The organism is Halomicrobium sp. HM KBTZ05 (assembly GCF_041530035.1).
Taxonomy (GTDB): Archaea; Halobacteriota; Halobacteria; order Halobacteriales; family Haloarculaceae; genus Halomicrobium.
Genome location: NZ_CP168057.1, coordinates 2,601,559 through 2,655,681, shown reverse-complemented (window position 1 = coordinate 2,655,681; position 54,123 = coordinate 2,601,559). Strand labels below are relative to the sequence as shown.

General features: G+C 65.1%; 61 protein-coding genes and 1 tRNA gene (2 of these 62 cut by a window edge). 30 read left to right on the top strand and 32 right to left on the bottom strand.

Going from position 1 to position 54,123, the window contains the following annotated elements:
• The 4 genes from ACAH01_RS13780 to ACAH01_RS13765 all read right to left on the bottom strand — a co-directional run.
• Positions 1-261 carry the 5' portion of a hypothetical protein gene (locus ACAH01_RS13780; protein ID WP_170093530.1) on the bottom strand. The gene continues 9 nt to the left of window position 1, outside the view, so only the first 261 of its 270 coding nucleotides appear in the window; the start codon lies at positions 259-261; the stop codon falls past the left edge of the window.
• Positions 262-436: 175 nt separating this feature from the next.
• Positions 437-871 (bottom strand): hypothetical protein, encoded by a 435-nt coding sequence (locus tag ACAH01_RS13775; protein ID WP_170093531.1) that lies wholly within the window; start codon positions 869-871, stop codon positions 437-439.
• A 33-nt stretch (positions 872-904) separates the two neighbouring features.
• Positions 905-1,600: an MBL fold metallo-hydrolase gene (locus ACAH01_RS13770; protein ID WP_372479580.1), complete on the bottom strand. Its 696-nt coding sequence runs from the start codon at positions 1,598-1,600 to the stop codon at positions 905-907.
• 38 nt (positions 1,601-1,638) lie between these two features.
• Positions 1,639-2,268 (bottom strand): molybdenum cofactor biosynthesis protein B, encoded by a 630-nt coding sequence (locus tag ACAH01_RS13765; protein WP_372479579.1) that lies wholly within the window; start codon positions 2,266-2,268, stop codon positions 1,639-1,641.
• A 136-nt stretch (positions 2,269-2,404) separates the two neighbouring features.
• On the opposite strand from ACAH01_RS13765, the gene ACAH01_RS13760 reads away from it, so the two are divergent.
• From ACAH01_RS13760 to ACAH01_RS13750, 3 genes are read left to right on the top strand one after another with little or no spacing between them, the layout of a single operon-like run.
• The gene (locus ACAH01_RS13760) at positions 2,405-2,560 is read left to right on the top strand and encodes a hypothetical protein (protein ID WP_170092366.1); all 156 of its coding nucleotides are present in this window, start codon (positions 2,405-2,407) and stop codon (positions 2,558-2,560) included.
• Between the two features lie 31 nt (positions 2,561-2,591).
• Entirely contained in the window at positions 2,592-3,650 is a 1,059-nt protein-coding gene (locus tag ACAH01_RS13755) for a zinc-binding dehydrogenase (protein ID WP_372479578.1), read from the top strand.
• Positions 3,643-3,936 carry a hypothetical protein gene (locus ACAH01_RS13750; protein WP_153552527.1) on the top strand — a complete coding sequence of 98 codons (294 nt, stop codon included), beginning with the start codon at positions 3,643-3,645 and terminating at the stop codon, positions 3,934-3,936. The genes ACAH01_RS13755 and ACAH01_RS13750 overlap by 8 nt, the downstream gene beginning before the upstream one ends.
• A 100-nt stretch (positions 3,937-4,036) precedes the next feature.
• On the opposite strand, the gene ACAH01_RS13745 is transcribed toward ACAH01_RS13750, so the two are convergent.
• The 3 genes from ACAH01_RS13745 to ACAH01_RS13735 are packed head-to-tail and all read right to left on the bottom strand — an operon-like array spanning position 4,037 to position 6,851.
• Positions 4,037-5,107, bottom strand: coding sequence for an ABC transporter ATP-binding protein (locus ACAH01_RS13745; protein WP_372479577.1), 1,071 nt, complete (start codon positions 5,105-5,107; stop codon positions 4,037-4,039).
• Positions 5,104-5,910: an ABC transporter permease gene (locus ACAH01_RS13740; protein WP_170093536.1), complete on the bottom strand. Its 807-nt coding sequence runs from the start codon at positions 5,908-5,910 to the stop codon at positions 5,104-5,106. Before ACAH01_RS13740 ends, ACAH01_RS13745 begins: the two co-directional genes overlap by 4 nt.
• The gene (locus tag ACAH01_RS13735; protein WP_372479576.1) at positions 5,907-6,851 is read right to left on the bottom strand and encodes an extracellular solute-binding protein; all 945 of its coding nucleotides are present in this window, start codon (positions 6,849-6,851) and stop codon (positions 5,907-5,909) included. The genes ACAH01_RS13740 and ACAH01_RS13735 overlap by 4 nt, the downstream gene beginning before the upstream one ends.
• Positions 6,852-6,930: 79 nt before the next feature.
• Here ACAH01_RS13735 and ACAH01_RS13730 point away from each other — a divergent pair, with 79 nt between their 5' ends.
• The 3 genes from ACAH01_RS13730 (at position 6,931) to ACAH01_RS13720 (ending at position 8,404) form a co-directional block, all read left to right on the top strand.
• Positions 6,931-7,641, top strand: coding sequence for a TOBE domain-containing protein (locus ACAH01_RS13730; protein WP_372479575.1), 711 nt, complete (start codon positions 6,931-6,933; stop codon positions 7,639-7,641).
• Between the two features lie 87 nt (positions 7,642-7,728).
• A complete protein-coding gene (locus ACAH01_RS13725) occupies positions 7,729-7,959 on the top strand; it encodes an Lrp/AsnC family transcriptional regulator (protein WP_170093539.1) in 231 nt (76 codons plus the stop codon).
• Between the two features lie 121 nt (positions 7,960-8,080).
• Entirely contained in the window at positions 8,081-8,404 is a 324-nt protein-coding gene (locus ACAH01_RS13720) for a hypothetical protein (RefSeq protein WP_208628396.1), read from the top strand.
• A 70-nt stretch (positions 8,405-8,474) separates the two neighbouring features.
• Here the strand turns inward: ACAH01_RS13720 and ACAH01_RS13715 are convergent, their stop codons facing one another.
• Positions 8,475-9,395: a complex I NDUFA9 subunit family protein gene (locus ACAH01_RS13715; protein ID WP_372479574.1), complete on the bottom strand. Its 921-nt coding sequence runs from the start codon at positions 9,393-9,395 to the stop codon at positions 8,475-8,477.
• 154 nt (positions 9,396-9,549) lie between these two features.
• Between ACAH01_RS13715 and tmk the strand changes: the two genes are divergently transcribed.
• The 5 genes from tmk (at position 9,550) to cofG (ending at position 14,010) form a co-directional block, all read left to right on the top strand.
• A complete protein-coding gene (gene tmk, locus ACAH01_RS13710) occupies positions 9,550-10,146 on the top strand; it encodes a dTMP kinase (RefSeq protein WP_372479573.1) in 597 nt (198 codons plus the stop codon).
• Between the two features lie 147 nt (positions 10,147-10,293).
• Positions 10,294-11,478 (top strand): tubulin/FtsZ family protein, encoded by a 1,185-nt coding sequence (locus ACAH01_RS13705; RefSeq protein WP_170093543.1) that lies wholly within the window; start codon positions 10,294-10,296, stop codon positions 11,476-11,478.
• On the top strand, positions 11,453-12,235 hold the full coding sequence (locus tag ACAH01_RS13700; protein ID WP_372479572.1) for a hypothetical protein: 783 nt from the start codon (positions 11,453-11,455) through the stop codon (positions 12,233-12,235). The genes ACAH01_RS13705 and ACAH01_RS13700 overlap by 26 nt, the downstream gene beginning before the upstream one ends.
• Positions 12,236-12,847 carry a 2-phospho-L-lactate guanylyltransferase gene (cofC, locus tag ACAH01_RS13695; protein WP_372479571.1) on the top strand — a complete coding sequence of 204 codons (612 nt, stop codon included), beginning with the start codon at positions 12,236-12,238 and terminating at the stop codon, positions 12,845-12,847.
• Between the two features lie 44 nt (positions 12,848-12,891).
• Positions 12,892-14,010 (top strand): 7,8-didemethyl-8-hydroxy-5-deazariboflavin synthase subunit CofG, encoded by a 1,119-nt coding sequence (cofG, locus tag ACAH01_RS13690; protein ID WP_208628401.1) that lies wholly within the window; start codon positions 12,892-12,894, stop codon positions 14,008-14,010.
• 15 nt (positions 14,011-14,025) lie between these two features.
• Here the strand turns inward: cofG and ACAH01_RS13685 are convergent, their stop codons facing one another.
• A complete protein-coding gene (locus tag ACAH01_RS13685; RefSeq protein WP_372479570.1) occupies positions 14,026-14,688 on the bottom strand; it encodes a helix-turn-helix domain-containing protein in 663 nt (220 codons plus the stop codon).
• Positions 14,689-14,773: 85 nt separating this feature from the next.
• On the opposite strand from ACAH01_RS13685, the gene ACAH01_RS13680 reads away from it, so the two are divergent.
• A complete protein-coding gene (locus ACAH01_RS13680) occupies positions 14,774-16,090 on the top strand; it encodes a cytochrome P450 (protein WP_372479568.1) in 1,317 nt (438 codons plus the stop codon).
• 117 nt (positions 16,091-16,207) lie between these two features.
• Here the strand turns inward: ACAH01_RS13680 and cofH are convergent, their stop codons facing one another.
• Positions 16,208-17,575 (bottom strand): 7,8-didemethyl-8-hydroxy-5-deazariboflavin synthase subunit CofH, encoded by a 1,368-nt coding sequence (cofH, locus tag ACAH01_RS13675; RefSeq protein WP_372479567.1) that lies wholly within the window; start codon positions 17,573-17,575, stop codon positions 16,208-16,210.
• A gap of 116 nt (positions 17,576-17,691) precedes the next feature.
• Positions 17,692-18,708 (bottom strand): sodium:calcium antiporter, encoded by a 1,017-nt coding sequence (locus tag ACAH01_RS13670; protein ID WP_170093550.1) that lies wholly within the window; start codon positions 18,706-18,708, stop codon positions 17,692-17,694.
• A gap of 171 nt (positions 18,709-18,879) precedes the next feature.
• Here ACAH01_RS13670 and ACAH01_RS13665 point away from each other — a divergent pair, with 171 nt between their 5' ends.
• Positions 18,880-19,908 carry a phosphoribosylaminoimidazolesuccinocarboxamide synthase gene (locus ACAH01_RS13665; protein ID WP_372479566.1) on the top strand — a complete coding sequence of 343 codons (1,029 nt, stop codon included), beginning with the start codon at positions 18,880-18,882 and terminating at the stop codon, positions 19,906-19,908.
• Positions 19,909-19,986: 78 nt separating this feature from the next.
• On the opposite strand, the gene ACAH01_RS13660 is transcribed toward ACAH01_RS13665, so the two are convergent.
• Positions 19,987-20,961, bottom strand: a complete 975-nt coding sequence (locus tag ACAH01_RS13660; protein WP_170093552.1) for a formyltetrahydrofolate deformylase — start codon at positions 20,959-20,961, stop codon at positions 19,987-19,989.
• 182 nt (positions 20,962-21,143) lie between these two features.
• Here ACAH01_RS13660 and ACAH01_RS13655 point away from each other — a divergent pair, with 182 nt between their 5' ends.
• From ACAH01_RS13655 to purQ, 5 genes are all read left to right on the top strand, one after another.
• Positions 21,144-22,358: a PKD domain-containing protein gene (locus tag ACAH01_RS13655; RefSeq protein WP_372479565.1), complete on the top strand. Its 1,215-nt coding sequence runs from the start codon at positions 21,144-21,146 to the stop codon at positions 22,356-22,358.
• Between the two features lie 29 nt (positions 22,359-22,387).
• Positions 22,388-23,227 carry a hypothetical protein gene (locus ACAH01_RS13650; RefSeq protein WP_372479564.1) on the top strand — a complete coding sequence of 280 codons (840 nt, stop codon included), beginning with the start codon at positions 22,388-22,390 and terminating at the stop codon, positions 23,225-23,227.
• A 220-nt stretch (positions 23,228-23,447) separates the two neighbouring features.
• On the top strand, positions 23,448-24,101 hold the full coding sequence (locus ACAH01_RS13645) for a hypothetical protein (protein WP_372479563.1): 654 nt from the start codon (positions 23,448-23,450) through the stop codon (positions 24,099-24,101).
• 78 nt (positions 24,102-24,179) lie between these two features.
• Positions 24,180-24,437, top strand: a complete 258-nt coding sequence (purS, locus tag ACAH01_RS13640; protein WP_170093556.1) for a phosphoribosylformylglycinamidine synthase subunit PurS — start codon at positions 24,180-24,182, stop codon at positions 24,435-24,437.
• Positions 24,434-25,114 carry a phosphoribosylformylglycinamidine synthase I gene (purQ, locus tag ACAH01_RS13635; protein ID WP_208628411.1) on the top strand — a complete coding sequence of 227 codons (681 nt, stop codon included), beginning with the start codon at positions 24,434-24,436 and terminating at the stop codon, positions 25,112-25,114. Before purS ends, purQ begins: the two co-directional genes overlap by 4 nt.
• Positions 25,115-25,243: 129 nt before the next feature.
• On the opposite strand, the gene ACAH01_RS13630 is transcribed toward purQ, so the two are convergent.
• From ACAH01_RS13630 to aglM, 6 genes are all read right to left on the bottom strand, one after another.
• Entirely contained in the window at positions 25,244-25,588 is a 345-nt protein-coding gene (locus ACAH01_RS13630) for a DUF4013 domain-containing protein (RefSeq protein ID WP_372479562.1), read from the bottom strand.
• Positions 25,589-25,677: 89 nt separating this feature from the next.
• Positions 25,678-26,952 carry an RNA-guided endonuclease InsQ/TnpB family protein gene (locus ACAH01_RS13625; protein WP_372479561.1) on the bottom strand — a complete coding sequence of 425 codons (1,275 nt, stop codon included), beginning with the start codon at positions 26,950-26,952 and terminating at the stop codon, positions 25,678-25,680.
• Between the two features lie 98 nt (positions 26,953-27,050).
• On the bottom strand, positions 27,051-27,455 hold the full coding sequence (locus ACAH01_RS13620) for a DUF4013 domain-containing protein (protein WP_372479560.1): 405 nt from the start codon (positions 27,453-27,455) through the stop codon (positions 27,051-27,053).
• A gap of 393 nt (positions 27,456-27,848) precedes the next feature.
• Positions 27,849-28,925, bottom strand: a complete 1,077-nt coding sequence (locus tag ACAH01_RS13615) for an archaeosine biosynthesis radical SAM protein RaSEA (RefSeq protein WP_208628412.1) — start codon at positions 28,923-28,925, stop codon at positions 27,849-27,851.
• A 37-nt stretch (positions 28,926-28,962) separates the two neighbouring features.
• Positions 28,963-29,403, bottom strand: a complete 441-nt coding sequence (locus ACAH01_RS13610; RefSeq protein WP_372479559.1) for a VanZ family protein — start codon at positions 29,401-29,403, stop codon at positions 28,963-28,965.
• Between the two features lie 44 nt (positions 29,404-29,447).
• Entirely contained in the window at positions 29,448-30,743 is a 1,296-nt protein-coding gene (gene aglM, locus ACAH01_RS13605; RefSeq protein ID WP_372479557.1) for a UDP-glucose 6-dehydrogenase AglM, read from the bottom strand.
• 82 nt (positions 30,744-30,825) lie between these two features.
• Here aglM and aglF point away from each other — a divergent pair, with 82 nt between their 5' ends.
• Entirely contained in the window at positions 30,826-31,587 is a 762-nt protein-coding gene (aglF, locus tag ACAH01_RS13600; protein WP_170093561.1) for a UTP--glucose-1-phosphate uridylyltransferase AglF, read from the top strand.
• A 41-nt stretch (positions 31,588-31,628) separates the two neighbouring features.
• A complete protein-coding gene (locus ACAH01_RS13595; RefSeq protein WP_170093562.1) occupies positions 31,629-32,615 on the top strand; it encodes an SDR family oxidoreductase in 987 nt (328 codons plus the stop codon).
• A 13-nt stretch (positions 32,616-32,628) separates the two neighbouring features.
• Here ACAH01_RS13595 and arcS read toward each other — a convergent pair whose 3' ends face one another.
• The 6 genes from arcS to ACAH01_RS13565 all read right to left on the bottom strand — a co-directional run bounded on the left by arcS (position 32,629) and on the right by ACAH01_RS13565 (position 37,417).
• On the bottom strand, positions 32,629-34,401 hold the full coding sequence (gene arcS / locus ACAH01_RS13590) for an archaeosine synthase subunit alpha (protein ID WP_372479556.1): 1,773 nt from the start codon (positions 34,399-34,401) through the stop codon (positions 32,629-32,631).
• A 92-nt stretch (positions 34,402-34,493) separates the two neighbouring features.
• The gene (gene tgtA, locus ACAH01_RS13585; RefSeq protein WP_372479555.1) at positions 34,494-35,963 is read right to left on the bottom strand and encodes a tRNA guanosine(15) transglycosylase TgtA; all 1,470 of its coding nucleotides are present in this window, start codon (positions 35,961-35,963) and stop codon (positions 34,494-34,496) included.
• 25 nt (positions 35,964-35,988) lie between these two features.
• On the bottom strand, positions 35,989-36,432 hold the full coding sequence (locus tag ACAH01_RS13580; RefSeq protein ID WP_170093565.1) for a type II toxin-antitoxin system VapC family toxin: 444 nt from the start codon (positions 36,430-36,432) through the stop codon (positions 35,989-35,991).
• On the bottom strand, positions 36,429-36,704 hold the full coding sequence (locus ACAH01_RS13575) for a hypothetical protein (protein ID WP_153552839.1): 276 nt from the start codon (positions 36,702-36,704) through the stop codon (positions 36,429-36,431). Before ACAH01_RS13575 ends, ACAH01_RS13580 begins: the two co-directional genes overlap by 4 nt.
• A gap of 162 nt (positions 36,705-36,866) precedes the next feature.
• Positions 36,867-37,109: a hypothetical protein gene (locus tag ACAH01_RS13570; RefSeq protein ID WP_372479554.1), complete on the bottom strand. Its 243-nt coding sequence runs from the start codon at positions 37,107-37,109 to the stop codon at positions 36,867-36,869.
• Positions 37,106-37,417 carry a hypothetical protein gene (locus ACAH01_RS13565; RefSeq protein WP_372479553.1) on the bottom strand — a complete coding sequence of 104 codons (312 nt, stop codon included), beginning with the start codon at positions 37,415-37,417 and terminating at the stop codon, positions 37,106-37,108. The genes ACAH01_RS13570 and ACAH01_RS13565 overlap by 4 nt, the downstream gene beginning before the upstream one ends.
• 103 nt (positions 37,418-37,520) lie before the next feature.
• On the opposite strand from ACAH01_RS13565, the gene ACAH01_RS13560 reads away from it, so the two are divergent.
• Entirely contained in the window at positions 37,521-39,317 is a 1,797-nt protein-coding gene (locus ACAH01_RS13560; protein WP_372479552.1) for an L-aspartate oxidase, read from the top strand.
• Between the two features lie 46 nt (positions 39,318-39,363).
• On the opposite strand, the gene ACAH01_RS13555 is transcribed toward ACAH01_RS13560, so the two are convergent.
• From ACAH01_RS13555 to trmY, 7 genes are all read right to left on the bottom strand, one after another.
• Complete coding sequence (locus tag ACAH01_RS13555; RefSeq protein ID WP_153552835.1) at positions 39,364-39,624, bottom strand: hypothetical protein; 261 nt, start codon at positions 39,622-39,624, stop codon at positions 39,364-39,366.
• Positions 39,621-39,848: a hypothetical protein gene (locus tag ACAH01_RS13550; protein ID WP_153552834.1), complete on the bottom strand. Its 228-nt coding sequence runs from the start codon at positions 39,846-39,848 to the stop codon at positions 39,621-39,623. The genes ACAH01_RS13555 and ACAH01_RS13550 overlap by 4 nt, the downstream gene beginning before the upstream one ends.
• A 106-nt stretch (positions 39,849-39,954) precedes the next feature.
• Positions 39,955-40,209, bottom strand: a complete 255-nt coding sequence (locus ACAH01_RS13545) for a hypothetical protein (protein WP_206039138.1) — start codon at positions 40,207-40,209, stop codon at positions 39,955-39,957.
• 124 nt (positions 40,210-40,333) lie between these two features.
• Positions 40,334-40,879, bottom strand: a complete 546-nt coding sequence (locus tag ACAH01_RS13540) for an NUDIX hydrolase (RefSeq protein WP_372479551.1) — start codon at positions 40,877-40,879, stop codon at positions 40,334-40,336.
• Positions 40,880-40,931: 52 nt separating this feature from the next.
• The gene (locus tag ACAH01_RS13535; protein ID WP_372479550.1) at positions 40,932-42,986 is read right to left on the bottom strand and encodes a hypothetical protein; all 2,055 of its coding nucleotides are present in this window, start codon (positions 42,984-42,986) and stop codon (positions 40,932-40,934) included.
• 70 nt (positions 42,987-43,056) lie between these two features.
• Positions 43,057-44,295, bottom strand: coding sequence for a PQQ-binding-like beta-propeller repeat protein (locus ACAH01_RS13530; RefSeq protein ID WP_372479549.1), 1,239 nt, complete (start codon positions 44,293-44,295; stop codon positions 43,057-43,059).
• A 145-nt stretch (positions 44,296-44,440) separates the two neighbouring features.
• A complete protein-coding gene (trmY, locus tag ACAH01_RS13525; RefSeq protein ID WP_372479548.1) occupies positions 44,441-45,040 on the bottom strand; it encodes a tRNA (pseudouridine(54)-N(1))-methyltransferase TrmY in 600 nt (199 codons plus the stop codon).
• Positions 45,041-45,462: 422 nt separating this feature from the next.
• Between trmY and ACAH01_RS13520 the strand changes: the two genes are divergently transcribed.
• From ACAH01_RS13520 to ACAH01_RS13505, 4 genes are all read left to right on the top strand, one after another.
• Positions 45,463-46,395 carry a VOC family protein gene (locus tag ACAH01_RS13520; protein ID WP_372479547.1) on the top strand — a complete coding sequence of 311 codons (933 nt, stop codon included), beginning with the start codon at positions 45,463-45,465 and terminating at the stop codon, positions 46,393-46,395.
• Entirely contained in the window at positions 46,392-47,063 is a 672-nt protein-coding gene (locus ACAH01_RS13515; protein ID WP_372479546.1) for an alpha/beta hydrolase, read from the top strand. The genes ACAH01_RS13520 and ACAH01_RS13515 overlap by 4 nt, the downstream gene beginning before the upstream one ends.
• Positions 47,064-47,150: 87 nt before the next feature.
• Positions 47,151-47,390 carry an antitoxin VapB family protein gene (locus tag ACAH01_RS13510; RefSeq protein ID WP_153552795.1) on the top strand — a complete coding sequence of 80 codons (240 nt, stop codon included), beginning with the start codon at positions 47,151-47,153 and terminating at the stop codon, positions 47,388-47,390.
• A complete protein-coding gene (locus tag ACAH01_RS13505) occupies positions 47,387-47,779 on the top strand; it encodes a type II toxin-antitoxin system VapC family toxin (RefSeq protein WP_372479545.1) in 393 nt (130 codons plus the stop codon). Before ACAH01_RS13510 ends, ACAH01_RS13505 begins: the two co-directional genes overlap by 4 nt.
• A 367-nt stretch (positions 47,780-48,146) precedes the next feature.
• On the opposite strand, the gene ACAH01_RS13500 is transcribed toward ACAH01_RS13505, so the two are convergent.
• Positions 48,147-48,219, bottom strand: a tRNA-Pro gene (locus ACAH01_RS13500).
• A 375-nt stretch (positions 48,220-48,594) separates the two neighbouring features.
• Between ACAH01_RS13500 and ACAH01_RS13495 the strand changes: the two genes are divergently transcribed.
• The 5 genes from ACAH01_RS13495 to ACAH01_RS13475 all read left to right on the top strand — a co-directional run.
• Positions 48,595-49,506: an ABC transporter ATP-binding protein gene (locus tag ACAH01_RS13495; RefSeq protein WP_153552828.1), complete on the top strand. Its 912-nt coding sequence runs from the start codon at positions 48,595-48,597 to the stop codon at positions 49,504-49,506.
• Positions 49,507-49,511: 5 nt separating this feature from the next.
• Positions 49,512-50,354, top strand: coding sequence for an ABC transporter permease subunit (locus tag ACAH01_RS13490; RefSeq protein WP_206039139.1), 843 nt, complete (start codon positions 49,512-49,514; stop codon positions 50,352-50,354).
• A gap of 485 nt (positions 50,355-50,839) precedes the next feature.
• Positions 50,840-51,670, top strand: coding sequence for an IS5 family transposase (locus ACAH01_RS13485; RefSeq protein WP_372479544.1), 831 nt, complete (start codon positions 50,840-50,842; stop codon positions 51,668-51,670).
• Between the two features lie 353 nt (positions 51,671-52,023).
• Positions 52,024-53,481, top strand: a complete 1,458-nt coding sequence (locus tag ACAH01_RS13480; RefSeq protein WP_372480809.1) for a sugar transferase — start codon at positions 52,024-52,026, stop codon at positions 53,479-53,481.
• 91 nt (positions 53,482-53,572) lie between these two features.
• Positions 53,573-54,123 carry the 5' portion of a glycosyltransferase family 4 protein gene (locus ACAH01_RS13475; RefSeq protein ID WP_372479543.1) on the top strand. It continues 532 nt past the right edge of the window, so 551 of the gene's 1,083 nt are visible here — the first part of the coding sequence; the start codon lies at positions 53,573-53,575; its stop codon lies beyond the right edge, outside the window.

Sequence of the window (54,123 nt, the reverse complement as noted above, 5' to 3'; positions counted from 1 at the left end):
CCGCATCGCCTCCATGGCGATCGCGGCCGCCGCCGCTCGGTCCGGTGCGCTGTCGAGCACCAGTGAACGATCGTTGTACAGTTCTCGCACCTGCCACTCCTGCCCGTCACCTGGTGCGCGCACGAGCGTCGGGACGACCTCGACACGTCGCCCCGACTCGTCGTGTTCGTACACCACCGGCGTCGCCGACGAGTACTTGCGGTCCCGATGGGTCGCACGGACTCTGTGCCACCCGTCAGGGGGAGTCGTGTGAACGGCCATCGCGTCTCGTCGTCAACACTCTATGGTAAAAAGTGACACACCAATACTGTTGGGTAGTCGACAAAATCGTTCGCGGTTCGGAACGGAATTTTTCGGGCCGGTACGCCGGGCGGCCGTCGTCGAGCACTGAACGGTGCCGTGGTCGCTGAGACTGCCGAATTTCGACGAGTGAGTACTACTCTCCGATCGAGAATGTCCCGTAGATCGTGTCGTCGTCTGGCGTGTTGTGGAGGACTCGTAACTCTGTGATCTCGCTCTCTTCGACTGCTATCGACGCCTGATACGTAACGTGGCCCTCGCATTCGAGGCAGTGGGGACCACTGTCCACTCGGCTGAAATCTAATTCGATGACCGACCTCCCATCCTCCGATGGAACGTGAGCATCGTCCTGGACGACGTAGCAGCCGGCCGGCACCTCGGCGTGGCCCACCAGCTCTATCTCTGCCCGGTCGCCCGAGATTTCTGCTGGCGTCTCTGTGAGGTCGCAGTCGGTTCCCTCGATCTCCACTGTCGAACCTATCTCTGGGGCGTCAGAATCACCGAGTGTGGCGCAGCCAGCGAGCGACGGGAAGGCGACGGCGGACGATTTGATTAGGGCTCTCCTGTTCACAAATATACTCATTGTGTAGGGATAGAAAAAACATCAGCGCCGGTTCGCGACCTCGGCCAGCCGCTCGCGGCCGTCACGCTCGAACGGACGGCCGTGTCCGACGCCCAGTACCTCGAAGGCGGGCGCTCGTCCGTCCAGATCCGCGATGCTGCGCGCGACCTCGTCGGTGGCGTAACTGAGGAGCCACGGCGACGGCTGGAGCGAACCGCCCGACTCCCGTACCAGATCGCCGAGCAGGCCGACCGACGCCGCCTCGCTGACGTAGGCGACGTGGCCGGGCGTGTGGCCCGGCGTCGCGTAGACGGTGAACGTCCCGACGGTGTCGCCATCGGTGACCTGCTCGACGGGATTCTCGGGCGGCGAGACGAAGCCGGCCATCGCCCGCTGGAACAGTCCTTTGTGGTTGTGCCAGGGCGGCCGCCGTCGGCCCGCGACCAGTTCGGCGTCGGCCTCGCCGACGTAGATCGGCGCGTCGAGGCCGTCGAGTCCCGCCAGTCCGCCGACGTGGTCGACGTCGTAGTGCGTGACCAGGATTCGCTCGATGTCGGCCAGTTCGTAGCCGGCCTCGGCGATCCCCTCGACGAGTCGGCTGCCGTGCCAGGGCAGCCCCGCGTCGACCAGCGTCACGCCGGAGCCAGCGCCGTCGCCCGCGACCGCTTCGTCGATCAGGTAGGCGTTGACGCCCCGGAGGTCGAACCACCAGACGCCGTCCGCGAGCCGAGTGACCATACCGTCGCGTTGGCCGCGTGGCCGCAAATGGGTTTGGCCTACGGCTCCTCGTCGATCCGGTCGGAGAGCCGACCGATCTGCTCGACGACGATCTCCTCGGTGCCGAGACGGGCTCCCTCGACGGAGCCGGGGAGGCAAAACACCGGCGTCCCGTCGGCGATGCCCGCTGCCGCCCGAGTGGCGATCACGTCGGTCCCGACCGCCTCGTAGAACCGTCGTCGGAACAGTTCGCCGAACCCCGGGAGTGCCTTCTCGAACAGCGGATGGACGGCCTCGACGGTGATGTCGCGCGTGCTGGTGCCGGTCCCGCCGACGGTGACGACGCCGTCGACGTCCCCGCGGTTGACCAGTGCGTCGACCGCGCCCTGAACGCCGTCGTGGTTGCGACCGAGCAGCTCGCGGGTGACCAGCTCGTGGGGACCCAGCGCGTCGATGACCGCGTCGCCGACGGGATCGTCCTCGACGGTGCGGTCGTCGGCGACGGTGACGACGGCGACGCCGGCCACCGGTCCCCGATCGGATTCGTCGGCCTCCGCCGTCGTCTCGGGCTCGTCCGGCGCGGACGATTCCGACTCGTCGTCCGTCGGCTCGTCGGACTCCGAGTCCGTCTCAGATTCCCCTCGCTCGTCGTCCCGCGTCCGGCGGTTCCGTGACTGGAAGTCGACCATGGTCCGGCTTCGCAGTGCCGCGAATAAATAGCTCGTGGCCTTCGCTCGGTCAGTTCGGCGTGGTCGACGATTCGGCGACGTGTGATTTGCATTACCAAATCAAAATGATTAAGTGACATGTATGTGGCCTGAACGTATGGAGGAAGCGTTTCACGTCGTCTGCCACGAGTGCAGCGAGGAGGGGGTCTACGAGAGCCGATCCGACGCAGTTGCCACACGGGAAGCACACGCCGACGGGACGAGTCACCGGGTCAGTATGCTGGCGATCGGCCCGGCGGTCCCGAACCCCTAGGGTTTAGACGATGGTGGCCTGACCACCAGCTATGGATGCCGTCCAGTTCGCCGCCCACGGCGACCACGAGGTCGTCGAGTACGGGCCGTCTCCCGAGCCCACACTCGACCCCGACGACGTTCTCCTCGACGTGCGAGCCGGAGCACTGAACCACCTCGACGTGTGGACTCGCCGCGGACTTCCGGGGATCGACCTCGACTTTCCCCACGTCCCCGGGAGCGACGCCGCGGGCGTCGTCGTGGCCGTCGGAGACGCGGTCGAGCGGTTCGGCCCCGGCGATCGCGTCGCCGTCACCGCCGGACGCAGCTGTGGGACCTGCGAGTTCTGTCGCGACGGTGAGCCGACGCTGTGTGTGAACTACGAGATCCTCGGCGAACACTGTCCGGGCGTTCACGCCGAGCGGACCGCGGTCCCGGCCGACGCGCTCGTCCCCGTTCCGGAGGGCGTCGACTGGACGACCGCGGGGGCCGCGCCGCTGGTCTTCGGGACCGCCTGGCGCATGCTCCACACCCGCGGCGAGATCGACGCCGGAGAGACCGTCCTCGTTCTGGGAGCGAGCGGCGGCGTCGGCCACGCGGCGGTCCAGATCGCCGACCACGCCGGCTGTGAGGTGATCGCGACGGCCAGCAGCGACGAGAAGCGTGCGACCGCTCGTCGGCTGGGTGCGGATCTCGCGATCGACTACGAGGCCGAAGACTTCGCCGACGTCGTCCGCGCGGAGACCGGCCAGCGCGGCGTCGACGTGGTCGTCGATCACGTCGGCGCGGCCACCTGGAGACAGTCGCTGCGCAGTCTCGCGAACGGCGGCCGACTGTTGACCTGCGGGGCGACGACCGGCCCGACGCCGGAGACGAACGTCAACCGGATCTTCGGCAACCAGCTCTCCGTCCACGGCTCGACGATGGCCGGTCCCGGCGAGTTCGACGACGTGCTCGAACTGGTCTGGGACGGGACCTTCGAGGTGCTGATCCGGGCGGTCCTCCCGATGAGCGAGACCGCACGCGGCCACGAACTGCTGGAGGACCGCGAGGGGTTCGGCAAGGTCGTCGTCGTTCCGGACAGCGAGTACGAGGGAGGAGCCGATGAGTAGCGACGACGACGCGGGCTACGTCCATCGACCCAGCGGCGAACCGCCGTCGAGCGGCGACGGCGAACGCGAGTTCGACTGGCGAGGGTGGACGCTGGTCGCCACCGTGATCTTCGCCTTCATCGTCGCTCCCGGCGCGCTCCTCCTCCTCCCGGCCGCACAGTCGTTCGTCCAGTCGCTCGGGCTGACGTTGCGTGACGCCTACCTGGTTCTCCCGCTGCTCCCGGCGTTCCTGCTCGGTTCCGTCGCCGTCTGGTCGGCGATGCGCGCTCGTTCCGGCGGTGCGTGACACGGACGGTCGCCGACAGCAGTGAGCGGCTCCCCGCTGGCGACTCACCGCTGGCGACGACACCGGTCCGTGCGAGCGCGACCGCGATTTTCCGGGCTGGTCACTCACCTGCCGTGTCGGCTCCGAAGCGCGTCAGCTTCGCCGCCGGCACCCGAACTGTCACCGTCGCGCCCACTGCCGGCGGCTCGGACTGGCGCTCGACGACGACCGTCTCGTCGGTCGGGAGGGTGACCGACACGTCGTAGCGCGACCCCCGGTCCGTGACGTGGCTCACCGCCCCGCTCAGCGTCGGCACCGTTTCGGCGCTGTCCGACCCAGCCAGCGCGAGATCTGCCGGGCGGACGTGACACGACACCGAGGCCCCCGCCGGTCTGTCGCTCCGGGCCTCCGGCAGTGTCAGCGTCTGCTCGCCGACCGCGAGTACGAGCGGCTCCGGTTCGACGACGGTCGCCCCGACGGTGTTCGACCGTCCGAGAAACGACGCGACAAAGGGCGTGGGGGGCGACTCGTACAGCGCCCGCGGCGTGTCGACTCCCGCGATCGCGCCCTCGTTCATGACGACGAGTCGATCCGCGAGCGCCATCGCGTCCGCCTGATCGTGGGTGACAAACAGCGTCGTGACGCCGGTCTCTCGCTGGATGCGACCGATCGCCCGCCGCAGCTCTTCGCGGAGGCTGCGGTCCAGTGCCGACAGCGGCTCGTCGAGCAGCAGTACGTCCGGCTCCGGTGCCAGCGCCCGTGCCAGCTCCACGCGGCGCTTCTGGCCGCCGCTCAGTTCGGCGGGGGAGGCGTCGCGCCGCGACGCGAGCGAGACCAGTTCGAGGTGGGTCTCGACGAGTGCGTCGATCCGCGAGCGGTCGACCTCGCGTGCTTCGAGCCCGTAGGCCACGTTCTCGCCGACGGTCATGTGGGGGTACAGCGTCGATTCCTGAAAGACGACACTCACCCGTCGGCGTTCGGGCGGCTGTCGAGTCACGTCCTCGCCGCGCAGCCAGATCCGGCCCGCGGTCGGGCTGAGGTGGCCGGCGATCGCCTGGACGATCGTCGTCTTGCCACAGCCACTCGGGCCGAGCAGCCCGACGATCTCCCCGTCTGCCAGCGAGAACGACACGTCTTCGACGGCCGTCTTCGAGCCGTAGCGGTGCGTGAGGCCGCTGACTTCGAGGGTCATCCGTCGACCACCGTCGGCACGTGTCCGAGCCGCTGGACCGTGGTGACGACGACGACCGTGATGGCGAGCAACGCCAGCGCGAGCGGGACGATCGCGTCGATCCCTCCGGCGATGAACTCGACCCAGATCCGGGTGGGGATCGTCCGGGGGTTGTACGCGACCATCATCGTGGCACCGAACTCCCCGACCGCTCGCGCGAACGTGAGGACGACGCCCGCGACGATCGCGCCCCGTGCCAGCGGGAGCGAGACGTTCCAGAACGTCGCCAGCGGTCCGTACCCGAGCGAGCGCGACGCCTGTTCCAGTCGCTCGTCGACGGCACCGAAGCCGGCCCGCGCCGTGACGACGACGAACGGGCCGGCGACGAACGTCTGGGCGAGGATCACGCCCGCGAGACTGTCGGTCAGCGGGAGGCCCGCCGCCAGCGCCGCGCGGCCAAGCGGCGTGAAGCGCCCGACCGCCGTCAGGAGCATTGCGCCGCCGACCACCGGCGGCACGACCAGTGGCAGGACGACGATCCCCTCGATCAGGCGCTTCCCGCGGACGGACGTTCGAGCGAGCGCGTACGCCAGCGGGACGCCGAACAGCGTCGAAACCAGGGTGGCGACGGGGGCCGTCAACAGCGAGTTCCGGATCGCGCGCTGCGCTGGCGGGGCCGACAGTCCGGCGACGACGTTCGACGTGCCAGTCCGCGAGAGGAAGGCCACGAACGGGACGACGAAGTGGACGAGCAGGACACCGCCCAGCAGCGCCGGCACGAGCCGGCTCGGCGTCCGAAGGTGTCCTCGGTCGAACGCTCTCACACTGTCACCTCCGAGGGGACCGAGCCGTGTTCGCCCGGCAGTTGCTCGCTCACGCGCAGGCCGGCAGCCCTCAGCACGGACGGATTCGCACAGAGGAACCGGACGAGTGCCCGCCCGCCGGCCGGATCGTCGGCGTCGTCACAGACGGTCGCACTGTAGAGGATCGGCCGTCCCGTCGCGGTGTAGCCGTCGTCGGTCGTGTACGAGACCGTCGCGTAGTGGTCTGCCAGGGCCGGGTTCGAGAAGTTGTAGCGGTCCGGAAAGGCCACGAAGGGCAGCCCGCGGTCGGCGGCCATATTCTTGTAGACGACTGCGCCAGCACGAGACCCCGTCTCGACGCCCGCGAGCAGCTGTGGCTCGTCGGGCTCGGTGTACAGCCGCGGGACCACCCGATCGCGAAAGCCGTCGAGGTCGTGTGCCCGCTGTGCGAGCTCGAACGCCTGGAGCGCGCGATAGCCCAGCGGATCCAGCTCCGGGTCGCCGATTGAGATGGCACCGTCGTCGGCGTCGTCGACGACCTCGTACCACGGGGTGCCGGCCGCCAGCTGTTCGCCCGGCTCCGTCGCCTCGTTGTAGCACAGCCCCAGGCTGTTCGCCGCGAAGGTCACGTCCCAGTCCGTGGCCGCCCCGTACAGTCGGTCCCGGAGGAGCGTCGCGTCGGCGCTGACGACGGCGTCGGGCCGCTTGACGCCCTCTTTGACCATCCGCATCACGGCGTTCGATCCGTGGTACTCGCCGTGGATCGCCCGCCCCGTCTGCTCTCTGAACGCCGGGCCGACGTGTCGCTCGACGGTGCGGGCGAGACTGCCGGCACACAGCAGGCTGACTGCGCCGCTTTCCGTTCCCGTGACGCCGGTACACCCCCCGAGTGTCCCCACGCCGACGGCCCCGATCGCGGACAGGAACCCTCGACGGGAGACCGCAGCCCTGGTGTTGTCCATCGTTGTATCACGCCCAACATAACGAGGTTGTGCTGAGTACAACATAACGGTTTTGCTCGCTCCGTCCGTCGGCGTGGGTATGGACACGGACGTGGCCGTCTCGCTGACTGCCGATGAGGTGACCGTCGACGCGTCGGACGCGGCGCTGTTGCGGGCCGTCGACAGCGAGGGATCGCTGAACGCGGCCGCCACTGCGCTGGGCCGTTCGTACTCTCGGGCACACAAGCGCCTGACCGCTCTGGAAGAGACGCTTGGCTCGCTCGTCGAGCGCGAACGCGGGGGAGAGGGCGGCGGCGGGAGCGTCCTCACCGACCGGGGCCGCGAACTGTTGACGCAGTTCGCCCGCGTCCACACCGTGGTCTCGGGCACGGCCGCCGCGGACGTGATCGCGCTCGCTGGCACCGTTCGCGAGCGAGCGGGACGGCTGGTGACCGCCGAGAGCCCGGCCGGCGAGTTGCACGCGATCGTCGTCGGGGACCGCGAATCGTCGGTCGACACCGGCGACGACGTGACGGTGACGCTGACCGCCGACGCCGTGACGCTCCAGGAGCCAGACGCCGGTCCCTCGGCCACCCGGACGAGTGCCCGCAACCGACTGCGCGGAACGGTGACGGCCGTCGACGAGCGCGACGGCGTCGCGACGATCACCGTCGACGTCGGAGCCGCGACGCCCATCCCGGTACTGGTCACGTCGGCGAGTCGGGCACGTCTCGACCTCGAACCGGGCGATCCCGTCGTGGCGACGTTCAAAGCGACGGCCGCCAGAGTGACACCGCTCTCCGGAGAGTGACCCGGCCGTCACTACCCTCGCCGTCGGCGTCTCGCGAACCACGCGACCGACCTGAAGCTTTTCATGTCACGAGTTCACACAGTACACATGGTCAGTGCATTCATCATGATCAAGAGTTCGGCCGGCAAGTCCCAGGGACTGCTGTCGGAGATCCGCGGTCACGACGGCGTCGGCGAGGCCCACATCGTCGCCGGCAACTACGACATCATCGCCGAAGCGGCTGGCGAGGAAGTGTACGACGTGATGCACACCGTCGCGACGCGGATCCGGGACCTCGACGGCGTCGTCGACACGCGGACCTACATCTGCATGGAGTGAGACCGAGCGGTGGCGACGTGTACCGGGTGGCGTCGCCAGCAGGTAGCCCTCACCGGTCTATCGTCCGACGCCGTCCGACTCGTCCCGATACTGCAAAGCGTCTCGACTCCCTAGCCCGACCATGGTCGCCGTCATCGATCTCGTCGGACTGCTGGTGATCGTGCTGGTCAACAGCGCCGTCACGGCGTTGATGACTCGGTTCTTCCGCGTGCGACTCGACACGCGCTGGGGGAGTGTCATCTACTCGCTGCTGTTGTGCCCGGTCGTGCTGTTCGTCCTCTTGCTGGTGCTGTCGGGCGTGTTCAAGCTCGGCGGGAATCTCGGCAGTCGCACACTCGTGGTGTTGGCGACGATCTTCCTCCCGCTGGCGCTGGGACTCACGTTCGACTACGTGTGGATGCCGGCCCCCGACGAGGTAGAGCTCCCGGAGACGATGCAACAGTAGTGTTCTGGGGCCGCGGCGTTCGCTCGCCCGTCAGCCCGATTACGTCGTCCGGTCGCGGAGACGCCGCCGCTCAGTTCGCGGCGCTGGCGGCGATGCCGAGGTACTCGCCGAGCGTCGTCAGCTCGCTCTCTTCGACGCCGAACCGCTCGACGTCGTTGTCGTCGGTCGTGTTGTCGAAGTTCAGTGACCGGTACTGATCGCCGCCCATGGGGAAACCGGGGACGAACCCGAGCGTCTTCAGCCCGATCCCCGCCAGCGCCATCGGGAGCGGGACGATGGTGACCGAGCCGTCCGCGGCCTCGTAGACCTGTTCGGTCACCGCTCGCAGTGTCAGGACCTCGGGGCCACCGAGTTCGTAGACCTCGCCGACGTGCTCGGCCTCGGTGAGCGCGTCGGCCAGCATCGGCACGAGGTCGCCGACCCAGATGGGCTGGAACCGCGTCTGCTTGCCGCCGCCGGGCAGCGGGTAGATCGGGACGCCGGGCGCGAACATCCCCTTGAGCCGCTTGGTGAACGGGACGAACTCGCCGCCGTCACCGAACACGACGGAGGGACGGACGATCACCCAGTCAAGCGACGAGTCGCGGACGATCGCTTCGGCCCGGCCCTTCGAGCGGATGTAGTGGGTCGCACCGTCGGCGTCGGCCCCGAGCGCGCTCATCTGGACGAATCGCTCGACGCCGTGTTCTTCGGCTGCGCGCACGCAGTGTTCCGTCCCACCGCGGTGGACGCGGTCGTGCATCTCGTTGCCACCGGACGGCTTGAACAGGGGCGACAGCGCCACGAGATTGATCGCGGCGTCCTGGCCCTCGAACGCGCCCTCGATGCTGTCGTAGTCGGTCACGTCGCCCGCGACGGCCGTCGCCTCGGCGGGCAGGTCGGCGGCGTCGGGTGAGCGTGCCAGCACCGTCACGTCGTGGCCGCGATCCACCAGCGCCGTACAGAGGTTCGTCCCGATGAAGCCACTCCCGCCGACGAGCAGTACGTTCATACCAGATATATGACCGGGGACTGATGTAAAGCTAGTGCGCACCCAGTTAGGACGCGTCGTCAGTGTCCTGACAGCCTGTCGAGTGATCTCGGTGGAGCTGCCGGGGCTCCGACCAGTCGGGGCGTTTACGTACGGGCGTGGCGACGGCCCAAATATGCTGCTCACGCTCGAAGGACTGGACGGCAGCGGGAAGACGACCGCGTGGGAGACGCTCCAGCGCCACGCCGCCGTGCCCGACGACGCGGTCTTCACGCGCGAGCCGACGGCGTCGTGGTACGGCGAGGCCGTCCAGCGATCGATCGACGACGACGAGGCCGATTCGCTGGCGGAGCTGTTCCTCTATACGGCCGACCACGCCGACCACCTCGCGAACACGATCGAGCCGGCACTCGACGCCGGACGGCTCGTCGTCTCGGATCGGTACTCCGATTCGCGCTACGCTTACCAGGGGGCGACTCTGAGCGACCGCCTCGACGACGCGCTCGGGTACGTCCGGGACGTACACGCGCCCTGGACCCGACCGCCGGACGCGACGATCTACCTCGACGTGGACGCCGAGACCGCCGCCGAGCGCAGCGGCGCGACCAACAAGTTCGAGACCGCCGATTACCTCGCGGACGTCCGCGAGAACTACGAGCGCCTGATCGCGGCCGAGCCCGACCGGTTCGTCCGAATCGACGCCACCCAGCCCGAGCGGGCCGTCCGGGCGGCCATAGAGGCGGCCGTCGACGAACTCCTGTCCCGAGACTGATGGCTCCCCACCGGTGGCTCGATCCGCCGCTGTCGCGTAGTGTCGACCAGAAAAGTCAACTCGACTACCATATCGTATTCGATATCCTGGCAAAAGGCTTATGCCTGCTTTCCTACTTTCCCTCTTCAAGCGGAGTCTCACCAAGCAATGAAACTCGCGATGATCGGCTTCGGGCAGGCCGGCGGTAAAATCGTCGACAAGTTCCTCGAATACGACGAACGGACCAACTCTGGCATCGTCCGTTCGGCGGTCGCGGTGAACACGGCGAAAGCGGACCTGCTCGGCCTCGAGAACATACCACAGGAGAATCGAGTCCTGATCGGACAGGCGCGCGTCAAGGGACACGGCGTCGGTGCCGACAACGAACTCGGCGCGGAGATCGCCGAGGAGGACATCGACGAGATCCAGGGCGCGATCGACAGCATCCCGGTCCACGAGATCGACGGTTTCCTCGTCGTCTCTGGACTCGGCGGTGGCACCGGCTCGGGCGGTTCGCCGGTCATCGCGAAACACCTCAAGCGCATCTACACCGAACCCGTCTACGGGCTCGGCGTGTTGCCGGGCAGCGACGAGGGTGGCATCTACACCCTCAACGCCGCCCGCTCGTTCCAGACGTTCGTCCGTGAGGTGGACAACCTGCTCGTCTTCGACAACGACGCCTGGCGCAAGACCGGCGAGTCCGTCGAGGGTGGTTACGACCACATCAACGAAGAGATCGTCAGACGCTTCGGCGTCCTCTTTGGCGCGGGCGAGATCGGCGACGGCGACAACGTCGCAGAGAGCGTCGTCGACTCCTCGGAGATCATCAACACGCTTTCGGGCGGTGGCGTCTCGACGGTCGGGTACGCCTCCGAAGACGTGGAGATGTCGTCAAACAGCGGCGGCGGCCTGCTGTCGCGGTTCTCCAGTAGCAGCGACGACAGCAACGACATGGACACCGCCAACACCACCAACCGGATCACTTCGCTCGTCCGGAAGGCGGCGCTCGGTCGGCTGACACTGCCCTGCGAAATCGACGGTGCCGAGCGTGCGCTGCTCGTGATGGCCGGTCCCTCTGCCCACCTCAACCGGAAAGGCATCGAGCGCGGGCGCAAGTGGCTCGAGGAGCAGACCGGCAGCATGGAAGTCCGTGGCGGGGACTACCCGACAAACGAGCCCCGCGTCGCCGCCGCGGTGCTCCTGTCGGGCGTCCACAACGTGCCCCGCATCAAGGAGCTCCAGCAGGTGGCAATCGAGGCACAGGACAACATCGACGACATCCGCCAGGAGAGCGAAGATAACTTAGAGCAGTTGGTCGAAGACGACGATGATGAACTTGACCCGCTGTTCTAAGACTGCGACTGCGCTGCTTTGCGTCGCGCTGCTGGTGACCGCGACGGGGACAGCCGCTGCTCTCACTCTCTCTTCGGATGGGGTGCCAAGCGAGGCACAGGTCGGGGAGGAGGTGTCGATGACGTACACGATCGACGATCCCTTCACCGACACGGCCAACGACTGGACGCTCGTCGCGAACACCGAACTCCAGAACGTCCGCTGGACCGTCACCGTCCTCAGGGCCGGCACGCCGGTCGAGGACGGGGAGACGACATACGGCGAACAGTCGTTCGAACAGGATCTGAGCGTCGACAACAACGGTGACGAGATCCAGATCGAACTGGTCGGTGAGGCTCCGGCGGTCGCAAACTACAGCTACGACCCCGAACAGACGTTCACCGTCGCCGCGCTCGACCAGCGGACCGGCAGCAACACCGACGAGCTGGTCAACGACTCCGCCCACCACTACACGAGCGAGAGCCAGGCCGCTCGCGAGGCCATCGACGACGCCCAGAGCGCCATCGACGCCGCAGGTGGCCACCAGGAAGCCGAGGACCTGCTCGACAGTGCGATCTCGTCGTACGAGAACGAGAACTTCGAGAACGCACAGGAGCTTGCGGCCCAGTCTCAGAACACGGCCGACTCCGCCCGCCAGTCCCAGCAGACGACCCAGACGATTCTGATGGCTGCCGGCGTGCTCGTCGTCTTGCTCCTGCTCGGCGGGGGCATCTACTACTGGCAGTCCCAGCAGGGCGACGACTTCTCGAAGCTGTAGATGCGCGTCGTCGTTCCGTTTTCTGCGACCGAACCCAAGACGCGACTCGCACCAGTTCTGGACGCCGACGAGCGTCGCGCGTTCGCTCGTGTGATGCTCGCGGACGTGCTCGACGCGCTCGATACGGTCGGCGTCGACCCCACGATCCTCGCGACCGAAGCGATCGACCTCGATCGGCCGGTGATCGTCGACGACCGCTCGCTCGATGCGGCGATCAACGATCTGCTCGCGGCGAGTGACGAGCCGGTCGCCGTCGTGATGGCTGACCTCGCGCTGGCGACCCCGGACGCGCTCGACCGGCTCTTGGCGGCCGAGGGCGACGTGGTCCTCGCTCCGGGCCGTGGCGGCGGGACGAACGCGTTCGTCGCACGCCACCCCGACTTCCGAGTCGACTACCACGACGCGTCGATTCGCGACCACCGCCGGATCGCCCGCGACGCCGGTGCGACGGTGACCGAGATCGACTCCTATCGCCTGAGTACCGACGTCGACGAGCCGGCCGACCTCGCGGAGGTCCTGCTCCACGGCGAGCGAGCGGGTGCCGACTGGCTGCGCGGGGCGGGCGTCCAGTTGACCGTCGCCGACGGGCGGACCACCGTCGAGCGACCCTGACCCGTCCGGAAGGACTTTTGCCCTCGCAGTTCCGAGACGGTGACGTGATTCCCGGCGCGAGCGACTACGACCTGTCGCTGTCCATCGACGAGGAGGCGATCGAGCAGTTGTTGCAGACGACTCCGGCCGACGTGTCGGCCGCGCCGTCGCTGTCGTTCGCGCGCAACGTCTTCTTGCCCCTGACGACGGCCTGTCGGTACACCTGTACCTACTGTACCTACTACGATCCGCCGGGCCAGGCCGAGCTCATGACCACCGAGGAGATCAGAGAGACCTGCCGGCGCGGGGCCGACGCCGGCTGTACGGAGGCCCTGTTTACCTTCGGTGACGACCCGGACGACCGCTACACGGCGGTCCACGACCAGCTCGCCGAGTGGGGGTACGAGTCGATCCACACGTACCTTCGACGGGCCTGCGAGATCGCCCTGGAGGAGGGACTGCTCCCACACAGCAACCCCGGCGACCAGACGCGCGAGCAGATGGCAACGGTGGCCGACCGCAACGCCTCGATGGGTGTGATGCTCGAAACCACCGCAGACGTGCAGGCCCACGGCGGCCCCAGAGCCAAGAACCCCGGCCAGCGGCTCAACACGCTGCGGGTGGCTGGCGAGCTCGGAGTCCCGTTTACGACCGGAATTCTGGTCGGCATCGGCGAGGACTGGGCCGACCGGGCCGAGAGCATCCTCGCCATCGCCGCGATGCACGAGCGGTACGGCCACGTCCAGGAAGTGATCGTCCAGCCCGTCGTGGACAACGAGCGGTGGGACGGCGGGTCACCGGACCTGGCGACGCTGCGTCGCGTGACGGCGATGGCTCGGGCCGGGCTGCCGGAAGACGTGTCCGTCCAGGTCCCGCCGAACCTCGCGCCGGCCCGCGAGCTCGTCGACTGTGGCATCGACGACCTCGGCGGGGTGTCGCCGGTGACCGTCGACCACGTCAACCCGGCCTACGAGTGGCCGGCGCTCCAGGAGCTGCGTGCCGTGGCGGACCACGCCGACGTACCGCTCCGCGAGCGGCTGCCGGTGTACGAGCGGTTCCTCGGGGACGAGACGTGGATCTCCGAGCGGATCCGCGCCGCCATCGAGCGCGACGACGTCCACGGCGAGCGGTTCCGTGCCGTGCGAGACCGGGGCGAGAACCCTGCCGGCGTCGGCGGCCGGTAGCTGCCGAGCGCGTTCTCACGAGTCCGGATCGACGAACTGCGAGAACACCCGGTGCTCGATTTTCCGGAGGTGTTCCCCGACGGTCCCGGCGGTCGCGTCGACGGCGTCGGCGATCTCCGCCTGGGTCGCCTCTCGGGGGTTCTCGTAGTACCCTAGCTCGATCGCCGTTTCGAGGATCGTCTGCTGGCGGTCGGTCAGACAGGCAAAGAGGTCCTCGCCGCGAGGCGGGCGCTGGCCGGTCTCCAGCAGTTCGATCTCGAACGCCTCTCCGCTCGCGGGCACGGCCTCGCTGAAGGCTCCCTCGTCGCCGACGAAGGTGATCTCCATCGCGCCGTCTGGGTGGACCTCGATGGGCATCTCCATCATCACGGTCGACTCCTGGCGGTGCTGGAGCATCCGGTAGTTGGCGTCGTTGGGATCGAACTGACAGTAGGCGTACCAGCGCCCCTCGGTCCCGGTGACGGCGTACTGACGGACGTAGTCGCTGTCGTCGAGGATCGCCTCGTAGTGGTTGCGGTTGCCCCGCGCCTCCGCGAGCATCACGCCGCTGCCGTCGTCGAGTAACTCGACGCGGTGGATCGCCTCGCGGGTGATGTCCTCGGCGTCGGACAGCGCCTGCCCGAGCGGGTGGAAGGCGGTGCCCTCACGCGGCTCGACGCGGACGGTGACGTACCGCATATCCGCAGTTTCTCCGGGCGCTACTTAAATCGACCTCGTCGGCGAGGCGACAGGCCGAGGCGAGTCCCGGCCGTCTCTGTACACGATGACGACCACAGACGCCCCCGGCCCGCGTGGACTGCCCGTGATCGGAAACTCCCACCAGTGGGCTCGCGACCCCTGTGCCTTCCGCGAGCGCTGTGCCGCGGAGTACGGCCCCGTCGTCAACTACGAGATGCTGGGGTGGGACACCTACATGCTGACCGATCCCGCCGACGTCAAGCGCGTCCTCGAAGATCCCGACACCTTCCCCAAACACGAGCCGAGCAACGCCCAGCTGGAAGCGTTCGTTGGAAACGGGCTGCTGACGAGTGGCGGTGATCTCTGGGAGCGCCAGCGAGCGGCGATTCAGCCGGCCTTCTACATGGATCACATCCGCAACTACGCCGAGCGGATGGTCGCTCAGGCCGCCGCGACCGCCGACCGCTGGACGGCCGGCGAGTCGGTCGACGTTCGGCGCGCGATGACGCGGTGTACGCTCGACATCCTCGTCGACTGTCTGTTCGGCGAGGATATCGATCCGGCCGAACGCGGACTGTACGAGGCCGTCGAGGCGTTTCAGGCCCCGCTGGAACCCAGCAAGCAGCCGATCACGTTCTTCGCGCCCGACTGGGCTCCAGTCCCGTTCCTCAGGCGGGCCGATCGGGCGCTCTCTCACATCGACGACCAGATCTACGACATCCTCGAAACCCGCCGCGCCGACGAGTCGGACCGCGACGACCTGGTCGCGATGTTGCTCGCGGCCGACACCGCGATGGACGACGAGCAGATCCGCGACGAGCTGGTCACCTTCCTCTTTGCCGGCCACGAGACGACCGCGTTGTCGATGACCTACGTCTGGGACCTGCTCTCGCGCAATCCCACGGCCCAGCGGCGACTCCACGAGGAGGTGGACGCGCTCGACGGGCGACCGACGATCGAAGACGTGTTCGACTTCGAGTACACCGGTGCCGTCATCGAGGAGGCGATGCGACTGTATCCCCCCGCCCACGACATCCGTCGCTCGCCCGCCACGACGGTCGAGATCGGCGGCTACACGATTCCCGAGGGGAGTCTCGTCACGCTCCCGACGTGGGTGTTGCACCGCGACGAGCGCTTCTGGGACGACCCCGAGCAGTTCCGCCCCGAGCGGTTCCTCGACGGCGGCCGATCGGACCGGCCGGAGTACGCCTACTTCCCCTTCGGCGGCGGCCCGCGTCGCTGTATCGGCCAGCAGTTCGCGATGACGGAGGCCCAACTGATCCTGGCGACGATCGCCCGCGAGTGGACGCTCGAACGCGAGTACGGCGACCTCGACCTGTCGGCCGCGGTCACGCTCCAGCCGAGCCACGACGTGCCGATGACTCCCCACGAGCGAACGTAGACTGATACTACCGGCAGTATGAGCGAGCGACAGCGTGCGCCCGATGCTCGACGGGGCGTGGGGTCCCAGTCGTCGCCAGAGCGACCGGTGCGGGCCGACGGTTCCACGGTGGCGGCGCTATCGTGTACTATCCTCTAGCATCGGAGTGCCGTCTGCCTTCGGTCCGAGTTCGGGACCGAAGGGCGGGTCGTCGGGGTCGATCCGGCGGCGCTGGCGGTAGTCGGTCGACCGTTCGACGGGGATCCGGCCGACGGCGGTGATCATGTCGACGTACTCCCGGAACGTGCGCATCTCGCCGTAGTCGCCGCCGGCTCGCTTGGTGATCTCTTCGGAGAGGATCGTCCCCATGAAGTCGTCGGCACCGCAGGTCAGCATCTTCAGGCCCTTGGCGTCGCCGTACTTGACCCACGAGGTCTGGATGTGTTCGACGTTGTCGAGAAACAGTCGCGAGACGGCGATCAGGAGCTCGTCCTCGTCGTCTGTCGCGCCGCCAGAGACCAGCCCTTCCTCGTACAGCGGCGTCTCCTCGTGGACAAAGGAGAGCGGGACGAACTCCGTGATCGCGCCAGTGCGGTCCTGCAGATCGCGGATCCGTTCGAGGTGGAGCGCCCGGTGGGCCTCGTTGTCGACGTGGCCGTACATCATCGTCGCGGTCACGTCCAGCCCGACGCTGGTGGCCGCCTCCATGGCCGCCATCCACTCGCTGCTGTCGATCTTGCCGGGACAGATCACGTCGCGCACCTCGTCGACGAGGATCTCGGCGGCCGTTCCGGGGACGCTGTCGAGACCGGCCTCGGCCAGTCGCCCGTAGACCACCTCGTAGTCCCAGTCGGTGCCCCGTCGGGCGTGGTAGGCCTCTTCGGGCGTCATCGAGTGGAGGTGGACGCCACCGACGCTCATCGCCTCGATCTGTTCGCAGTAGGTGCCCGGATCGGTGTCGTACTCGCCGGCCGGCCGGTAGTTCAGGTCGCCGCGGTCGCTGGTCGCGAGGATCTCGCGGTGTTCCTCGTCGAGGACGAAGGCGGGGTGCAGTCCCGAGACGGAGGTCACCTCGTAGATCCCCATCTCCAGGGCGTCGGCGACGATCTCGCGAGACTGTGCGGGCGTCTTGGTGAAACCGCCGTGTTCGTCCTGGTGGGACGTGCGGAACTGTTCGGAGCGATCCTTGAAGTTACAGAACTGACAGCCCGTGTTACAGGCCGTCGTCACGTTGTTGTTGAGGTTCGCGACGAAGGTGACTTCCTCGCCGACGACCTCGGCGCGGCGACGATCCGCGGCTTCCAGGACGAGTTCCTTGCGTCGCGGATCGATCCCCGAGTGGTCGGTGCCCGTCGTCAGGAGTTCGATCGCGTCGTCGACGGACAGTCGCGTCCCGTCGCGGGCCTTCGCCAGTGCGTTCTCGAAGGCCTGGTCCGTCTCGGGGCGGTGGGAGAAGTCGAACTCTCCCCGCGGGACGTTCGCCGCTGTGTCGAAGGCGTCCGGCATCGTCTACCGATAGGTGTAGTCGGTCAAAAGCGTGGCGGGACTGCGCGAAGCTGTAGCGTTCCCGAGGGTTACCGCTCGAAGGCAAAACGTGCCGAGCCGAGCGATTCGGCCGGTCACTACGACGGCAAGACGCCGACGACGCCGACCGCTTCGGCGACGACCCAGGCGACGAACACGAGGTACGCGATCAGCAGCGAGTACGCCTCGCCCATCGTCATCTCCAGATCCGTCCTGAGGACGGTAAAGAGGTGCAGCGTCGCGAGCGTGAGCACGCCGAACATCGGGACGGCCATCGCGAAGTCGACTGCCCACTCGCCGATGATGAGAACGCCGGCCGGGATCGCGACCAGCAGGTCGAACGTGTTCGAGCCGAGTACGTTCCCCAGCGACACGACTCCGCGCTCGTCTCGCGCCGAGCGCACGCTGACGAGCGTGTCCGGGAGGCTGGTCGCACCGGCGACGACGGTGACGCCCATGATGAACTCCGGGACGCCGAGCGCGAGCCCGATGGCGTCGACCGACTCGACGAGGAAGTGGACGGCGACGAGGATCGTCAACAGCCCGGCACCCAGCAGCGCCCACTGTCTGCCGGCGTCGATCCCCTCGCGTCCGTCCTCGTCGGCCTCGTAGTCGGCCGTGTCCTGCGACTGGATGAAGACGTACAGTCCGTACATGCCAAGCGGCAGCAGTGCCAGGGGACGGGTCACGGTCCCGACCAGCCGCTCACCGTCGGCGGGATAGTAGATCACCGCCATCGAGAACGTGATGATAAGGACCGACACCGCGAGCATGTAGAACTGGGCCTCCTTGTAGACGAGCGTTCGGCTGGCCTCCATCGGTCCGTCTCTGGCGATCCCCGACAGCGCCGGAATGACCAGGATGTTGAAGATCGCCGACCCGACGATCGCACCGACGCCCAGCGACAGCGACCCCTGGAGGGCCGAGGCGACGGCACTCGCGAGCTCCGGGAAGCTGGAGCCGATCGCGGCGACGAGTGCGCCCTGTACGACCTGTGGCAGTCCGTAGTAGGTCGCGAGTCGATCGCTGGCCGATTCGAGCCAGCCGCTTCCTTTCCAGACCGCGATCGTGGCCGCGAAGACGATGCCGATGTCGATCGGCGCAACCCCACTCATCGACTGACGGTCCTGCTGGATCGGAGTTAGGTGTTTGGTTGCCCGCCCGAGTCGAGACAGCCAGACAACACGTGTGCCTGCGTCGGTGAACCCGGCGACGGATCTGGACGGCCGCTGCCCGACGGTGCGAAGTGCAAACGCCTTTGTCCGGGCACGCCGACGCTGGCAGTAATGACGAGCGTCAAGGAGTTCCGTGTCGACGAACCGGCCACTGGCGACCAGCTGGGCCGTGGCTCGTTCGTGTTCACCGACGACTACTCCGTGTTCGACTGGGGCAAGATGCCCGACGAGATCCCCGACAAGGGGGCGTCGCTGTGTACGATGGGTGCGTTCAACTTCGAGCTCCTAGAGGAGAACCACGTGCCCACCCACTACGAGGGCGTCGTCGTCGACGGCGAGGTCGTCGAACTCGGCGACGCGCTCGCGGCCGGTGTCGCTCCCGACGAGATGTCGATCTCGCTGACCCAGGTCCCCGACCTGCCTTTCGACGGGGGCAGCTACGACTACGACGCGTACCACGCCGACGCCGGCCAGAACTACCTCGTTCCCTTGGAGATCGTCTTCCGCAACCGCGTGCCGGTCGGCTCCTCGCTCCGGAGCCGGACCGATCCCAGCGATCACGGGCTCGACCGCGACAGCTGGCCCGACGAGGTCGTCGAACTCGACGAGCCGATCGTCGAGTACTCGACGAAATACGAAGAACAGGACCGCTATCTCGATCCCGCCGACGCCGACGAGATCGCCGGCCGGGCCGACATCGACCGCCTCGACGAACTCGCCCGCGCGGTCAACCACGTCGTCTCCGAGCAGGCCGCAGACGCCGGGCTCGTCCACGAGGACGGCAAGATCGAGTGTCTCTACTACGAGGGCGAGATCCGGGTTGCCGACGTGGTCGGCACCTTCGACGAGAACCGCTTTTCCTACGACGACCAGCAGGTCTCCAAGGAGGTCGTCCGCCAGTACCACAAGCGAACCCAGTCCGAGTGGGTCGCGGCTGTCGGCGACGCCAAAGACCGCGCGGACGAGGAGGGCGTCGCCGACTGGAAGTCGCTGTGTGACCACCGGCCCGAACCGCTCGAGGAGGACGTACTCGGTGTCGCTCGGGACCTCTACTGTGCCGGGACCAACGCCTACGTAGCGGCCGACGTGTTCGACGCCCCGTCGCTGGACGCCGCGGTCGCCGCCGCTCGCGACCTGTAGAACGCTCGCCGTTGTGCCGTTTCGGTCGACTGCACGCACTCGTGCGGTCGGCCGATCCAACGGCGGCAAGAATCCGTCTCAGTCGTCGGCCTCGATCTCGTCGTCTTCGCCGGCAACGAACTCGCCCAGTCCGTCGATGGGCCGGTCCGGATTCTGCTCGTCGAGCTCTCGTGGTGCGCCCAGCTGGGCGTCGACCTCGTCGGCGTTCCGGAGTTTCGTCCGGCCGCGGTGGACCGTCACCTCGTCTTCGAGGTGGAGTCTGATGGCCTCCAGCAGCGCCTCGGCTTCGAGTGGCTGGCCGATCTGCTGGAGTTCCTCTTCGGTCGCGTCGTCGGGGACGTTGAACGCCCGCTGGGTGATGATCGGTCCCTGGTCGAGGTCTGTCGTCACGTAGTGGGCCGTGACACCGGCGATCCGGACGCCCTCCTCGATCGCTTGCATGTACGCCGACGCGCCGGGGAACGCGGGCAGCAGCGACGGGTGGACGTTGATGATCCGACTCTCGTAGCGAAAGACCACGTCGGGACTGAGGATGCGCATGTACCGCGCGAGAACGATCAGATCGGCGTTGTACTCCGAGAGGAGGTCCAGGAGCTCTCCCTCGTCGGGAGTCCCCTTCTCGTCGCCGATGTCGTGGAAGGGAACGTCGTACTTCTCGGCGAGGGGCCGAAGATCTGGGTGGTTCCCGATCACGACGTCGATGTCGGCTCCGAGGCTGCCGCTGGCCCACGCTTCGAACAGCGCTTCGAGACAGTGGCTCTCCTTGGTGACCAGGACGGCGATCGACTGCGTCTCTCGGTCGGCCGGGAATCGAACCTGCACGTCGACGCCGAGTTCGTCTCCCAGATCGTGGAGGTCGTTTCGCAGTGTCGTCTCCGTACAGACCATCTCGCCGGTGTCGACGTGCATCGTCATCCGGAACACGCCTTCCCGGACCGCCTGGTCCAGGTCTTCGATGTTGATGCTCCGCTCGAACAGGAGACTGGTGACCTCGGCGATCAGGCCCGTGTCGTCGTCGCCGACGACCGTGATCTCCGTCAGATCGTGCGTCACGCCCACCACCTCGTGACGATCGTGCTCATCATTGCCCGTTCGTCGGGCGTGCCACTCCAAAAGCCTTCGTGTTGGCCGCCAGCCCTGGCGAACGCCACCCATCTTTCCGCTTAATCTGGAGAACATTCCCGAGCCAAATGGACGAAATTATAAATACGGAGACGGAACCACGCCCCACCCAGATGCGACGACTCCACTCTCTCGTGGTACTCTTGGGGCTCCTCGCGGCGCTCGCGATTCCCGTCTCAGCGGCCGGCAACGCTCCGCCGACCGCCGCTGCGGGACTCGATCAAACGGTCACGAGCGGGACGACGGTGTACCTCGACGGCGCCAACTCCCACGATCCCGACGGGCGTATCCAGACCGTCGAGTGGTCGATCCGGGACCCAAACGGCGCGACCGTCGCCCCGTCGTGTCGGAACTGCCTCCAGCCGACCTTCACGCCGAACGTCACCGGGCGCTGGTCGGTCACTGTGACGGTGACCGACGACGACGGCGCAACGGCCACCGACACGCTGTACGTCACCGTCGAAGAGGCACGTGGCCCGACGCTCACGCTCGATGGACCCGACAGAGTCGTTCCAGACGAATCGACGCCCTTCGTCGTCGAGGCGACCAGCGACGGAGCACCCCTTCGTTCCGTGTCACTCTATCACGACGACACGCGCGTCAACAGCACGACGGTCGACGGCACCACGACGCTGACGACGCTCACTCACACGTTCTCCGAAACCGGGTCGACGGAACTGCTCGCCGCCGTGACGGACGAGGCTGGCTACGTCAACACGACGACGATCACCGTCGACCCCACGACCGCCAGTGCTGCCAGGGTGGGCGATCGCTGTGACGAGGGCGAACGCCGGGTGTACATGGGCGGAAGTATCGGCAGTATGTGCTCTTCGACGGCACTGATCTACGAGACGCGGAATGACGTGACGATGGTCGTTCCGACGGGTGGCGCGTCTCAGGACGGTATTCAACTCTACAACGATGAACAGGGCGAGATCGTGACAGTAGCGACGGGCGAGCAGGTCCAGGAGATGCAACGCGAAAACGAAGATGGGGTCATTACACTGGAAGACGTAGAAAAAACTTACGAAGAAAACAAAGATAACGGCATGTATAGTCCATATGATCAGTCGGTAGGGAATATTATAGAAAATAATGAGGAAGAGTATGAAGACGCAATTGAGAACATGCCAGTATCGATGACGGAATCTGGAATCACTGACGTGGATGATACGACTGGATCCAACTCTCAAAGAGAAGAATCTGAAGAGTCAGATGATGGAAATGACGCTGCCGAGGATGACAACACGACATCAAATTCCAGTGGTTGTCCGCCAGTGAACAACCTTGTTCCTCCATCAGTCAGACACAACCGGATGAGTTGCTGAGTATGTTGGGGTATAAAACAAAACACATCATGAAACAAATTCTTCGAGTTATTGGACTCCTCTTTTTCCCAATTACTTTACCAATCGCTGTTGGAACAAATACTGATAAATACGCAGAGCTATTCAGTTTACTACCCGGAATCAATGAAGATGGAGGAGTTATTAGTGGGGTATTAATGGCTCTGTACATTTCTTTATTTATGTATGCAATTTTAGCATTCGCCTCTAATATGTATGGTGGAGTAGCTGAACCTAGCAGGCCTGTAGATACCAATACTTCAGAAAGCAGCCATATGCAGACAGTGGTTCAAAGTATTAATAACACCCAAACTGCCGGGACAGTTACAACAACACCAGAACCAGCCCAAACAACCGTATCAACTGAAACTCCTGAGGGTAGTACCACATATGGCGGTCAGGTCAAAAGAGAGATAGTTGAATATGTATCATTTATGATTGTATATAATAATACGCTATCCAACAAGAGCGGTGTAAATGTCCAGAACTATACTGTGGACCCAAGGAATGAATCAGCAACACTCTATTGGGAAACGAATCCGGATAATGAATCTAGATATATTCAGGAAACTCAGTCCGTAATGTTGAATTATGCTGGAGGCAGTGAACGAATCCGTGAGTCTGATAATGTATCGGTTAGTATGATACCAAAGAAATTGAACTTTGTTGTTCTAACAACAAACGGAGAAGTATATCTGGAAAGCTATGTAGAATATATGTCTGCTTGGAGATTTACTAAGGATGTTACTAGCGGACAACGATATTATATGGGGTTCTTTCAAAATTCAAGACCTGGCCCAGCACACCCGAGTTACGAAGCGAACCAGACGACTACCGCAACCACGGGCTAGTGACTCGCCTCGGTATCAGTAATTGATTCGCGGCGATAAAGCCTAACACGGAGGACTGACCAGAAGAGTACGTGAGCGGTCGAACCACGTCGGCAGCCGGTCCCAGCAACGACCGAGCAGTGCGGTGTGAGCCACTCGACAGCCCAGAGTTCGGTGCAGTCGGGTCGAGTCGCCGACGGCGAACGGACCAGGAGCGACGGGCGAGTCACTGGAGATCGACATGAGTCAGGTGAAGACGCGATACGGGTTCGAGGGAGTGCCACTGGATCCGGTTCCAGCCGGGACGAATCTGCTGGTGACGGGGCCGTCGCTCGGTGGCCTGCGGCAGCTTTCGCTGGGCCTCCTGTCTGGGCCGGCTGACGAAGGTATCTTGCTCGTGACTGCGGACGTGAGTGCCAGTGAGGTCGTTACCGACTTCGAGGCGGCCGGAGGTGACGCGGACCCGGGGCGGATGTGTCTCGTCGACTGTGCACACGAGAGCGACGGGACAGAGAGCGACCGCGTGCACGGTGTCGCGACGCCGGCCGACCTGACGGGGATCGGTATGTCGCTCTCCGCGCTGTACGAGCAACTGTACGACGACGGACTGCAGAGAGTCCGGCTGGGAGTGTACACGCTGGGTCCGTTGCTCGTGTACGCCGACGACGTGCGGCCGGTGTATCGGTTTTTGCACACTGTTGCCGGTCGTGTCAGAGCGGCGGACGGACTGGGTGTCTGTGCCGTCGATCCCGCGGCACACGACGAACGGACGATTCGGAGCGTCGCGCAGGCGTTCGACGGGCGGGTCGAACTCCGCGAGGGCGACGGCGGACACCAGCTTCGTGTTCGCGGTCTGTCCGGTCAGCCTGAGGGATGGCGGGACGTAACGCTGTAGGGGTTCTGTCGAAGTCCGGTTGCGCCGGCACGGGCGAGAACACAAGCGTTTTGCCCGGTCCCCACCGTCGGTTCACCAATGACTGACTACACCGCGACCGTGACGGTCAGGCTCAAGCGGGGCGTGCTCGACCCCGAAGCCGAGACGACCAAGCGAGCGCTCGAACGGCTGGGGTTCGAACTCGACGCGCTCCGATCGACGGACCGCTACGAGCTCGATCTGGCTGCCGAGAGCGAAGACGAGGCTGCCGAACGGGCCGGTGAGATGGCAGAGCGGCTGCTGGCGAACCCGACCATCCACGACTACGAGGTGGCGGTCGAGCGGGCCGACGCATGACCGTCGCCGTCGTCCGCTTTGGCGGTTCGAACTGCGACCGCGACTCCGTGCAGGCGCTGTCCCATCTGGGCATCGACGCCGAACTCGTGTGGCACGAGGACGGACTCCCGGAGGACGTCGAGGGCGTCATGCTCCCCGGCGGGTTCTCCTACGGCGACTACCTGCGAGCAGGTGCGATGGCGGCACGGTCGCCGATCATGCAGGAGGTCCGCGAGGTCGCGGCCGAGGGGGTCCCGGTACTGGGCGTCTGCAACGGTGCGCAGATCGGCTGTGAGTCGGCGCTGACGCCCGGGGCGTTCACGACGAATCGGAGCGCACGCTTCCAGTGTGAACACGTCCACCTCCGCGTCGAGAACGCCGACACGCCGTGGACGGCCGCCTACGACGAGGGGCAGGTCGTCGAGTTCCCGATCGCGCACGGCGAAGGCCGCTTCGAGATCGACGACGACCGACTCGAAGCACTGGAAGCCGACGACCGGATTCTGTTCAAATACTGTGACGAGAGCGGCGCGGTTCACGACGGTGCGAACCCGAACGGGTCGAAGCACAACGTCGCCGGCATCACGGGCGAGGACGACACGGTCGCCGTCATGATGCCCCACCCCGAGCGCGTCTCGCTGCCCGACATCGGTGCCGTCGAGGGCCAGGGCGTCCTCCGCGGATTCGCGGAGGCGTAGGTCAGCGAACCGCCGTAGAAACGGTTTCTATCGAACGAGTGTGCGCGCTCATACTGCCGGCTGTAACTGTTTCAAGATGTTCGCGACCCCGTGGTCGCGAAATTCTTCACAGACTTACAGCCGGCAGTATCAGAAAGTCCCTTCTGCGGGTGCGCTGGCGTCGCCGGAACCCACGTCGGTGTCGCGAGTGAGGGGCGGTTCGCCGTACTCCTCTTCGTACGCGTCGGCGAAGCCGCTGCCCCAGACGTAGAAGATCGCCGACTGAAAGACGAACTGTACCCACGGGACCGCCAGCAAGCCAACGATCGTGAAGCCGAGGACACTCCCGACGACCGAGGCGATGATGTTGACGGCGAACGCGAGCAACACGGCAACCAGCATCGTGCGGTTGGTCACGAGCGTCTTGACGACGTCGAGATCGAAGGCCGCTGAGACGCTGTCCTTACGGACGAAGTTCGCCGTCGCGACCGGCACGGCGACGGCGACTGCGATCAGACCCAGGAATTGACATCCTCCCCGCCCTGAAGGGCGAGGATTCCCGACCGCCGTTGGGATATTGTGGTTTACGACGTGATCTGTTCTTGAGGTGCGAACGCACCAGTTTCCTTGTCGAACAAGAACGTCGATGGCTGTGCCAACCAGCCGTTACTCCTATCCTCTCCGTGAGGATTCGGAGATACTTTCTGCCGGATGTTCTCAGCACCGTTCACATCCGCGTTCGCCACCGTCTCACACTCATCACAGACGTACAACCCACGCTCCACGCGGTTCGCCTTCCGCTTCCGACCACAACACGAACACGACTTCGACGTGTCCCGCTCAGACACTTGCTTGACCGTGATGCCGTCCATCTCGGCTTTGTACGCAAGCATCGAAGTGAAGCGGTCGAACGCCCACGAATGCAGGTCGAGATTGCCGTGTTTCCCCCAGTTTTTCGACTCGTCGGTCTCCTCGTCCTCGCGGATGCCGGAGAGGTCGCCAACCACGATCGTACCAACACCTTCGTCCACACATCGCTGAACGATGTGTTTCGAGAGCGTGTGGAAGTAGTGAGTGCGACGAGCCGAGTTCTTCTGGTTCAACCGCGTAGCTTGCTCGGAGTTAGAATCGTCACATTGGGCGAGTCGCTTGCTGAAGTAGTAGTCGTCCTGCTTCAAGCAGTTGAGCGGGTACAGTTCGCTGTGACCGTCTTGGTAGGCGAGTGCGGCGAAGTTGTTGATGCCGAGGTCAACACCCACGGTCTTCTCACCGGGTGCTTCAGAAACCTCGATCTCGACTTTGCAGACGAAGTGGAGTTCCCACTCGTCGCCGGTCCAGACAGCCCGAACCTGTTGCACGGTCTTGACGGTGGAGAGGTCAACGTCGGGACGAGTCTGGTATTCGCAGAGGATGAAATCCGACCAGTATGCTTTGAGGTTCGAGCCTTTGCTGAGGCGGACTCGCTCGTAGTTGGTGTCGAGTTTGAAGCCGGCGGCTTTGAACGTGACCGTGCTTCGGGGGTGGTCGTCGCCGTGTTTGCGGTACTTCGGCGGGTTGGCTCTCGTGTCTCCATTGCGTCGTTTGCCGTACCAGCCGTTGAACGCTTCAGCGAGTTCTTGAAGGACTCGCTGACTTGACTGAGAATGCAGGTCATCGTAGCGTTCGTGCGACTTCAGGTAGGTGGTGAGTTCGTTGTGACTGGGAATGTGGCCGATTTCAGACCACACTCGGTCGCAGACCCACCGTCCGACGTTCCAGAGTTTCGAGGCTGCGAACCCGAGCGAATCAAGGTCGTCAGACACCCGCTGCTGGTTCCTAATGGAAGCAGTGTAGGTGCGGGTAACGACCTGTTTCGCCATACGTAACCTATGTAGTCAGAGTTACTTGAGAGTATGGATTGGAGCGTGGAATATCCAGCCGAGCAATCGAACGGTGGATTGCGTAGGAGTTGTCGGATTCATCCCCGCCCTGAAGGTCGGGGCTTTCTCCTCGTAGCCCCGTAACACAGCACGCCAATCAACACCGCGAGGAAGAACAGTCCCTCGTTCCCGGACGCCACTCCGAGGACGGCGACGATCGCAGCGGGAATCATCGCGACGAGCAGCGCACCGATCGTGTACGGGAGCACGACGAGGAGATATCTGAGGCCGTCGACCGTCGCCTCGACCAGATCGAGTTCGTCCCACTCGGGAGGCGTCGCTGTATCGCCGCCGAGTACTCGGCGCATGACTTCGAGCATGTACCCCTGAAACGTGAACAGCGGCACGACGAAGATGCCCAGAAGCACGACCAGCCCACCGATGCCGACGCGCTTGAGCCAATCGTCTCCCTGCAACTGATACTTGATCGAATCTTCCAACATAGATGATAGGGAATCCTGTGGCGACGGCATATAAGTTGTGCATGTACTCAGCCGAGCACTCGCGTTCGATCGGTCCTTATACTGCTGGCTGTCAGTCTGTGAAGAATTTCGCGACCACGGGGTCGCGAATATCTTGAAACAGTCACAGCCGGCAGTATTACGAGCGGACTGCCACACCGTCGGCTGGACGAGTATCGTCTCGGAGGATGGGAACGAGGGGCCATGGAGCGTGTGACAAGATCCTGACCCCTAATCATCGATAGGACACCCAGGAATAAAAAGACGGGGTTACCGGAGTGAAAGTGGAAATTGGCGGAAGGCGACACCTACTGGCAATCTCCACAGACTAGCGAGTCAGCGAGCGCTCCCGTTCCTGGCCGGGATCGGGGACGGTTATCGGGCCAGGGGGAGCGAGTAACTCGCTTCGCGCTCGACGACGGCGTCCCAGGTCGCCTCACAGTCACAGGTGACTTGCTCGAAGACGCTCGGGTCCTGGCGGAGGTCGAAGTCCTTGATCGCGCGCTGGGCGCGGTCGTCGCACTCTCCGCAGTTGTGTGGGCCGCGATCGCTCCCGTGGCCGACGGGGTCCGAGACGACGATCACGTCCTCGTCGGCGGTCGATTCCAGCACCTCACACACCGACCAGAGCCACGGGGGCCGGTACCCCTGGTCGTGAAACAGCTCTTCGACCATCGTGTACCGCTGGACGTTACAGGGGTTCATCGAGACGGTGTGACACCCCTCGACGTCGGCGCACTTGCGCACGGAACGTTGCATGTCTTCGATCGCCTCCGACTCCGTGAGGAAGGGCGGTTTCATCAGGAGATACGCCTTGACGCCGCCACCGGCGGCCTGTGCCTGTGCGGCCGCGTCCTCGAAGTCCGCAAAGTCGAAGTACTTGTTCACGCAGTCCCGGCGGACGCGGTCTGTCGCCGTTTCGAGGCCGACCGCGATGTCGGTCTCCAGTCCCGCATCGACGAACTCGGCGACCTTCGCACGGTCGACGAAGTCGGGCAGCGACTCGACGACGATCCGGTCGCGGTCGGCGAACTCAGAAGCGATCGCTCGCCGCGTCTCGGCTCCGACCTCGCGTTCGTCGAGGAAACTCCCGGACGTGTAGATCTTGATGAGGCCGGCCTTCTCGTCGGCCTCCTCGGCCTCGTGGTCGAGACAGTACTGGATCTGAGCCATCAGGTCCTCGTGGGCGACGCTGCCGCCGTCGACGCTCTCGGCGACGTAGCCACACATCGTACAGCCACCGGCGCGGGCCCACCGGCAGCCGCCGGTGTTGAGGATGATCGTCAGGCTCTGGTAGACGCCGTCGGGCGTGTTGTCCTCGTCGAGCCAGACGCGGGTCGGTTCGCGGGGATCGTAGGACGCGTCGTTTCGCGAGCGGACCTCGCGCATCACCTTGTTGTGGGCGTCCATGCCCTTCCCCTGTTCGTAGACTTCGGGCGTGGGCGTGCTCATTGTGGGGCAAAGCGGGGCTGTGCGTAAAGCGGCTTCGCTACGGCTCGCCGTCGGACGGGAACTCCGTCGCCTCGTCCGTGACCGGTTCGAAGCGCAGTCGGGTGGCGATGACGCCCCAGCCGGCGGCGATCACGGACGCGCCGACGGCGTTTGCGAGCACGTCGAGACGACTGAACTGCCGGTACGCCAGTGGCAACTGGACGAGTTCGACCACGAAGCCAAACGCCACCGCGAGGACGAACACCGCAACGGCCACTCTGCGTGGCTCTCGCTCCGCCAGCGCGTAGGCAAGCACCGTCGCGAGGCCGCCGTACGCCAGCACGTGGAGGTACTTGTCGATCCCGAACACGCCGAGCGGACCCGTTATCCGGCTGGCCGAGCCTGGGCGAAGCACCGAGACGAACAGGATCACGGCCGCGACGCAGCCGACGACCAGCCAGCGCATCCGGCTGGAGACGAGTGGGAGCCGACGGGACATAGCGACGACTGGCCGGCGACGCGCAAAAATGTCTTGCTGTGCGCTCACCAGGTCAGGCCTTCGTAGGTGATGCCGTCGCGCCGCTCGACGACGTGGCGGCCGTCGACGACGACGGGGTCCGCCATCTCGTCGAACTCGTCGTCGAGCGCCGCGAACTCGTCCCAGTCGGTGACGACGACTGCACCGTGGGCTCCCCTCAGGGCGTCCGCCGCGGCGTCGGCGGCGCTAAAGGCCACGTCGGGCGCGTACTCCCGGAAGCTCTCGACGGCGACGGGATCGTAGGCGACCACGTCGGCTCCTCGCTCGTGGAGCCCTTCGATGACCGGGATCGCACGCGTCCCGCGTACGTCGTCCGTGCCGGGCTTGAAGGACAGTCCCAGCACGGCGATCCGTTTGTCCGCCACGTCGACGTGATCGTCGAGCAAGGAGAGGAGCCGTTCTGGCTGGCGGTCGTTGACGTTCACGCCGGCCTTCAGGAGTTCCGGGTCGTAGTCGGCGTCTTCCGCGGCCGCGATGAGTGCGTCGACGTCTTTCGGGAAGCAGCTACCCCCCCACCCCAGCCCCGACCGGAGGAACCGCTCGCCGATGCGGTCGTCGAGCCCGATCGCGTCCGCGACCTCGTAGGCGTCGACGCCGTACTCCTTGCAGATGTTCCCGAGTTCGTTGATGAGGCTCACCTTCGTCGCGAGGAAGGAGTTGTTGGCGTACTTGATCATCTCGGCCTCACGGAGGCCGGTGCGGACGACCGGGGCCCCGGTCTCCTCGACCAGTGGCTCGTAGATCCGATCGAGCGTCTCGTAGGCTCGCTCGTCGGTCGCGCCGAAGACGATCTTGTCCGGGTCCGTGAAGTCCGCGACGGCGGTCCCCATCCGGAGGAACTCGGGGTTCATCGCGATCCGGAAGTCCTCGCCGACCGCGAGGTCGCCGGCCTGCTCGATTGCCGGTGTGACGACCGCTTCGGTGCTGCCCGGGATCACCGTGCTCTTGACGATCACGAGGTGGTCGCCGCCCGCCGGGAGCACCTCGCCCAGCGAGCGCGCGCCCGCTTCCATGATCGAGAGGTCGTTGCTCCCGTCGTCGTTTGCGGGTGTCGGCAGCGCGAGGAACGTCGCGTCGGTCTCGCGAACGGCCGCGTAGTCGGTCGTCGCCCGCAGACGGTCGCCCGCGTGGCGCTCGATGCGCTCTGCCAGACCGGGCTCGTGGATCGGCGCGTCGCCGTCGTTGATCGCGGCGACGACCGACTCGTCGATGTCGACGTTGACCACGTCGTGTCCGAGGTCGGCCAGACAGGCCGCGAGCGTCGTCCCGACGTACCCGCTGCCGACGATGCTTACCTTCATTGGCCGCCAGTTGGCCGGGACTGGCCTTGAGGATTCTGTTCGACCGATAGCCTTTAGCTGACTGACTGGTGAAAGGGAACGTATGAAAGCTGTCGTCCTCGCCGCCGGGGAAGGCACCCGGCTCCGCCCGCTGACCGAAGACAAGCCCAAAGGAATGGTCGAAGTCGCCGGCAAGCCGATTCTCACTCACTGCTTCGAGCAACTGATCGAGCTCGGTGCCGACGAACTGCTCGTCGTCGTCGGCTACAAGAAACAGGTCATCATCAACCACTTCGAGGACGAGTTCGAGGGCGTCCCGATCACGTACGCCCACCAGCGCGACCAGAAGGGGCTGGCCCACGCCCTGCTGACCGTCGAGGAGCACATCGACGACGACTTCATGCTGATGCTCGGCGACAACATCTTCCAGGCGAACCTCCAGGACGTGATCAATCGCCAGCGCGAGGAGCGGGCCGACGCCGCCTTCCTCGTCGAGGAAGTGCCGTGGGACGAGGCCTCTCGCTACGGAGTCTGTGACACCAACAAGTACGGCGAGATCGAGGAGGTCGTCGAGAAGCCAGCGGACCCGCCGTCGAACCTCGTGATGACCGGGTTCTACACGTTCACACCGGCGATCTTCCACGCGTGTCACCTCGTCCAGCCCTCCAACCGCGACGAGTACGAGATCAGCGACGCGATTGACCTCCTGTTGCACTCCGGGCGGACCATCGACGCCATCCGGATGGACGGCTGGCGCACCGACATCGGCTATCCCGAGGACAGAGACGCCGCGGAGGAACGGCTCACCGACGGTGCCGAAGTCGACGACGGTGAGGCCGTGCAGGCGGTCGACGGCGCGGAGTAGTCCCGACGGGTTTTTACTGACAGCCCGTGGCCTTTCCGACAATGAGGATTCTCGTCACCGGCGGTGCGGGGTTCATCGGCGGTCACATCGCCGAGCGGTTCGTCGTCGACGGCCACGACGTGGTCGCGCTGGACAACCTCGATCCGTTCTACGACGTGGACATCAAACAGCACACGATCGAGCAGTGTCGCGAGCAGGCGGCGTCGGGCGACGGTAGCTACGAACTGGTCGAGGGCGACGTGCGCGACGCCGACCTCGTCGCCGAGCTGGTCGCCGACGCCGACTACGTCTACCATCAGGCCGCACAGGCGGGCGTCCGTCAGAGCGTCGAGAACCCGCGCAAGTACGACGAGGTCAACGTCGACGGAACGCTGAACTTACTGGACGCGGCCCGCGAGACCGGCCTCGAGCGGTTCGTGATGGCGTCCTCGTCGTCGGTGTACGGCAAGCCGCGGTACCTGCCCTACGACGAGGAGCACCCGACGACGCCGGTCAGTCCCTACGGGGCGTCCAAGCTCGCGGCCGAACGGTACGTCTGTGCCTACAGCGAGGTGTACGATCTGTCGGCGGTCGCGCTGCGCTATTTCACCGTCTACGGGCCGCGGATGCGCCCGAACATGGCGATCTCGAACTTCGTCTCGCGCTGTCTCGACGGCCGATCTCCGATCGTCTACGGCGACGGGAGCCAGACGAGAGACTTCACCTTCATCGAGGACGTGGTCGAGGCGAACGTCGCACTGCTCGACACCGACGCGGCCGACGGCGAGGCGATCAACGTCGGCTCGACGGACAACATCGAGATCGAGACGCTGGCCCAGGAGATCCGCGACCAGCTCGCCCCGGAGCTCGATCTGGTCTACGAGGAGCGCCACGACGCCGACGCCGAGCACACCCACGCCAGCACCGAGCGAGCCGCGGAGCTGCTGGGCTACGAGCCGGAGTACACGATCCGTGAGGGCGTCTCGGCCTTCATCGACTGGTACCGCGAGAACCGCGAGTGGTACGAGCCGCTGGTCCGCAACTCCTGACGGTCACCGCACGCTACTGTTCTTCGACGTGGCGCACCTGGCAGGCGATCCCGCGAGTGGCCTCGTCCATCGCCGGACCGGGCATCGTCGCGCGGCCGACGCCGAAGGCCGACGGGCCTTCGATCACGACCTCGTCGCCGACGCGGATCTCGTCGTCGGCCTCTACGACGCCCGGCGCGAGCACGGAGCCGTGTGGCACGAAGTCGTCGATCGCGACGCGCTTTACCGACACGTCCGAGTCGACCCACCGTCGGGCTCCCGCGATCGTCAGTCCGAGGACGCCGTACTGCTGGGTCAGCGCCGCCAGCTGTTCTCCCTGGCCGCCGTCGGTCCGCTCGCCGTGGGCCCGTAGCTGGGGGTACGTCCCTTCCGCGGTCAGCGTGTCGCCGAAGATCTCGTCGCCCGCACCGGCCCCGAACTGGTAGTCTGCCACTGCCCGGAGCGTGTTGTGCTGGCGCTCGCGCTTGCGGTACTTCGGGTACCCCTCCAGCGCCCCGGCGAGGTTCGCAAGCGAGTCTGCCGTCGTCGGGTGGTCTTCGACGGTGTAGGTAAAGGACTGGTCGAGACGCTCCTCGACGCGCTCGCAGATCTCGCGGTACCCCTCGCCGGGGACGTGGACGATCACTTCGGGGTAGTCGGTGCCGTCGAGATAGCGTTCGAGCACGTCGGCCACGAACTCGATCTCGTTGGCGCTCCACTGCCCGGTGACGACGGAGTCGTAGTGCTGGGCCGGATAGGTGAGCTCCAGTTCCTGTGGGACGACACCGATCGGCGAGGTCATCGACGCCATGTGGCCCCGGAACTGGACCGCCCGGTGGTACTGCTCGTGGCTCTGTGAGTCGCTGTAGGGCTTGCGCGCCGAGCAGGGGACGATGACGAGGGGCTGCTCGTCGAAGCGGGGCCGGTAGCGTTCGGTGACCCGCTGTGCGAACCGCTGGATCTCGACCCGGCGCATGGTGTCTTCGGTCGCGGCGGTGATCTCCTCGCGGCGGTAGATCGGCGTGTGGCGTTCGAGGTAGGCGTACTGCTGGTCGAGCCGCCGCATCGTCGCCGTCAGCCACTGGTCCTGACGAGCCTGGCCCTCGACGTAGTCACGCAGCCGGCCGTCTCGTATCCGGCGACGGACACGGGCCAGCTCCGCTTCCAGTGCGTTGACGTTGTGGTCGACACAGTCCTGGCGGTCGAACTCCTCGCGGGGCTGCCGGCAGGCCGGACACGAGCAGGGCAGTTCGTCGAGGTCTTCCAGGAAGTAGGCGTCGTCGGTCGTCAGATATCGTCCCTGTGTCCCCCGGACGACGGCCCGGTCCCGGTCGACGAGGTCGACGCCAGCGTAGACCAGCGTGGCGACGTTGCGCGGCGTCGCGACGCCGGACAGCATCAGGGCGGTGTCGTCCGGGATCGCTTCGCGCGTCTCGATCACGGCCTCGACGAACGCTTCGGCGTGGCCGACGACCCCGGCGGCCTCCGAGAGGACGTACGCGTCGGCGCTGTCGTCGTCGGCCGTCTCCGTCGAGACGACGGCGGCGCTCGGATAGTCCACGTCAGGATAGTCGACGGCGAACGCCTCGGCGACCTCCTCGGGCGTGCCACCGGGGAGGCCGCGGTGCGGGAGGACGGTGAGGACGCTCTCGTCACCCTCCGGCACGTCTCGCTCCGTCGGCCAGAGGCTCCCGGCGTCCGCGAGGTGGTCGTCCACGACCGCGGGCGTCGTGACCGGATCGGCCAGCCGCAACTCGGCCAGCCGCGCCGCGCCGTCGCGCTCGTGAACCTCGAAGTACTCGGTCATGGCCCTGTATCGGCTACGGGGACCCAACTATCTTGCGAGTCTCCCCGGCCGGCGAGTCGCCACGCGACGGGACGGCCGACACGGCATCCCGGTCAGTCCTCGCCGAGGTGGCGGACCGTCACCGAGTCGGGCACGCGATCCAGCGCGCTCTCGGGCCACTCGAACTGTGCGAGCGTGAACGTCGCGTCGGGGTTGCACTCGGCGAGGCGGGCGACGCCGTCGGCGGCGGTCTCGTAGGCCTGTGGAGCGAGTCGCTCGGGGACCTCGGCGGTGAAGGGATAGGCGTCGCTCATCTCCCTGGGGTAGGGGCCGAAGGGAGGCGTCACCTGCCAGCTCTCGTCGTACCCCTCGTCGCGCTCGCCCTCGGTCAGCAGGATCGAGCCCGACAGGTCGAAGCGGTCGAGACGCTGGTGGTGGCGCACGACCTCGGGACGGCGCGCGCTCTCCGTCGACGTGTGGAAGACGGTGTCCTTGGCGATCCGGTCGGTCGTTTCCAGCTGCTCGGCGTGGTCCAGCAGCGTCCGGTAGCCGTCGAGCATCGTCGGGTGGGCACGGGCCCGCGAGTCGACCAGCTCCATGAGGTCGCCGTCCCTGATCGCCTGCTTGATCGTCCGGATCTCGCCGTAGGTGACGTGGAGGTTGTGGCGGGCCAGCAGGTCCTCGCCGCGCTGGTCGTCCATCGCCCGCAGGTCCGCGGGCTCGTACTCGACACAGACGGGACACGAGCAGGGGAAGTACTCCATGTCATCGAGGTGCTCGGTACCACGGACGGTGAGGTACCGGCCGTCACGAGCGTACAGCGCGTACGCCGCCGAGTCGAACAGGTCACAGCCAAGCGCGACGGCCATCGCGAACATCATGGGGTGGCCGGCCCCGAACAGGTGGACCGGCGCGTCCTCGCCGAGCCCGCGCTTGCAGGCCGCGACCACGTCCGCGAGGTCGTCGTAGCGGTACTCGTTCATCAGCGGGACGACCGCACCGACCGGGAACACGTCGAGGTCGGTCCCGTGTGCGTGCTCGGCCGCTCGCTCGCGCAGGTCGGGATAGGTCGAGCCCTGGATCGGTGCAGTCGTGAGCATCTCGCCGGTGTCGACGCCGTCGGCGATCTCCAGGCGCTCCTGGGTCGTCGCCAGCTCCGATTCGGCCCGCTCGCGCGCCACGTCCGGCGGCGTCGGGATGTCGACGGGCGTCCCGATGTCGCTCCCGATCTCCCGCTGGAAGGCCAGGATCTCCGCCGTCGTCACGTCGATCTCGCCGTACTCGGCCAGCTGGAAGGAGCCGGAGTCGGTCATGATCGCCCCCGGGAAGTCGAGCAGTTCGTGGAGACCCTGCCGCTCGGCCGGCTCGCGGAGGTCGTCGCTCTGGTGGAGGATGTAGCTGTTCGTGATGAGGATCTCCGCGCCGAACTCCGACGCCAGCGTGGACGGCTCGATCGTCTGGACGTGGGGGTTGACGACGGGCAGGAGTGCGGGCGTCTCGACGGTGACGCCGGCCCGGGGCACCGTCAGCTCGCCCAGGCGGCCGGCCGCGTCGTACCGGCCGACTTCGAAGTGGTCTCGCATTACCCCCAGTGGGGAGAGCGCGTGCCTAAGGGTTGCGTTCCGCGACGGTGGCCGGAGCGAGGCGATCGACGAGACCGTCGAAATCGTCGTCGAACGCGAGGACGTGGTCGATGTCGTGAGACCGGACCAGCGCGACCGTCGTCGCGTCCGTGAAACTGAGGCGCTGGTCGTCGTACCGTTCGAAGATCTCCACGGCCTCGTCGAACTGCGGTGATTCGACATCGAGCATCGAGAACTCGCTCGGGTAGCCGTCGCCTCGAATCCGCTTCCCGACGTGGACTGCTCGCTCGTGATCGCCGCTTCGCTGTAGCGTCAACGTCACTGCCTCGTCGTAGACGTAGTCGCTGACGTACGGCTGTCCGAAGGCCCCGTCTTGCACTGCTTCGAGCGCTGCGGCGGCGACATCGTGGCGAGATGCCGAGTGATCCTGCTCCGCGTAGACGACGCCAGTATCGACGAAGACGGTCATCCGTAGAGGATGTCGTCGATGTCGTCCTCGTCGGTCTCGACGCCCGAGTCGAACTGACTCTCGCGTAGTTTCTCTTTTTGCTCGTCACTCAGCGGGACCGTCGAGTCACGGAACGAATCGACGAACTCCGTCCGGGACCGATCGACGTTCTCGACCATCCGTTCGAGGATCTCCTGCTGGGTTACCTTCCGACCCGTTTCGAGTCTGATCTCGGCCTGGATCTCCTCTATCTTCTCCTTGACCGCCTCGTCCATCTTCACGGCCGTCGCCATACAACTGAGTAGCAATTTCAACCGAATAAACGTTACTCACCCACGGCCGCGTCGCCACTCGCTTCCAGGTGTTCGCGTTCGGCGACGAGACAATCGGCGAGGGCGTCCCTACGTCCCATCCCGTAGTCTTCGCTTGCGGTTTCGGTCCGAAACGTCTGTCGTTCACCCGCCCCGGACGCGGTACCAGACCGTTTCGCCGACCGGCGATCCGCCGTCGAGGTCGAGTCGTCCCACGAACAGGTCCCGGACGGCGAAGGTGACGGTCAGTTCGACGCACTCCCCGTCGTCGGCGCGGACCGTGACGACGCAGTGGCCGTCGCGTTCTTCGAGTGTCTCGATCTGCCCACGCTCCCACCGATCGACGTGGTGGTCGGGCTCTCTGGCGTGGATGCGATCGTGGTTCACGACGGGGTCCCGTCACAGCAGACGGTGTAGCGAACGTCCGCGTCGGCCAGGGCGGCGACCCGTTCGAGGACGGTCGTCGTCGTCTCCAGCGGGCCGAACTTGCTCACCGTCTCCCCGCCGGCTCGCACGACGAGCGTCCACGCTGCGGTCCCTGCCGGCCCCTGACGCCGTTCGACGACGAGCGTCCGGTCGGGAAAGGCGAGGCGACAGTGGCCGTCGTCCGAGACGGTCAGCGACACGCCCTCGCGGTCGCCGAACCGCTCTCGGAGCCGCGCTTCGAGGCCGTCGGCGTGTTCTGGCTCGGTCACACCGGCCGTAGCGCCTCTCGACCGATACGTGTTTCGCGGCTTCGCGTGCGATCACGCGCACGCGCGCGAAAGCCGTAAGGGTCCAGCGCCCCTCTGTCTTGATGTGAGCAACCCAGACACTGCCGACAGCGACGGAACGTCTGTGCCCGAATACGAGCGAGTCGACGTCTCGGTACTCGTCGTCGGAGCGGGCGCTGCCGGCGCTCGGACGGCGATCGAACTCGCCGATCGCGGCGTCGACGACGTACTGGTGCTGGGCAAACGGAATCACGGCGACGCCCACACGACGTGGGCTCGCGGTGGCATCAACGGCGCACTCGGGACCCACGATCCGGACGACTCGTGGGCGATCCACGCCGCCGACACCCTCAACGAGGGCCACTTCGTCAACGACCCACAGAAGGTCGAGACGGTGACCAGACAGATGCCCGATCGCCTCCGGGAACTCGACGACTGGGGGATGGACTTCTCCCGAACGGACGACGGCGAGATCGACCAGCGGTTCTTCGGTGCCCAGTCGTTCCGCCGGACGGCGTTCGCGGGCGATCACACCGGCGAGTCGATGCTGGAGACGCTCGTCGACCGGGCACGGGAGCTGTCGGTGCCGTACCGCGAGAACGTGCTGATCACCAAGCTGCTGTCGGACGGTGACCAGTGTTACGGCGCGGTCGGGTTCGACATGGACTCCGGCAAGTTCGTGCTCGTCAACGCGGGGACCGTCGTGCTCGCGGCTGGTGGCTACGCCGCGGCCTACAACCGCCACACGTCCCGCGACGACGAGAACAACGGCGACGGGCCGGCACTGGCCTACGACGCGGGTGCCGAACTCATGGACATGGAGTTCGTCCAGTTCCACCCGACGGGGATGGCGGTCGACGAAGACGATCCCGAGTGGGAGCCCTGGAGTGGGAGACTCGTCACCGAGGCGGTTCGCGGCGAGGGGGGACACCTCTACAACACCGACGGCGAGCGGTTCATGGAGCGGTACTCACCGGACCAGATGGAGCTAGACGCCCGCGACGTCGTCGCCCGAGCGATCGCACAGGAGATCGCGGAAGGACGTGGCACCGACAACGGCGGCGTCTCCCTCGATCTCTCTCACAGGGACCGTGCGTTCATTCGAGAGCGTCTCCCGCGGATGTACGAGCGGTTCCAGGAACTGGGCGTCGACATGGCCACCGAGCCAGTCGAAGTCGCGCCGACGGCCCACTACGGCATGGGCGGGGTCGCCGTCGACGAGCACGGGGAGACGACCGTCGACGGACTGTTCGCGATCGGCGAGACGATGGCCGGCGTCCACGGTGCCAACCGACTCGGTGGCAACTCGCTGGCAGAGACCGTCGCCTTCGGCGTCGTTGCGGGCGAACGGATCGCCGAGCGCGTCGACGGAGCGGGGCACCTGCCCGAGGCGGTCGTCTCCGACATCGCCGAGCCGCAGTTCCGCGACCTGGCGACACTGGCCGGTCGGGACGGCTCTCACGACGTGATGGACGTGTTCACCGAACTGCAGGACCTGCTGTGGGAACACGCCGGCATCCTGCGGACCGACGCGTCGTTGCGGGCGGGCCTCGACGCACTCGACGAGGTCCGCCGGAAGGCCGCCGACATGGACGTGGGGCCGACGACGAGTTCGTCGTTCGAGTTCGCGATCGACATCGGGTTCATGCTGACCGCCGCAGAGGCGGTCCTGCGTGGCGCACTCGAACGGACCGAGTCTCGGGGCGCACACTACCGGACCGACGAGACGGAGACGGACCCGGACTGGCAGCGCAACATCTACTTCGAACGCTCCGACGTCGGTGGCATGCGGACCGAGACGCGTCCGGTCGGCACGCCGAGCGACGCCGTCCAGGCGGCTCTCGACGAAGGGCACGAACTGGACTACCACCAGCTCGAATGAGGCCGCTCGGGCGTCCCGAGGGCCGATCAGATCGTGTGGCTGGGGCTTAGCTGTCCGGCACGTCGAAGTAGCCCAGTGCGTCCAGAATCGCGCCCAGCAGGAAGCTGATCACGGCGAGCACGACGACGAGGCTGGTCAAAACCGTCGAGATGGGTTCCGGGAGCGTAAACTGGAACGCTGCGATGAACACGCACGTGACGATCCCGACCACGAGGAGAAACGACCCCGCGCTCGGGTCCTCGCCGGTCAGGAACTCGATCCCGGAGAGCGAACGGTCGGGCTGTTCGTCTGCGAGATCGTTGCTCATGTCTCGGCCTCGGGTGCGGCTCGCTGGACGATCTGAACGAGATGGGAGACCCAGAGCCCGCCAGTGAAGCCGAACAGCACGGAGACGACGACGACCTTCGTCATCAGCTCCAGTGGGGCGACTGCTGCCAGCAGGCAGAGCGTGCCAAACAGGAGCATCAATCCGTACTGGATGCGCGTCTCGGTGTCGATCCGTGTGAGTGGTCTGGTGATTGTCGAACGCATTGTGTCTGTCTCGTCGCGACTGCAGTGTCTGGTCGTCCGGTACACCGGCTCGAACTCTCGGCGGCCCGAGGTGGCGACTCCCTTCACGGAGCGACGGCCCAGCGTTTCACTCTCGGTGCCGTTCGAGCTCCGTCTCGATCTCGTCCAGCCTGCGGTAGATGGCGAGCCCGAGGATCGTCGCGGGCCACAGGCCAACGAACTGTCCGCGCTGTTTGTCTCCTCGAACGTAGTAGTAGTACAGTGCCAGCGCGACGGAGGCGATCGAGGCCAGTGCCGCCGGGCCGAGCGTCCGTTCGGCGTCACCGCCCGTCTCGACTGTCAGTTCTTCTGTGAGCACACTGTTAACTAGTCCCACAAACATATATCACTTCGGCAAGAATACCACTGCGATTTATCTTCTGGCAGCTATCTGGCCGCACTGTTCTCTCTGCAACCGTCGGCTCCAGGTGGTGCGTGGGATACAGACGGACGGCCGGGAGACGACTCTACTGCTCGAACAGCGCGTAGTAGAGCACGCCCGTCACCGTGCGCCCGTCCCGAAGCTCGTCTTCGCGGGCCGCATCGAGGAGTTCGTCGAGCGTCGTCGTCGCGACGCGGATCGACTCGTTGTCGTCGAGGTCCTGCTGGACCGTCTGCTCGCAGTCGCGGGCGACGAAGTAGTGGAAGACGGCGTCCGCGAAGCCGTTGGCCGGCTCGACCGTCGTCAGGTGTTCGAGCGACCCGGCCTCGTAGCCGGTCTCCTCGGCGAGTTCGCGATGGGCGGCGTCCGCGGGCTCGGCGTCGTCGGACTCCATCGAGCCGGCCGGGAGGCCGCGGTTCACGCGGCCGACCGCCTGTCGCCACTCCTCGATGACGACCACGTCGCCGTCGGGCGTCAGCGGGAGGACGACGACGCTCTCACCCTCCGCGAGGTAGTCGAATTCGGCGTCGGTACCGTCCGGGAAGCGAACGCGCTCGTTGCGTACGTCGAACCCCGCACAGCTGTAGGCGACGCTGCGCTCCAGAGTCTCCCAGGCGAGTTCGTCGGTCATGTCACAGCGTGTGTGGACGACGGTCAAAAGGAGCCCGGAACTGCCGCCCGCGCTACAGCTTCTCCGCGTCGAGGGCCTGCTGGACGCGTTTGCGGGCCTGTGACAGCCGTCTGTCGACCGCTCGCTCGATAGGATCGGGGAGACCGTCTGCGGCCCGTTCGAGGTTGTCTGCGACCCGGTCGAATCCGCTCTGGACGGCGACGAGCCGGCGGTCCGCTCCCTCTCGGTCGCCGTCTGCGGCCCGCTGGGCCGCTCGCTGTGCGGCGCTGCCGGTCGCTTCCAGCGCTCTGACGAGTCCCCGGACGGCGTTTGCCCTCCCGTCGAGGTCCAGTCCCTCGATCTCGGCGCGCGTCTCCTCGGTGATCGTCGCCAGAAAGCTCGCCAGCGATTCTTTCCCGGTGGTCGGCCGCTCGATCGCGATGCGGTCCTCGTCGGTCGGGTTCACGCGGACGGCCCCGAGTTCGTCGTCGCTGTCCCGGATCTCGCCCGTGTAGGCACCGCCGCGGTGGACGTAGACCGCGTCTGGTCCCTCGACCGGCGCGTCGTAGAGCCGCCCGCCGAAGTCGTCTTCGAGCGCGAAGTCGGTCACGTCGGCCTCGCTCTCGGTCGGATCGACGGTCACCTTCGTCGCGTCCTCGCGAGCCACGAGCGGGATCTCGCCGTCGACGCCGGCCGCCGTCACGCCCTCGTCTTCGACCGTGATCGACTCGCTGTGCGGTTCGACACCTGCTCCGTTGACGGTGAGGCGGTGCTGGCCGGAGTCGACGCCCTGTGCGACCGCGACTCCCCGGAACGTCGGGACGGCACTCGGCTCGCTCTCCAGCAGCGCGACGGACTCGACCGCGCTGTCCTCGGTGGTCACGCCTTCCCCGTCCGGAGCCTCGCCGTCTTCGACGAGCGAGGACACGGCAGTGACGACGGCGTTGACCGGTGCCGGCTCGCCGATCGCCGTGTAGCGATCTGCGAGTTCCCGGCGGTGGTTCGGGTCCGAGATGTCCGCCGCGGGGTTCTCGTAGCGAGGCTGGGTCCAGGGCTCGCCAGTGGTGGTGATGTGGCCCGAGACCGCGTCCTCGACGGCTTCCGGGACCGAGAACTCGAAACTCAACTGCGGACCGGTGAACCCGGAGATGTGTTCGAGGGCCGTCGTCGGTCGCAGTTCGTACGCCACGTCCGCGTCGGTCTCGGGGTCGTCGCGGCCTTCGAACTCGAAGACGAGGCCGGTCTCGCGCTCGGGGAGGTCGGTCGGCGGCGCGGTGAGCGCGTCGAACGACCGGATCGTGAGCGCCGCGGGGACGAGATCTTCGGGTTCGACCGACGGCAGCCGATCGTGCTCGTAGACGGGTGCGCCGTCGAGTTCCGGGACGACGTAGGGGAGCCGACTCCCCTCGTCGCGGGGCAGCCCGTAGGCGACGGGGATCGAGGCGAGAGACTCGACGTCGTCGACGACGCGGTTGGTGATGTCCGCGATGTCGCCGCCCGTCGGCAGTCGCTGGAAGCGGTCGCGTTCCTCGTTGACCGACAGCGCGCTCGAATGAGAGCCCAGTTCCTGGAGGATCCGCGGCACGGTCCGCTCGGGATCGAGAAACTCGTTGTTGGGCACTTTCCGGGAGTGGGAACTGGCGACGAACAGCGCGGGCTCGTCGCTGTCGGTGTCGACGAAGACGTGGAGCACCTCCCAGTCGTGCCAGTGGAAGTTCGTCGTGAACTGGTCGAAGGCGCTGTAGGCCCAGTACTGGACGACCGCCAGCGGAGAGTCGTCGTAGGTGACGACGTTGTGGAAGACGGTCGGGTCCGGCGGCGTCTCGGCGGCTCGAAACCGTTCGGTGTAGCCGTCGAGTGCGTCGAATCCCGCGACGACAGTTTCGCCCTCGCGCTCGCTCTCGTAGGGGCGTGGATCGGTCGGGTACCACTGCTCGGCGCTGTCGAAGTACAGCGTCGGTGCGAAACGCTCGGCCAACTCGCGAGCGCGGCCCTCGTCGACCGGCGTCGTCGTCGCGTCCTCGCCGGATTCCAGCGCGCTACAGCCGGCCACTGCGCCCGTCCCGACGGCGGCGGTGGCGGCGAGGAAGGCACGCCGGTCGAGGGGATCGGAGGCGTACTCAGTCACGTGTGTCCCTCGCCGGGCACGTCAAAAGGTCTTCTGGCACTTTCGGGACCGCCCCAGCCGTCACCGCCGGTCACTCGTCGGCGACGATGCGGTACAGCCCGCCGGTGGGGCCCTCGCCCTCCAGCGACGCCTCGGAGGTTCGCTCGGCGACGTAGATTGCACTGTCGGTGACCAGCGGGGTGCTGGTGACCTCGCCCTCGGCCGGGACGGTCCAGACCTCTTCGCCCGTCGACTTCGCCAGCGCGGACAGCGTCGGCTCGTAGGACCCCACGAGGACGTGCTCGCTGGTCACGGTCGGACAGCCGATGACGGGGCCACCCACGTCCGTCTCCCACTGCTCGTCGCCGCTGTCGGTGTCGAGAGCGTACAGCGACTCGTGCTGGTCGCCGACGTAGACGGTGCCCGTCGCTCCCTCGACGGCGGGGCCGGCCATCACTGACGCGCCCAGATCGGTCGCCCACTGCTCGGTGCCGTCCGACAGCGCGACGCGGTAGACCCTGTCGCTCCACGAGCCGAAGAACGCGCTCCCGTCCCAGGTCGCGATCGGCCCCTTGATTTCCTCGCCGGTGTCGTAGCGCCAGAGGAACTCGTGGTCGGGATACGACCAGCCGTAGAGGGAGCCGTCGTTCGAGCCCACGACCAGCCGACCGGCCGCCCGGTCGATCGCACACGTCGAGTGTGGGTGGTCCGTGATCCGGCGATCCTCCCAGCGGACCTCGCCCGTGACGGCGTCGAGCGCGAAGATGGCACCGCTCGGTTCGTAGTACTCGACGGCGATGTAGAGCCGTCCGTCGTGGTAGCCGGGACTGGAGCCGATGGCGTCGCCCAGCTGCGTGCGCCAGTACTGCTCGCCCGTCTCCAGATCCAACGCGTACAGCGCCCCGTCGTACGCGCCGACGTAGACAGTCCCGTTCGCGATCGCTGGCGTGCCGTGGAATCCCCGCGACGTGTCCGTGGCGTCGGCTCGCCACCGCCGTCTCCCGTCGGGCCGGACCGCCCACACCTCGCCGGTGTCGCCGGTGACGACGATATCGCCGTTCGGTGCCAGCACGGGACTGCCCTTCGCCGCGGTGTGTCCGCCCGTGTTGAGGCCGTCGAGTCGCCAGTCGACGGTCACCGAGGAGGGAATCGTCTGTTCGGGGAACACACCCCGTCTGGTGGTTTCGCCACGGAACTGCGTGTCGGCCGTCTCGGCTGGCGGCCTCTCCGGGCCGCCTCCGAGCGTCCGCAAGCGACCGAGACAGCCGGCCGTCCCGATCGCCGCGGTCGTTCCCACGCCTGCGAGGAACCGCCGTCTGCGCTCGTCCATACCTCACCCCAACGCGGGGACCGAGTCAAGTGGCTTTCGCACGCTCCGGGGGCGCGCTCCTGGCTCATACTACCGGCTGTACATCTGTGACCGATTTCGCCACCCCGAGGTGGCGAAGCTCTTCACGAAGTGACAGCTGGCAGTATCACTCGGTGGACCGGTAGCCGTCGGTGTCGAGGAAGTTGTGGGCGACGGTGATCGCGTGGTTGGCGTGTAACGGCTGTGGGCCAAGCGAGAGCCGCCGGTCGACGGCGTCGTCCAGCAGGGCCTGTTCGGCGTCGGTGAAATCTCGGTGATCCGAGAGGACGAACACCGGATCGGTCGGCGGCGTCGCGTCGACGACGGGGTCGCCGTCGGCGTGCAACTGGACGACCGTCCCCGCCGTCGCCACGTCTTCGAGCGTCCCCTCGAATCCCCGGCGGGTCAGCGAGATGCCGGGCGAGGTTTCGACTGGCACGTGGCCGATGGCTTCCTCGCGCTCTTCGAGGGCCGTGCGGATCAGGGCCGCCGTCGAGCGCTCGTCCGGGTTGAGCCGCCGGACCGTGTCGCTGTCGACGGTGACCGTGTACTCGTCGCCCAGCACGAGGTGGACGCGTACGTCCTCGCGGACGTCGTGACTGAGGAAGACGGCGGCCGAGACACACCGACAGAGCACGTCGAGTCGCCCCGCCGCCCCCGCGAGATCGTCCAGCGAGAAGTCGGGCGTCGTGGGGGCGTCGTGGCCGATGATGACGAACTGGCGCATACCGACGGCGAGGACGTGTGGGGACAAGAACGCTCGCTTTCGACGCAGGTATTCGGCGAGGAGGCAAGACCGGCAACAAGGCACCGAAAGCCCTCGGCTCGCTAGCCGGATCTGTGTCGGATATTCTCCCTGCGGTCGAATAGTGCCGCCGCAGATCCGGCTACCGCGCCTCGCCCTTTCATCCGCCAGGACGTAGACTGTGGAGCTATCCACGTGCCTGGCGGATGAAAGGGCGAGTGCAGTTCCGGGAACCCGGACTCCACAAGCACCGCAACAACGTGAGGAGCACAGTGTGGGTCCCGGGACCGGAACGGCACGAGGGCTTTCGGTGTCTGCACGCTGGTTGTACCCGTTTCTCTCGAACGCCCTCTTTCGTCTGCCGCCGGGACTATCACCACCGATCCCCAACAGACGTTTATCAGATGCTCACCGATACGCCGGGGATCCACCACGTCACGTCGATGGTCGGGGACCCGCAGGCGAATCTCGACTTCTACGCCGACGTGCTGGGACTGCGCCTCGTCAAGCGCACCGTCAACCACGAGGACGTGCTGCGCTACCACCTCTACTACGGCAACGCCACCGGCGACCTCGGGACGATCTACACCTGCTTTCCCTACCCCAACGAGCCGCCGGGGCGGCGCGGGCGACCGGGAATCGACGCCGCCGCCTTCGCCGTTCCGCCGGGGTCACTCGACTTCTGGGCGGACCGCCTCGCCACACACGGCGTCGACGCCGAGCGCCGCGAGCGCCTCGGCGAGTCCCTGCTCCGGTTCGAGGATCCCGCGGGGACGCGCCTCGAACTCGTGGCCGCCGACGCGCCGGTCGCCTCCTGGCAGGCGGGCCCCGTCCCAACCGAGCACGGGATCAGGGGCCTCCACGGCGTCACGACCCATCCCGTCGATCCCTACCAGACCGCGAGCGTCCTCGAAACGCTCGGCCTCGAACAGGTCGCCGAGAGTGACGATCGGGTCCGCTACCGCGCATCCGGTGACTACGCGACCGTCGTCGACCTGCTCGACCGCGAGGGCACCTTCGGCCGCGAGGGCGTGGGGACGATCCACCACGTCGCCCTGCGCGTCGCCGACGACGAGTTGCGCGAGTGGCACGACCTCTTCCGGGACCGTGACGTTCGCGTCTCGCGCATCCACGATCGGCACTACTACCGAGCGATCTACGTCCGGGAACCAGGCGGGATCCTGATCGAACTCGCGACGGAGTCACCGGGCCTGACCGTCGACGAGGACGCCGCCGACCTCGGCGGGTCGCTCGTCCTGCCACCGTGGGCCGAAGAGGACCGGTCGATGATCGAGGAGCAGTTGCCTCCGGTCGAGGTCCCTCACCGCGACGGATGAGCGAGCACAGTCCTACTGACGACGCGCCCGGTCCCCACGGCGGCCGGCCGATCGTCACCGCGGGCGCGCCCCGAGGAGCCACGGAAGCCGTCGTCCTCGCGCTCCACGGCCGGGGCGCGACCGCACAGGGCATCGTTGCCCTCCTCGATCCGATCTCCCACCACGGCGTCACCGTCGTCGCCCCTGACGCCCACCGAAGCAGGTGGTATCCATACGCTGGCACCCAGCCGATCGAGCGCAACGAACCACACGTCTCGTCTGCCCTCGCCGTCGTCGAGGCCCTCCTCGAACACGTCGTCGAGACCTTCGGCGTGGACCGTGACCACGTCGTCCTCGTCGGCTTCTCGCAGGGGGCCTGCGTCGCCGCCGAGTTCGCCGCCCGCAACCCCGACCGGTACGGCGGCGTAGCCGCCCTCAGTGGCACGCTGCTCGGTCCGGCCCTGGATTCCGGGGGCTACGCAGGGACGCTCGACGGGACGCCGGTGCTCGTGGCCTCGGGCGACGAAGACTCACACGTCTCCGCCGACCGGGCGCGAGCCACTGCGGAAGTGTTCCGGTCGCTCGATGGGGATGTGACTGAGCGTCGCTACGAGGGCGTGGGCCACGAGGTCACCGACGAGGAATTCGACGTTCTCGGGTCGGTGCTCGAAACGCTGGTCGACAGCTGATAGCCGTCATTGGTTGGATCGTGCAGTCGGAATCAGTCGGCACGTGGTGGCGGTAGCCTTTTCAACTCTGTAAACGAGTGTTTACATATGGGGACGAAGCACGTCCGGCTCGACGAAGACGTCTACGAGACGATCCGAGCGCGAAAACACGAGGACGAGACCTTCTCGGAGGCCGTCGATCGGCTCGTCGGCGGCCCCTCGCTGCTGGAGATCGCCGGTATCCTCTCGGACGAGGAAGCGGACGGGTTCCGTGAAGCAGTCGACGAGGTAGACGCCGTCGACAACAAGGATCTCGACGAGCTGGTCGACCGTTTCGAGGGCACATGATCCTCGATACGTCGTTTTTGATCGATATAATGAACGGACAGACCGACGCCGTGACGAAGGCCGGTCAGCTGGACTCGAATCCCGTTGTCGAACGAATCCCCGCGCAGGTCGTGTACGAGTTGTACGTCGGTGTCGGATACACCGAGACGCCCGAAGCGGAGGTCGAGAAGATCCAGTCGATCGTCGACACTCGCCCCGTCGAGGAGACAACGCCGGAGATCGCGCGTCTCGCTGGCCGGCTCAACGGGTCACTGAAGCGTCAGGGACAGACAGTCTCGACCGGAGATATACTGATCGGAGCGACTGCACGCCACTACGACGAGCCGGTCGTTACCGGCAACCCCACCGATTTCGAACCGATCCCCGACCTCGAGATCGAGCGATACTGAGACACGGTCGCCATGGCAACGAGCGTCGATGCCGCAGTCGACAGTTGCTGCGAACCAGCATCAACTGTCAGTTCATGCGGGGTACGAGTCGGGCTCGTTTTACGATCTCGGCCCCAGCAGATGAGTTCTCCAGGGTGATATCTTTACGTTCGCTGTTTCTCTTGCACGCACAAACACGATATTTACCCAGTGATTGCATTTGAGAGTCCTCAGTGCAACGCTCGACGTGGAACGGTCCTGCTGTATCGAACAGCGACCACGCAATGATCGTGTTGTGTCACCAAGCCGGTGAAGTAGCGTATTTCGTTCTATTCCAACGTACACTGAACTCTGCGTTCTCAGGACTTCTCGCGTAGTAGAGTGAAAATGGGCCGGCGCGAATTCGAATCGCGGTTACGGCCACCCGAAGGCCGAAGGATACCAAGCTACCCCACCGGCCCGTGACGTAGCAGTTGAGGAAACGGTGGGCGACGGTTTAATCGTTGCGAAATGCTGGGCCTTCGGGACGGGTTGGCTCACCTGCTTCTCGCCTCGACAGTTTATACACTCTCTTCGGAGCCAGGTCATGATCCACTGGAAACGAGTCTCTGGATCGGATCGCAGACACCTACTTCGGCGATGGGGCTAAGAGCTATCTTCGGTACGGGAAGCCCCGCCGTTCACGGCGGGGAGGATGTCACTGACAAAGACGGATGGCTCGTCCACAATCGGAACTGGAGTGTTCGTGATCCGGTTCTTGTTGTACATCGTCGTCTGGGAGTACGAATAACCAGAATATATTTGTAAACACACTATAAACACAGGATGCCCTCCAGATGACTGCCATCGAAACCACGAAGCTGACGAAACGGTATGGTGAGGAAACAGCGCTTGATGAGTTTACTCTCCGCGTAGAACGTGGAGAAGTGTTTGGTTTCCTCGGCCCGAACGGCGCGGGGAAATCGACGACCATCGACATTTTCCTGGATTTCATCCGGCCGACCGACGGGCACGCTGTCGTTGCAGACTACGACCCACAGCAAACCCCGCGAAAGGTACGACAGAACATCGGTGTTCTTCCAGATGAGTACAGCCTCTACGACTCACTCACTGGAATAGAACACATCGAACTAGCCAAAGATCTGCACGGAAGTGAGGAGGACACCGATGCCCTCCTCTCCCGTGTTGGACTGACTGATGCCGGCGACCAAGCCGTCGGGAGCTACTCGAAAGGCATGGCGCAGCGACTGGCGTTCGGTATGGCACTCGTTGGTGATCCCGATGTACTCATTCTCGATGAACCATCGGCAGGCATCGACCCGAACGGCCTCCAGGACATGCGAGAGATGATCCGAGCGGAAGCCGAAGCTGGCACAACGATTTTCTTTTCGACCCACATCCTCGAACAGGTCGAAGCAGTCTGTGACCGCGTTGCAATCATCAACGACGGCGAACTCGTCGCCGTCGATACGATTGCCGGGCTGCGTGATGTATTCGACAGACAATCGACTCTGACTCTGTCGATTGACGGCACGCCGACGGCGCTCGAACTGGGCGACCTCAACGGTGTCAGCGATGTCGAATACACTGACGGGACTCTCACCGTCAAGCTGCGTGATCCGCAGTTGAAATCCACGGTCATCGCGCAAGTGGAAGCCTCTGGTGTCTCCGTAACCAACATCGAAATTGAGGAAGCGTCACTGGCTGATCTGTTTAGTCAACTCACAACTGGCGGTGATTCGGAATGAGTTCGTTGACAACGATCGCACGGAAAGATTTCAAAGATTCACTGCGTACTCGGTCGATCTGGGTGATCGCCGGGGCGATGACGATTCTCTGCCTGTCGCACATTCTGGCGTTTCTATCCTCCCCGATTGCCGATCAGCACACGCAGCCGTTCATTCTTGCTGTCGCTCAGTTCACGCTCTGGCTGCCGCTCGCGGCAATCGGCATCGGGTTCAAATCCATCGTCGGCGAACGGACCTCTGGAAGCATCCGTATTCTGCTCGGACAGCCAGGGACCCGTCGCAGCGTCGTCTACGGCACCTACCTCGGCCGATTACTGATACTGGCAACAACTGTTTTACTCGCCCTCGCAGTCATGGCTGTCGTCGTTGCCTTCGGATTTGGAATCATCGGGTTCATCAACGTACTCGGCGGTACGATAGCGCTGCTCCTCTTTGCGTTCGCATGGATCGGCCTTACCGTCGGCGTATCCAGTTTCGTCGCCAGCGAAACACGCGCTATCGGTCTCGTAATGGGGATTTATGCAGTTGTTGAGCCACTCTGGCGGAACCTCATCCTCCGGTTGTTCGCAGTTGTCTTCACCGGGACCACACAAACACCGAGCCAGGCGACCGTTTTCTACTCGCTTGAGGAACCTACGTGGTACCTCTACGTTAATCGACTGAGCCCGGCCGAAGCGTTCAACGCTGCACGCTACTACATTCCAGATCTCATCGAAAGCATTTGGTACGGAACAACAATCTCCGGGCCGCATGCTCCGAACATATTCGGTGTCCTGGTCCTGATTGGATGGGCGACGATTCCAGTCTTCCTTGGATATCGACGATTCGAAGGGGCTGACTTGGGCTAGTACTATGTGGCCTTCGAGAGTGGCCGACGAGCGACAACGAACGCGAGCAGGCCTCGCCCGTTCATCCACCAGATGGCGGTTATAGCAACAATTGAAACGGTTTACACACTGATCGCACTGTGTCGTGCGATCGGGTGTGCATTGGCTTTCAATCAGCGTGTCATAGAAGTCTTCATATGTTACAGTCAGATATATTATCTTTTCAGAGCGTTACAGTTGTAGAAACCCGTACACCAGGTGCACGGGGCCTAGAACTGTTCAGAGATAGGCCCTTTATTTCCGTATACTGACTGTTCTTGCTCGGTTGGCGTAGTTTAGCTTAGTGACCGTGATTTCTATGAAGTCGTGGACAGCGAACTCGGAGCCAATAACGCTGAATCCGTCGACAGCCATGAGAACAGTTCTATGGGCTCTGTTGAATCACCAGACGGTGTCGGGATAGGTCGCTAAATCAAAGGAGTTGAAGCGGGATAATTTGGTTGTCCATGACACAAATCTCCCGCTTCACTGGAGAGATTGTACCGATTGCTCAAAGAGTTACTGGCGATGGAGACGAATCCGCCGCCACCTTCCGGGGCGGCGGATTCGCCGATTACGCCCTCGTTTCTCTCCATTGTCTGCGGATTTACCTTGATGCGTCCTACCGAATGACGATTGGCTTGCTCAAAGAGATGCCACAAATAACCGGGGAGATCGGCCTCAATGCGGCCGATCTCCCCTCTCCATCCACGTTGTGTAAAGCGTTCGACCGGATCGAGATGAGCATTTGTCGAGTGTTGCTGCGCCAGTCGGCGCAGCTACACGACCCATCGAAACACGCTGCTATCGACGCCACATTCTACGAACGCTCGGCCGCCAGCCGCCACTACTGCCAGCGAATCAGCTACCGCGTGCAGAAGCTAAAAGTTACGAAACTCGTCGATACAGACACTCAAGCCGTCCTTGACGTACACTGTTCGACGAATCGGGAAGGAAGCGACGCAGACCTCGCCGAGCAGATCGCCCGCCGGAACGCGGGCGATCTGCGGTCTCTGGCCGCCGACAAAGGCTATGAGAAGCAAGCGCTCCGCGAAGCATTGCGTGAACTCGGCATCAGACCCCTCATCAAGCACCGCATCTTCGCTCCCTACGACCACGCACACAACGCCAGAATCGACGAACAGCGCTACAATCAACGCTCGATGACTGAGACCGTCAATTCGGCTGTGAAGCGCTCGCTCGGCTTCGCCGTGCGAGCGCGATCCTGGTTTCGTGAGTTCCACGAAATCGCCCTGATGTGTGTCGTCTACAACATTAAACGTGCTGTGAAACAGTGAAATCTACCACGTTATGGCGATTCAACACAGCCGTTGCAAGTGAGTGACCACGAAGCGAGCAGATTTGATGAATGAGGTGACTGTCCTACGATCGACTGCTGGCCAGCAACTGAGTTAACCAACAAAATCGAACCCAACACCCTTCTGTTGGTCAAAATCGTCCTCCTCTCTATCTCTCTTGCGAGCGATAAACCCGGCTGTGAGCCACTGTCCTCATGAGACGCCTATTCCTTCACAACTATCATCGAAAAATGTCGGTATGGGCTCCCGGATTTTTGTCAGTGATATACCTGCCCGCCCTCCGTGGATCAGTAACCGATTTATGTATATATACCGAGAAGGACGGTAAGGCAATGGCGAGTGGCTGGCGGTATCGGATTGTTTCCGTCGTCGGGGTCTTTGCGCTGATCGTGGCCGCAGTCACGGTTGCCAATCACCCGCTCGTCCACTCTGGCTTTCGATTGGTACCCGTCGTCGGACATCTTCCCTTCGACCCCGCCGAGGGGAGAGAGTTCCTCATCGAAGCTGGCACGACGGCCGTCGTCGTCTTGCTGGCACTCGCTCCGCTGTACAAGCCCCGTCCTCACCGGATCCTCGACGTCTCGATGTTCGCCTTGAAACGGACGCTCGTTGGGCTGTTTGCCCTCGCAACGATCGGCTATTTCGATTACACGTATCGCTTGCCGCGAGCGACACTCCTGATCGTCGGATCGTTGCTCGTCGTGGCGATCCCGACGTGGTTTGTGACCATCCGGAGCCGGCCGGCACGTGGCGAGAGCGGTCGGGCGATCATCGTCGGCGACGATCCGAATGAGATCGACCGTATCTTGGCTGCGATCGACATCCCGGTCTTTGGCTACGTCTCCCCTCCGTCGCCCTACGTCGTCGACCAAGCGGGACCGGGGCAACCACAGCTTGCTGACGGTGCTGGCAGTACGGCCGACTCGCTGACGTACACGATGGACCTGGAGTGTCTGGGCGGCCTCTCGCGCCTCGACGACATTCTCGTCGAACACGACATCGATGTCGCCGTGTTCGCCTTCGACGAGACGGATCGAGAGGAGTTCTTTGGCGTGCTGGCGACGTGTCACGAACACGGCGTCGACGCGAAGATCCACCGAGACGAGGCCGACAGCGTCCTCGTCGACGACGACCAGGTCGAGGAGATCGTCGACATCGACGTCGAGCCGTGGGACTGGCAGGAACGGGTGGTAAAGCGAGTCTTCGACGTTGTGTTCGCGGCTGTCGGTCTGCTGTTCGGACTGCCGCTGATGGCAGCCGCTGCCGTAGCGATCAAAATCGAGGACGGTGGCACGATCTTCTATAAGCAGGAACGGACTGCTGAGTTCGGAGACACCTTTCAGGTGTACAAATTCCGGAGTATGATACCGAACGCAGAAGAGCGAACCGGGGCAAAACTAAGCGAGGAAGATCGGGGTAGACGAGATCCACGGGTAACGCGAGTTGGTCGAACTCTTCGGAAGACACATCTCGACGAGATTCCACAGTTGTGGTCGATCCTCGTCGGCGATATGAGTGTCGTCGGTCCACGACCGGAGCGTCCGGAGCTCGATCGCGATATCGAAGAAGGGGTATCCGACTGGCGTCGCCGATGGTTCGTTCGCCCGGGTCTTACGGGTCTCGCGCAGGTCAATGACGTAACCGGTCACGAACCGGTGCAAAAGCTGCGCTACGATGTCGAGTATATTCGCTGTCAGTCGTTCTGGTTCGATCTGAAGATCGTGATTCGGCAGGTTTGGCAGGTCGTTGGTGACATTCTCGAGACGGTTGTCCGTCGTTGGAAACACTGAGAATTCAGGCTCCCTTGGGCCTCCCGAGATTCGTCAAACTACCTCGAGTAAATCGAGAAGGCTATGAGCCGCGAGTTCCGGAACGTAAATCATGCGTATTCTTCGCGTTGCACAGAATTTGTATCCCGAGATTCCTGGCGGTGGGACCTACCACGTTCACGCGATGAGCCGGGATCAGGCCGCGATGAATCACGATGTCACGGTCTTGACGATCTCTGAGGACGAGAGTTTACCACGACGAGAGGAACGGGACGGGTACACGGTGGTACGGCACCAACCGACAGTCGAACTGTTGAGCAACGATATCTCACTCGGCGTCGCACGCTTTCTACGGACAGCTAACGACTTCGACGTGATACACGCTCACTCTCACCTCTATTTTTCGACGAACTTGGCGGCCCTGAAGCGGCGTCTGGGCGATACCCCACTGGCGATTACGAACCACGGGCTCTATTCACAAAATGCTCCCGAGTGGCTGTTCAATCTGTATCTACCGAGTGTGGGACGTTGGACGTTCAACTGCGCCGACGTGGTGTTTTGCTACACTGAAGAAGACAGAACGCGCGTACGGGAACTCGGCGTCGATTCCTGGATCGAAGTAGTGGCTAATGGCGTAGATACCGAGCGGTTTACGCCCGATGG

What these genes read in the sequence shown, in the direction of transcription:
- ACAH01_RS13770 (WP_372479580.1), bottom strand. Translation starts at nt 1,600, where the DNA reads ATGGTCACTCGGCTCGCGGACGGCGTCTGGTGGTTCGACCTCCGGGGC.
- ACAH01_RS13765 (WP_372479579.1), bottom strand. Translation starts at nt 2,268, where the DNA reads ATGGTCGACTTCCAGTCACGGAACCGCCGGACGCGGGACGACGAGCGA.
- ACAH01_RS13760 (WP_170092366.1), top strand. Translation starts at nt 2,405, where the DNA reads ATGGAGGAAGCGTTTCACGTCGTCTGCCACGAGTGCAGCGAGGAGGGG.
- ACAH01_RS13755 (WP_372479578.1), top strand. Translation starts at nt 2,592, where the DNA reads ATGGATGCCGTCCAGTTCGCCGCCCACGGCGACCACGAGGTCGTCGAG.
- ACAH01_RS13750 (WP_153552527.1), top strand. Translation starts at nt 3,643, where the DNA reads ATGAGTAGCGACGACGACGCGGGCTACGTCCATCGACCCAGCGGCGAA.
- ACAH01_RS13745 (WP_372479577.1), bottom strand. Translation starts at nt 5,107, where the DNA reads ATGACCCTCGAAGTCAGCGGCCTCACGCACCGCTACGGCTCGAAGACG.
- ACAH01_RS13735 (WP_372479576.1), bottom strand. Translation starts at nt 6,851, where the DNA reads ATGGACAACACCAGGGCTGCGGTCTCCCGTCGAGGGTTCCTGTCCGCG.
- ACAH01_RS13730 (WP_372479575.1), top strand. Translation starts at nt 6,931, where the DNA reads ATGGACACGGACGTGGCCGTCTCGCTGACTGCCGATGAGGTGACCGTC.
- ACAH01_RS13725 (WP_170093539.1), top strand. Translation starts at nt 7,729, where the DNA reads ATGGTCAGTGCATTCATCATGATCAAGAGTTCGGCCGGCAAGTCCCAG.
- ACAH01_RS13720 (WP_208628396.1), top strand. Translation starts at nt 8,081, where the DNA reads ATGGTCGCCGTCATCGATCTCGTCGGACTGCTGGTGATCGTGCTGGTC.
- ACAH01_RS13715 (WP_372479574.1), bottom strand. Translation starts at nt 9,395, where the DNA reads ATGAACGTACTGCTCGTCGGCGGGAGTGGCTTCATCGGGACGAACCTC.
- tmk (WP_372479573.1), top strand. Translation starts at nt 9,550, where the DNA reads ATGCTGCTCACGCTCGAAGGACTGGACGGCAGCGGGAAGACGACCGCG.
- ACAH01_RS13705 (WP_170093543.1), top strand. Translation starts at nt 10,294, where the DNA reads ATGAAACTCGCGATGATCGGCTTCGGGCAGGCCGGCGGTAAAATCGTC.
- ACAH01_RS13700 (WP_372479572.1), top strand. Translation starts at nt 11,453, where the DNA reads ATGATGAACTTGACCCGCTGTTCTAAGACTGCGACTGCGCTGCTTTGC.
- cofC (WP_372479571.1), top strand. Translation starts at nt 12,236, where the DNA reads ATGCGCGTCGTCGTTCCGTTTTCTGCGACCGAACCCAAGACGCGACTC.
- ACAH01_RS13685 (WP_372479570.1), bottom strand. Translation starts at nt 14,688, where the DNA reads ATGCGGTACGTCACCGTCCGCGTCGAGCCGCGTGAGGGCACCGCCTTC.
- ACAH01_RS13680 (WP_372479568.1), top strand. Translation starts at nt 14,774, where the DNA reads ATGACGACCACAGACGCCCCCGGCCCGCGTGGACTGCCCGTGATCGGA.
- cofH (WP_372479567.1), bottom strand. Translation starts at nt 17,575, where the DNA reads ATGCCGGACGCCTTCGACACAGCGGCGAACGTCCCGCGGGGAGAGTTC.
- ACAH01_RS13670 (WP_170093550.1), bottom strand. Translation starts at nt 18,708, where the DNA reads ATGAGTGGGGTTGCGCCGATCGACATCGGCATCGTCTTCGCGGCCACG.
- ACAH01_RS13665 (WP_372479566.1), top strand. Translation starts at nt 18,880, where the DNA reads ATGACGAGCGTCAAGGAGTTCCGTGTCGACGAACCGGCCACTGGCGAC.
- ACAH01_RS13655 (WP_372479565.1), top strand. Translation starts at nt 21,144, where the DNA reads ATGCGACGACTCCACTCTCTCGTGGTACTCTTGGGGCTCCTCGCGGCG.
- ACAH01_RS13650 (WP_372479564.1), top strand. Translation starts at nt 22,388, where the DNA reads ATGAAACAAATTCTTCGAGTTATTGGACTCCTCTTTTTCCCAATTACT.
- ACAH01_RS13645 (WP_372479563.1), top strand. Translation starts at nt 23,448, where the DNA reads ATGAGTCAGGTGAAGACGCGATACGGGTTCGAGGGAGTGCCACTGGAT.
- purS (WP_170093556.1), top strand. Translation starts at nt 24,180, where the DNA reads ATGACTGACTACACCGCGACCGTGACGGTCAGGCTCAAGCGGGGCGTG.
- purQ (WP_208628411.1), top strand. Translation starts at nt 24,434, where the DNA reads ATGACCGTCGCCGTCGTCCGCTTTGGCGGTTCGAACTGCGACCGCGAC.
- ACAH01_RS13625 (WP_372479561.1), bottom strand. Translation starts at nt 26,952, where the DNA reads ATGGCGAAACAGGTCGTTACCCGCACCTACACTGCTTCCATTAGGAAC.
- ACAH01_RS13620 (WP_372479560.1), bottom strand. Translation starts at nt 27,455, where the DNA reads ATGTTGGAAGATTCGATCAAGTATCAGTTGCAGGGAGACGATTGGCTC.
- ACAH01_RS13615 (WP_208628412.1), bottom strand. Translation starts at nt 28,925, where the DNA reads ATGAGCACGCCCACGCCCGAAGTCTACGAACAGGGGAAGGGCATGGAC.
- ACAH01_RS13610 (WP_372479559.1), bottom strand. Translation starts at nt 29,403, where the DNA reads ATGTCCCGTCGGCTCCCACTCGTCTCCAGCCGGATGCGCTGGCTGGTC.
- aglM (WP_372479557.1), bottom strand. Translation starts at nt 30,743, where the DNA reads ATGAAGGTAAGCATCGTCGGCAGCGGGTACGTCGGGACGACGCTCGCG.
- aglF (WP_170093561.1), top strand. Translation starts at nt 30,826, where the DNA reads ATGAAAGCTGTCGTCCTCGCCGCCGGGGAAGGCACCCGGCTCCGCCCG.
- ACAH01_RS13595 (WP_170093562.1), top strand. Translation starts at nt 31,629, where the DNA reads ATGAGGATTCTCGTCACCGGCGGTGCGGGGTTCATCGGCGGTCACATC.
- arcS (WP_372479556.1), bottom strand. Translation starts at nt 34,401, where the DNA reads ATGACCGAGTACTTCGAGGTTCACGAGCGCGACGGCGCGGCGCGGCTG.
- tgtA (WP_372479555.1), bottom strand. Translation starts at nt 35,963, where the DNA reads ATGCGAGACCACTTCGAAGTCGGCCGGTACGACGCGGCCGGCCGCCTG.
- ACAH01_RS13580 (WP_170093565.1), bottom strand. Translation starts at nt 36,432, where the DNA reads ATGACCGTCTTCGTCGATACTGGCGTCGTCTACGCGGAGCAGGATCAC.
- ACAH01_RS13575 (WP_153552839.1), bottom strand. Translation starts at nt 36,704, where the DNA reads ATGGCGACGGCCGTGAAGATGGACGAGGCGGTCAAGGAGAAGATAGAG.
- ACAH01_RS13555 (WP_153552835.1), bottom strand. Translation starts at nt 39,624, where the DNA reads ATGAGCAACGATCTCGCAGACGAACAGCCCGACCGTTCGCTCTCCGGG.
- ACAH01_RS13550 (WP_153552834.1), bottom strand. Translation starts at nt 39,848, where the DNA reads ATGCGTTCGACAATCACCAGACCACTCACACGGATCGACACCGAGACG.
- ACAH01_RS13545 (WP_206039138.1), bottom strand. Translation starts at nt 40,209, where the DNA reads ATGTTTGTGGGACTAGTTAACAGTGTGCTCACAGAAGAACTGACAGTC.
- ACAH01_RS13540 (WP_372479551.1), bottom strand. Translation starts at nt 40,879, where the DNA reads ATGACCGACGAACTCGCCTGGGAGACTCTGGAGCGCAGCGTCGCCTAC.
- ACAH01_RS13530 (WP_372479549.1), bottom strand. Translation starts at nt 44,295, where the DNA reads ATGGACGAGCGCAGACGGCGGTTCCTCGCAGGCGTGGGAACGACCGCG.
- trmY (WP_372479548.1), bottom strand. Translation starts at nt 45,040, where the DNA reads ATGCGCCAGTTCGTCATCATCGGCCACGACGCCCCCACGACGCCCGAC.
- ACAH01_RS13520 (WP_372479547.1), top strand. Translation starts at nt 45,463, where the DNA reads ATGCTCACCGATACGCCGGGGATCCACCACGTCACGTCGATGGTCGGG.
- ACAH01_RS13515 (WP_372479546.1), top strand. Translation starts at nt 46,392, where the DNA reads ATGAGCGAGCACAGTCCTACTGACGACGCGCCCGGTCCCCACGGCGGC.
- ACAH01_RS13510 (WP_153552795.1), top strand. Translation starts at nt 47,151, where the DNA reads ATGGGGACGAAGCACGTCCGGCTCGACGAAGACGTCTACGAGACGATC.
- ACAH01_RS13505 (WP_372479545.1), top strand. Translation starts at nt 47,387, where the DNA reads ATGATCCTCGATACGTCGTTTTTGATCGATATAATGAACGGACAGACC.
- ACAH01_RS13495 (WP_153552828.1), top strand. Translation starts at nt 48,595, where the DNA reads ATGACTGCCATCGAAACCACGAAGCTGACGAAACGGTATGGTGAGGAA.
- ACAH01_RS13485 (WP_372479544.1), top strand. Translation starts at nt 50,840, where the DNA reads ATGACACAAATCTCCCGCTTCACTGGAGAGATTGTACCGATTGCTCAA.
- ACAH01_RS13480 (WP_372480809.1), top strand. Translation starts at nt 52,024, where the DNA reads ATGGCGAGTGGCTGGCGGTATCGGATTGTTTCCGTCGTCGGGGTCTTT.